The organism is Cellulomonas algicola (assembly GCF_019024305.1).
Taxonomy (GTDB): domain Bacteria; phylum Actinomycetota; class Actinomycetes; order Actinomycetales; family Cellulomonadaceae; genus Cellulomonas; species Cellulomonas algicola.
Genome location: NZ_JAHKSJ010000029.1, coordinates 1 through 46,519, shown reverse-complemented (window position 1 = coordinate 46,519; position 46,519 = coordinate 1). Strand labels below are relative to the sequence as shown.

The window sequence follows — 46,519 nt, the reverse complement described above, 5'->3', positions numbered from 1 at the left end:
CTGAGGGTCCGGCCTGTTGCCGATGTCCTGCGACATCACAGTGTGCGCGAGGGGGGATTTGAACCCCCACGCCCTTTCGGACACTGGCACCTGAAGCCAGCGCGTCTGCCGTTCCGCCACTCGCGCGCGCCGGAGAACATTAGCACGGCGCCGGGGTGGTTCCCGACCCGCCCCGATGACGTGCGAGGACGCCCGCGCGGGCGCCCCGGACACGCTCGGACGCACGCCGCGACCCACCACCGCACGGGACCTCCCCCGAGTCCTCCCACGACAACACCCGCCTCACCCGGCCGTGGCGGGCGCGGCACGGATACCATCAACGTCCAGGACGGCCACCGACCATCGGCGCCGCCACGGCACAGCACGGGTAAGGGAGGTGGGCGTGGGCTTCCTCGACAAGTTCGAGAACGGCGTGGAGCGCGTCGTGAACAACGCTTTCGCCAAGGCCTTCCGCAGCGAGCTGAAGCCGGTGGAGCTCGCGAGCGCGCTGCGGCGGGAGCTCGACGACCGTGCGGCGGTCGTGGGACGTGACCGGACGGTGGTGCCGAACGAGTTCACGATCGAGCTCGCGTCTGCCGACTACGACCACGTGGAGGAGTGGGGCGCGGAGGCGATGGCGGACGAGTTCGCCGCGACCGTCACCGAGCACGCCGCGAGCCAGCGCTACGCGTTCGTCGGGCCGGTGACGGTGTCGTTCGGCGAGGACGCGGACCTCGACACGGGTCGTTTCCGGGTGCACAGCGCGACGGTGCGCGGCGCGGTCGCGCCCGCTGCGGCGACGGCGCCGACGTCGCGCCACCCGCTGCTGATCGTGGACGACCAGCGCTACATCCTCACGGGCCCGGTGACGGTGATCGGCCGCGGCTCGGAGGCGGACATCATCGTCGACGACCCGGGCGTCTCGCGCCGCCACCTGGAGATCCGGGTGACGCCGGACGGCGTGATCGCCTCGGACATGGGCTCGACGAACGGCCTGTACGTGGAGGGGCACCACGTCCCGGCGGCGACGCTGGTCGACGGCAACACCCTCATGATCGGCCGCACCCGGATCCTGTTCTGGACGGGCGGCGAGCCGGACCTGGACGAGTGACGCCGGCGCATGAGTGAGCTGACGATCACCCTGCTGCGGCTGGGGTACCTCGCACTGCTGTGGGTCCTGGTGCTGTCGGCGATCAGCGTGCTGCGCCGCGACCTGTACGGCACGCGCATCACGGACCGTCGCCGGGCCAACCGTGCGGCGTCAGCCGCGCCGGCCCGTCCGCAGCCCGTCGACGCGGCCGCAGTCGCCCCGACCCCCGCGGCGGCCCCCGCCCCGGCCGCGTCCGCCCCCGTCCGCACCCCGCGTGCGGCGCGCAGCGGCTCCGGCCCGCGCAAGCTCGTCGTGACGGAGGGTCCGCTGCGCGGCACGATCGTCCCCCTCGGCACGGCGCCGGTGCTCATCGGCCGTGCGCCGTCCTGCACGCTGGTCCTCGACGACGACTACTCCTCCTCCCGGCACGCGCGCGTCTTCCCGCAGGACGGCCAGTGGTTCGTGGAGGACCTCGGCTCGACGAACGGGACGTTCCTGGCCGACCAGCGCGTCGACGGACCGATCCCCCTGCCGACCGGTACACCGGTCCGCGTGGGACAGAGCGTGCTCGAGCTGCAGAGGTAACCCGGTGACCGTCGCCCTCAGGTACGCGGCGCGCTCGGACGTCGGGCTCGTGCGCACGAACAACCAGGACTCCGCCTACGCGGGTCCGCACCTGCTCATGGTCGCGGACGGCATGGGCGGGCACGCGGGCGGCGACGTGGCGTCGTCGGTCGCGGTCGCGGCGTTCGCCCCGCTCGACGGGGAGTCGCACGGTCCGGACGACGCGCTGGACCAGCTCGAGGCGGCACTGGAGTCGGCGCGCGACGACCTGCTGGCGCGCGTCGACGCGGACCCGGACCTCGCGGGCATGGGCACGACGGTCATCGCGATCCTGCGCGCGGGCAACAAGCTCGCGATGGTGCACCTGGGTGACTCGCGGGGGTACCTGTTCCGGGACGGCGTGCTGACGCAGGTCACGACGGACCACACGTTCGTGCAGCACCTGGTGGACATCGGCCGGATCACGCCGGAGGAGGCCGAGCACCACCCGCAGCGGTCGGTCGTGATGCGCGTGCTGGGCGACTTCGACGCGGAGGTCACGCCCGACCTGTCGGTCCGGGAGGCGCGTCCGGGCGACCGCTGGCTGCTGTGCTCGGACGGCCTGTCGGGCTTCGTCAGCGCGGACACGATCGAGGAGACGCTGCGCACGATCGCGGACGTCGACGCGTGCGCGGACCGGCTGGTGCAGCTCGCGCTGCGCGCGGGCGGCGGCGACAACGTGACCGTGGTGCTGGCGGACGTCATCGAGCTCGACGACGTCGCCGACGGCGCGGGCCCGACGACGGCGGCGACGGTCGTGGGTGCGGCGGCGACGACGCGCAACGACCCGACGTCGGCGGTGGACGGCCCGGCGGCACGCGCGGCGTCGCTCGCGCAGTCGGCCGCCCGCCAGAAGAAGACGCAGGAACCCGCGGACGACGAGGACGACGACCCGGCCGACCTGCCCGCGGTCCCGGTCACCGTCGGCACGGTGGGTGACGAGGACGAGGACGACGACGTGCCTGCCGGGCGCCGCCGCGTGCGCCCCGGTCTCGTGTGGACCTTCGCGGGTCTCCTGACGGCCGCGGTGCTGGTGCTCGGCTACCTGTGGACGCAGACGCAGTACTACGTCGCGGACTCCGACGGCGAGGTCGTGATCCTCCGCGGCCTGCCGCAGACCCTCGGCCCGGTCGCGCTGTCGACGGTCGTCGAGCGGTCGGGCACGTCGATGGACGACCTCGGCTCCGCCTACCTGCGCGGACGCGTCGAGCAGACGATCCACGCGACGTCCCTGGAGGACGCGCGCGACCTGGTCCGGATGCTCGAGCAGGACGCCGAGGAGCAGGCCGACGAGCCGACCCGGACGCCCACGCCGACGGCGACCCCGCTCCTGCCGGCCCCGCAGCCGACCACGGCTCCTGCGGTCGACCCTGCTGCCGGGGTGACCAGCCCGTGAGGTGGACGTGATGGCGACCGTGCAGCCGCACCAGGTGCGGGCGGGGCGCGGCGTCGAGCTCGGCCTGCTCGTGCTGGCGCTCGCGATCGCCGTGGCCGGCTACGCCCTCGTGGGCCTCGGCATCGACGGCAGCGTGCCCGCGGACGTCATCGGGTACGCGGCGGGCCTGACGGGCCTCGCGGTGGCGCTGCACCTGGTGCTGCGGTGGCGCGCGCCGTACGCGGACCCGGTGATCCTGCCGGTCGCGGTCGCGCTCAACGGCGTCGGCCTGGCGATGATCTACCGGATCGACATCGCGTACGAGGCGCGCGACAAGGCCGCCGGGTTCGCCGAGCGGCAGCTCGGCTGGACCGCGATCTCCGTGGTGCTGGCCGCGCTCGTGCTCGTGCTGCTGCGGGACCACCGGACGCTGCGCCGCTACACGTACACGGCGATGATCGTCGCGCTCGGGCTCGTGGTGCTCCCGCTGGTGCCCGGCATCGGGCAGTCGATCAACGGCGCGCAGATCTGGGTGCGCGTCGGCGGCGTCGGCATGCAACCCGCGGAGTTCGCCAAGATCGCGCTGGCCGTGTTCTTCGCCGGGTACCTGGTGACGCACCGCGACACGCTCGCGCTGGCCGGGCCGAAGGTGCTGGGCCTGCAGCTCCCGCGCCCGCGCGACCTGGGCCCGATCCTCATCGTCTGGGGCGTCTCGCTCGCGGTCCTCGTCCTGGAGCGCGACCTCGGCACGTCGTTGCTGCTCTTCGGCCTGTTCGTCGCGATGCTCTACATCGCGACCGAGCGGCTGAGCTGGGTCGTCATCGGCCTCCTGCTGTTCGTGGGCGGCGCACTCGTCGCCGCAACCGCGTTCCCGCACGTCGGGGCGCGTTTCGACGCGTGGCTGCACCCGTTCGACCAGGAGATCTTCGACCGGTTCCCGGGCGGCTCCGGGCAGCTCGTGCGCGGCCTGTTCGGGCTCGCGAACGGCGGCCTGTTCGGCACGGGCTGGGGTTCGGGCCGGCCCGACCTGGTCCCGTACGCCGAGTCGGACTTCATCGTCGCGTCCCTCGGCGAGGAGCTCGGCCTCACGGGCCTGCTCGCGCTGCTGCTCTGCTACACGATCCTCACCGAGCGCGGCATGCGGACCGCGATCGGCGTGCGCGACGGGTTCGGCAAGCTGCTCGCGGGCGGCCTCGCGTTCGTCGTCGCCTTCCAGACGTTCGTCGTCGTCGGCGGCGTGACGCGCCTGATCCCGCTGACGGGCCTCACGACGCCGTTCCTCGCGTACGGAGGCTCGTCGCTGGTCGCGAACTGGGTCATCGTCGCGCTGCTGCTGCGCATCTCCGACGAGGCCCGCCGGCCCGCACCCGTCGTGCGCGCGGTCCTGACACCCGAGGTCGGCACGCCGGTCGCGTCCGCGGCGCGAGCGAACGGCGGCGGCGGCACCGCGGGCCCGACCGGCGGCGACCAGCCCACCGAGCGGATCGAGGGGCTGTCGTGAACACTCCCCTGCGCCGCCTCGCCACCGTGGTCCTCGTCATGTTCGTCGTGCTCATGGGCGGCACGACGTGGGTGCAGTACGTCCAGGCGGACTCGCTCAACAACGACCCGCGCAACGTCCGCACGCTGTACCGCGAGTTCGGCAACGCGCGCGGCCCGATCGTCGTCGCGGGCGAGGCCGTCGCGTCGTCCGCGCCCGTCGACGACGCGTTCGGCTACCAGCGCTCGTACACGGGCGGCGACCTCTGGTCCGCGGTCACCGGCTTCTACTCGGTGGTCAACGGCCGCACGGAGCTCGAGCTCGCGGCCAACGACGCGCTCACCGGCCGCGGTGACCAGCTGTTCTTCACGCGCGTGCGCGACGTGCTCACCGGCCGCCGGCCCGAGGGTGCGGCGGTCGAGACGACGCTGCTCCCGGCCGCGCAGCAGGCGGCACGCGACGGGCTCGGCGACCAGGAGGGCGCGGTCGTCGCGATCGAGCCGTCGACGGGCAAGATCCTCGCGCTCGTCTCGACGCCCGGCTTCGACCCGAACGCCCTGGCGACGCACGACACGAAGGCGGCCGGCGAGGCGTTCTCCGCGCTGTCGACCGCCGAGGGCAACCCGCTGCGCAGCAACGCGACCAAGGAGGTCTACCCGCCCGGGTCGACGTTCAAGCTGGTCACGGCCGCGGCAGCCCTCGAGAGCGGCTCGTACACGCCCCAGTCGCCGCTGCCCGCACCGGTCGAGCTCGACCTGCCGCAGACCACCGCGACGGTCGGCAACTTCGGCGGCGGCGGGTGCGGCGCCGACCCCATCACGCTCGCGGACGCGCTGCGCGTCTCGTGCAACACGTCGTTCGCGCAGCTCGGCCTCGACCTGGGCGACGACGCGATCCGCACGCAGGCCGAGCGGTTCGGCTTCAACGAAGGGTTCACCATCCCCACGGTCGTCGTGCCCTCCGTCTTCCCCGACGACCTGGACGCACCCGAGACGGCGGGCTCGGCGATCGGCCAGCGCGACGTCCGCGCGACGCCCATCCAGATGGCCATGGTGTCGGCCGCGATCGCCAACGAGGGCCGGCTCATGCAGCCGTACCTCGTCCAGACGGTGCGGTCGGCCGACCTGCACACCGTCGACGAGACGGAGCCGAAGCTGCTGTCGACCGCCGTGTCGCCCGGGACCGCCGCCGCGCTGCGCGACATGATGGTCGGTGTGGTCGCCGACGGGTCGGGCACCGCCGCGCAGATCCCGGGGGTGCAGGTCGCCGGGAAGACCGGCACGGCCCAGACCGGCGACGACCAGGCGCCGCACGCGTGGTTCACCGCGTTCGCGCCCGCCGACGCGCCCCGCGTGGCCGTCGCGGTGATCGTCGAGCACGGCGGCAGCGCCGGCAACGAGGCGACCGGCGGCCGCGTCGCCGCGCCCATCGCGAAGGCCGTGATCCAGGCGGTGCTGGGATCGTGAGGACGGCAGCAGGCGTGGCCCTCGACGGCCGGTACCGGCTCATCAAGCCGATCGCGACCGGCGGCATGGGCGAGGTGTGGGAGGCGCACGACGACGCCCTCGCGCGTCCCGTCGCGGTCAAGGTCCTCAAGGAGGAGTTCGCGGGCGACCCCGGCTTCCTCGAGCGGTTCCGCACGGAGGCGCGCAACTCGGCGTCGCTGCACCACCCGTCGATCGCGCAGCTGTTCGACTACGGCGAGCAGGACGGCTCCGCGTTCCTCGTGATGGAGCTGGTCGTCGGCGAGCCGCTGTCCGACCTGCTCGAGCGCGAGCCGGTGCTGACCCCGCGGCGGCTGCTGCCGATCCTCGCCCAGACGGCGCGCGCCCTGCACGCGGCCCACACGGCGGGCGTCGTGCACCGCGACGTCAAGCCGGGCAACATCCTGCTGGGCCGCGGCGGCCGCGTGAAGATCACCGACTTCGGCGTCTCGCTGGCGCAGAACCAGATCACGATGACCGCGACCGGCATGGTCATGGGCACCGCGCAGTACCTGTCCCCCGAGCAGGCCGTCGGCAAGGCCGCGACGCCGCTGTCCGACCTGTACTCGCTGGGAGTCGTCGCGTACGAGGCGCTCGTCGGCCACCGCCCGTTCACGGGCCCGACCGCGGTCGACATCGCGGTCGCGCACGTCAACAACGCGGTCCCGCCGCTGCCGTCGAGCGTCGACAAGCCCCTCGCCGCGCTCGTCATGCGTCTGCTGTCCAAGGACCCGGCCCAGCGCCCGCAGTCGGGCGAGGAGCTCGCCGGGCTGTTCGACAAGCTGGTACCGCGCACGCCGCCGAGCGGCATCCCGGTGCTGGTCTCGAAGATCTCGCGCCCGGCCGACACGTTCGCGACCGCGGTGACGACGGCGCGCCGCGCGTCCGACGAGGCCCCTCCGACGTACCCGCCCCGCCGCACGCGCCGCGACGAGCCGCGCGCCCGCGTCTCGAGCACCCCGCGGCATGTGAACGTCGCCGCGCTGCGCACGAGCGGGCCGCGCCTGGGCCGCTTCTCGCGGTTCCGGTGGCCGCTGCTCGCGCTCGTGCTCCTCCTGGTCGCGCTGCTCGGCGCGGCCCTCGCCAACGGCCTGACCAGGGCCGCACCCCTCGACGGACCGCCCGGGGCCGTCGTCGCGCACAGCACGTCCCCACGCGACGACGGCAGTCAGTACCCTCGTCGCGGCAGTCCCGATGGGATGATCTCGGTGGACGGGCGCGGTCACGACTCCGCGCGCCCGCTGACGACGGAAGTGAAGGACGCCTAGTGGTGGACGACGGATCCCGGATCCTCGGCGGACGGTACGAGGTCGGCGAGCTCATCGGGCGCGGTGGCATGGCCGAGGTGCACATCGGCCACGACACCCGTCTCGGCCGCACGGTCGCGATCAAGATCCTGCGCTCCGACCTCGCGCGCGACCCCTCCTTCCAGAACCGGTTCCGGCGCGAGGCGCAGGCCGCCGCGGCCCTGAACCACCCGGCGATCGTCGCGGTCTACGACACCGGCGAGGACGTCTACACGGAGCCGACCGGCGTCGTCGCGCACGTGCCGTTCATCGTCATGGAGTACGTCGAGGGTCACACGGTGCGCGGCATCCTGCGCGACGGGCACGCGGTGCCCATCGAGGAGGCCGTCGAGATCACCGCCGGCGTGCTGTCGGCGCTCGAGTACTCGCACCACGCGGGCATCGTGCACCGCGACATCAAGCCCGCGAACGTCATGCTCACGCCGACGGGCGCGGTCAAGGTCATGGACTTCGGCATCGCCCGCGCGGTGGCCGACTCCGCGGCGACCATGACGCAGACGCAGGCCGTCATCGGCACCGCCCAGTACCTCTCCCCCGAGCAGGCGCGCGGCGAGCAGGTCGACGCCCGCTCCGACCTGTACTCGACGGGCTGCCTGCTGTTCGAGCTGCTCACGGGCCGTCCGCCGTTCACCGGCGACTCCCCCGTCGCGGTCGCCTACCAGCACGTCCGCGAGACGGCGCCCACACCGTCGCAGTTCGCGTCCGACGTCCCCGAGGCCCTCGACCGGATCACCGCGAAGGCGCTCGCGAAGGAGCGCGACTCCCGCTACTCGACGGCCGCGGAGTTCCGCGCCGACCTCGAGGCCGTGCTGCGCGGCGGTGTGGTCAACGCGCCCGCGGTCGGCGTCATCGCCGCGGGAGCCGCCGTGGCCGCCGCCGACGCGACCCAGGTCATGGCACCGCCCGCCGTGGCCGCGACGCAGGCGATGGCACCGACGTCGCCGTGGGCGCAGACCGGTCTGCAGCCGACGACGCCCGCCGGCCTCCCCGAGGACGACGAGGACCAGCGCCGCAAGCCGTGGCTCATGTGGGTGCTCATCGGCATCGCCGTGCTCGCCGTCGCCGGGATCATCGCGCTCCTCGTCGCGAACTCGCGGGACAACGCTCCCGAGGAGCTCACCGTCCCGAACGTGGTCGGCATGACGCGCGACGAGGCGAAGGCGGCGATCGAGGACGCGGAGCTGCAGTTCACGCCCGCCGAGGAGCCGTCCGACACGGTGCCCGAGGGCGAGGCCATCAAGTCCGACCCCGCGGCCGACACCCCCGTCGAGAAGCTCGACAACGTGACCGTCACGTTCTCCACCGGCCCCGCGACCACCACCGTCCCGACGGGCCTGGCCGGCATGACGGAGCAGGAGGCCGTCGCCGCGATCGAGGCCGCCGGGCTCACGGTCGACCCGAACCGCACCTCGGAGGACGACCCGAAGCAGCCCAAGGGCCGTGTCACCCGCACCGTGCCCGCCGAGGGCGAGTCGGCGTCGTCCGGGAGCCCGGTGAAGCTGTTCGTCTCGTCCGGCAACGTGCAGGTGCCCGACCTGGCCGGCAAGACGCGTGCCGAGGCCGAGCAGCTGCTCAACGACGCGTCCCTCAACGCGAACTCGCGCGAGCGGGAGACGAACGAGTTCCCGCCCGACACCGTGATCTCGCAGGACAAGCCCGCGAACTCGCTCGTCCCGCAGGACACGACGATCAACATCGAGATCGCCATCGCGCCCGAGAACCCGGTGGTCCCGGACAACCTCCGCGGGATGACCTACGACCAGGCGGTCCAGGCGCTCGCGCAGGCCGGCCTGACCAACGTGCGGCGCGTCGACGAGCAGTCCGAGGAGCCGGTGAATACGGTCATCCGCGTCGAGCCCGACGGCGGGTCCGAGGTCGAGCCGGGCCAGCAGATCGACCTGCACGTCTCGAAGGGCCCAGGCGGCAACAGCAACGGGCAGCCGACCCAGACGCCCAAGCCGTAGCGCGCCTCACGCAGAAGGCCCCGCTCGTCTCCGGACGGGCGGGCCTTGCGCGTCGTGCGGTGCGGGCGGGTGCGGGTGCCGCAGCGGCAGCGCGTGCGGGCGCCGACGCATGTCCGCCGCGCGTCGTGGGCCGACGACCGGGCGTCAGAGGCGGACGAGCGGGTGCAGGCCCTCCGACCGCGCGACGGCCTCGTCGTCGCCGCAGACGGCCAGCCAGTTGGCGAGCAGCCGGTGCCCGCCCTCGGTGAGCACGGACTCGGGGTGGAACTGCACCCCGTGCAGCGGGAGCGTGCGGTGCTGCAGGCCCATGATGATGCCGTGCGTGGTCGCGGTGACCTCGAGGTCGTCGGACACGGTCCCGTCGACGACGGCCAGCGAGTGGTACCGGGTCGCGGTGAACGGCGTCGGCAGCCCGACGAGCACGCCGTCGCCGTGGTGCTCGACCTCGCTCGTCTTGCCGTGCATGAGCTCGGGCGCGTGCGTGACGGTCCCGCCGAACACCTCGCCGAGCGCCTGGTGGCCGAGGCAGACGCCGAGCATGGGCGTGCCGGTCTCGGCGCAGTCGCGGATCACCTGCATGCTCTGGCCGGCCTCGGCGGGCGTGCCCGGGCCGGGGGACACGAGGACACCGTCGAAGTCCTCGCGCTCGGACAGCGGCGGGACGGCGTCGTTGCGCACGACCACGGTCTCCGCACCGAGCTGGTTGAGGTAGCCGACGATCGTGTAGACGAACGAGTCGTAGTTGTCGATCACCAGGATCCGGGTCACGTCACTCCCCCACGGTGGTCTCGTTGAACGGCATGAACGGCGCGACCGCCGGGAACACCCACAGGAAGCACGCGGCGAGCACGAGGAACGCGGCGACCGCCAGGATCAGCGCCCGGACGACGGACGGACCCGGCAGGTGCCGCCAGAGCCACCCGTACATCATCGGCCTCCTGTCACGTGGTGTCGCCGAGCGCCCATCATGCGGCCGGCAGCAGCTCGGCGGGGGTCCCGTCCGTCACGGGCGCCCAGTAGTCGAACGTGCCGTGCACGATGAACCGTTCCCGCGCGGAGAACATCGGGTGGCACGTCGTGAGCGTGATGAACCGCTCGGTGGGCGTGGCACCCGGGTCGCCGGGGACGGGCGCGATGACGTCGACCTGCGACGGCATGACGATCTCCGTCGACGTGACGCGGTAGACGTACCAGGTGTCGGACGTGCGGACGACGATCGGGTCGCCCACCTGCAGCTCCGCGACGCGGTTGAACGGCTTCGCGTAGGTGGTGCGGTGGCCCGCGAGCGCGAAGTTGCCCACGCCGCCCGGCATCGCGGTGCCCTCGTAGTGCCCGACGCCGAGCACGTCGAGCACGGTGGCCCGGTCGGTGCCCTGGCTGACGGGACGCTCGGGCTCGCCCGCCCACCGCGGGACCTGGATCGTCGCGAAGGTGGTCGCGTGCGGGGGCTCGGCCAGGACGGGCGGCTCGTCGCGGCGCGGCTCGGCGACGAGCGGACCGGTCTCGGTGGCGCTGGGCTCGGGGGTCGGCGCGACCTCCCAGTCGAGGTCGCGGACGATCTCGGCCTGCGCGCGGTTGCCCTCGACGTCGGTCCACCACAGCTGCCAGGCGAGGAACGCGAAGAGCAGGACGCCGAGCGTGATGAGCACCTCGCCGACGACGCCGACGGCCGCGTAGGCGCGCTGCCGCGCAGGGCTCGCACCCCGCCGGGGACGGCTGCTGCGCCGCGTGCGGACCGGCTGGTCAGCGGGCCCGTCGGGCGTCGCGGTCGCCGTGGTCGCGGGGTCAGTCATCGTCGCCCCCCGGGCCTGTCGGCGTGGTCGTGCTGCGGGTCTGCGCGGTCGCGCGGGCCTCGTCCTTCGCGGCCTCCTCGGCGGCCTCGAGGCCGGGCAGGATCTCGACGCCGTCGGGGACGCGGGCGTACTCGAGCTCGGTCGCACCCGAGTAGGCGGGCATCTCCATCGCGTCGGACTGGCTCACGGACCAGCCGAGGCCGACGGCCTTGACGTCGCGGAGGTACAGCCCGACGGCGGGCGACGCGGCGAGGCCGTCGCGCAGGTCGGACGGGTCGCCGATGGCCTCGATGACGTACGGCGGCGAGTAGACGCGGCCGTGCAGCTTGAGCACGTTGCCGACGCACCAGAACGCGCTCGTGGAGATCACCCGCTGCCCCTGGAGCGTCATCGCCTCGGCGCCGCCCGCCCAGAGGGCGTTCATGACGTTCTGGATGTCCTGCTGGTGCACGAGCAGCACGTCCTGGTCGACGCCCTCGCGCGCGGGCGCGTCCTCGAGCTGCACCGTGATCCCGGGACCGGTGACGGGTGTGGCCCCGCCCTCGACGACGTAGCCCGCGCCGGGTTCCCCGGGCTGGGTGCTCGCGTCGGCGCTGCCGTCCTCGGCGAGCGTGTCCACCTCGGTCCGCAGGTCGTCGACCTCGGTCGACAACCGCGCGACGCGGTCGTTCTGCACGCTCGCGAGGCCGGCGAGGTCCTGCGGGTGCCGCTCCCCCTCGTTGGCCTGCGCGAACCGCGCGTTGGCCGCGAACAGCGCGCCCGACAGCGCCAGCACGACGGCGACCGAGAGCGTCCCGCGCGCGAGGAGACGCCGCGCACGGTGGGAGTGCTCGGTCACGGTCGTCCTCTCGAGAGGGTCGGGCGCGGGGCTGGTGCCCACTACGCTAGGTCACGTTGCGTGGCGCCCGTGACGGTGCGTGACGTCCACGCCACATCGTTGTCGCACGGTGACACCCCGTCGCCGTCCGTTCGCGTGACGCCCCGCGTCACGTACCGCCGCTGGACAGGAGCCCGGACGTGCCTGAGTCGAGGTCGCGCAAGAAGGCCGCGTACATCCCGCCGCCCGAGAAGTCGGCCGGCCCCAAGCCGAACCCGCCGTGGTTCGTCCCCGTGATGCTCGGGCTGATGCTCGTCGGCCTCGTGTGGATCGTGATCACGTACCTGACGGGCTCGGACTACCCGATCCCCGGCATCGGCCAGTGGAACCTGGCGGTGGGCTTCACGCTCATCATCGCGGGCTTCGGGATGACGACGCGCTGGCGCTGACGCGGCGCCGAGGACTGGACGGCGGGGTGGGTCGACGACGACCTGCCCCGCCGTCGTCGTTCCCCCGGACACCGAGGCGCGTCCTGGCGGGCGCACCTCGTCCGCTGGCAGGAATTCCCTGACCGAGCACGGCTCGACGACGGGCCCCGAGGCGATGTCAGACCCGTCTCGTAGCATCCTCACAGGCCGTCCTGACGAACGATCCAGGGCCGTCGGGGCCGTCCCCAAGGTTGCTCACAGCTGTGGAACTACAGCCGTGTAGTTATGCACAGGGTTGTGCACCACTGGGGACAGAGGCGGCGTTCGCCCAGGTCAACAGGCTGTGGACAGAGCGGCCGTCGTACACGGGTGACGCGCGCCACCTGGGGACGAGTCGGACGAGCCGACCAGGGTCAGACGAGCCCGACCGCCGCGTACGCGAGCCACGCGGCTCCCACCAGCACGGACGCGACGACCGGCGCCACGACCGCGACCTGCCGGCGGCGCGCCACCGGGGCGTAGGCGTAGGCGGCGCCGAGGGCCAGGCCCGTGAACAGGCCGCCCAGGTGCGCGGGCCACGAGATGCCCGACACCACGAAGCCGACGACGACGTTGAGCCCGATGACGACGAGGATGCCGCGCACGTCGCCGCCGAGCCGTCGCATCACGACGAGCACTGCGCCGAACAGGCCGAAGATCGCGCCCGACGCCCCGAGCACGCCGACGTGCCAGGCGTCGAGCGCGTCGGCGAGCAGCACGACGGCCACGGACCCGCCGAGCGCGCTCAGCAGGTAGAGGGTGACGAACCGGGCCCGACCGAGCGCCTGCTCGAGGTACGGGCCGATCATCCACAGCGCGAGCATGTTGACGGCGAGGTGCACGACGCCGCCGGGGGAGTGCAGGAACGCCGCGGAGAGGAACCGCCACGGCTCCGCCTCGAGCGTCGCGACCGGCAGCCCGAACGCGTCGGGCAGCACGGGGACGAACAGCCACCGGGCCGTCCACCCGGGGACGACCTGCTGGAGCACGAAGCTCACGACGCACAGGCCGATGATCGTGAACGTGACGACCGGGCGACCCTCGCGCCGCCGGCCACCGAGCGCGGTCCGCACCGGGCGCGCACCGCGCGACGCCTCGGCGACGCAGTCCACGCACTGCACGCCGACCGCGGCCGGGCGCTGGCAGTCCGGGCACACGGGCCGGCCGCACCGCTGGCAGCGTACGTACGACACCCGCTCGGGGTGTCGTGGGCAGACCGGCGGTGCGGCCGCGTCCGGCGTGGGGTTCTCGGAGATGGGGACCGCTCAGTCCTCGATCGACACCGACTGCAGGACGATGTCCTGGACGGGACGGTCGCCGGGCCGCGTCGGCGCGGTGGCGATCGCGTCGACCACGGCGCGGCTCTCGTCGTCGGCGACCTTGCCGAAGATCGTGTGCTTGCCGTTGAGCCACGTCGTCGGCGCGACGGAGATGAAGAACTGCGAGCCGTTGGTGCCGCCGACCTTGCCCGTCGTCGGGTCCATGCGCTTGCCGGCGTTCGCCATCGCGAGCAGGTAGGGCTCGGAGAACGCGAGCTCGGGGTGGATCTCGTCGTCGAACGTGTAGCCCGGGCCGCCGCGGCCGGTGCCGAGCGGGTCGCCGCCCTGGATCATGAAGCCGTCGATCACGCGGTGGAAGACGAGGTTCGAGTAGAGCGCGTCGGTGCGCTGCTCACCGGTCGCGGGGTCGGTCCACGGCTTGGAGCCGTTCGCCAGGCCGACGAAGTTCTCGACGGTGCGCGGCGCGTGGTTCGGGAACAGCTCGATCCGGATGTCACCGGCGGACGTGTGCAGGGTCGCGAACATGCCGACAGTCTCGCACGCAGGGCCCGCGGTGCGAGAGGCGGACGGGTGCTCGCTCGCCCCTCCGGACTGCATCCCAGCAGGTCCGGTGGCAGAGTGGGACTCCAGTGCCGCCGACCAGCGCGGATGGGTCATGCCCCACCCGCCCGCACAGCAGCCGGGAGTGACGATGGGCTTCAGCAAGAGCCGCACGACGATCGACGTCGACACGGAGCAGGTGAAGGAGCAGGCCGCCGAGCTGGCCGCCACGCTCGCCGACAAGGCGGCGCAGGCCAAGATCGCGGCCGCGATCGGCGCGAAGGGTGCCGCCTCGAAGGCGTCCGACGCCGCGGTGCACGCCAAGGAGTGGACGACGCCACGTGTCGAGGCGTTCGTCGAGTGGCTCCTGCCGCGCGTCGAGCACGCGTACAAGGAGAGCCTCATCGCCGCGGCGCCGAAGGTCGAGCAGGCCGCCGCGAAGGCGTCGCCCGCGATCGACACCGCGCACGACAAGCTCGTCGACGACCTGCTGCCCCGCCTGGTCGCCGCGATGAACGAGGCCGCCGTCAAGGCCGGCGCCGCGGTGGAGAAGGCCGCGGACGTCTCCTCCGACACGAGCAAGAAGGCCGCGAAGCGCGCCGCCAAGGCAGCGGCGGCGGCTGCCGCTGCCGCTGCGGCGGCCGAGAAGGAGCGCAAGCACACCGGCGCGAAGGTGTTCTGGGTCGTCGCGGGCGTCGCCGCGGTCGGCGCCGCTGCCGTCGCCTGGAGCCGGTCGCGGTCGCAGGTCGACCCGTGGGCCGAGCCGTGGGAGCCGTCCGACTCGCTCGGGTCGTCGTCGCACGACTTCAAGTCGCGCGCGCAGGAGGCCCGCCACGACCTGACGGACAAGGTCGGCGACGCCGCGGACGCCGTGGGGGAGGCCGCCGGGGCAGCCGTCGCCAAGGGCCGTGACGCGACCCGCAAGGCCGCCGAGAAGGTCGCCGAGGCGCGCGACGACCTCACGGAGAAGGTCACCGAGGCCAAGGACGGCGCGACGGAGGCCGCGAAGCGCGTGCGTCGCACCGCGCCGAAGACGGTCGACGCCGGGTCCGCCGAGCCGACGCCCGACCCCGTCGTGAACCCGACGACGGACGACCAGAAGGACACTCCCTCGGTCTGACCCGGGTCCCCGGCCATGAGCCGGGCTGCAGGTTCCCACGCCCTCCGCCGGCCTCGAGCCCGGGGGGCGTGGTGCTGTCCGGAGAGGGGCGTCGTGGCAGGTCGGCGGCACCGAATCGTTTAGGCCGTTGACCGGTGAAGCGCCCGGTTTGGACGATGCGCCCCAGGCGCGTCGTGCCGGAGCGACAGCGGTCAGCACGGGACGCCGTCCACCACTCCCGTGCCCGGAAGAGGACCCCATGCTCGGCCATGCCACGGCGCCCCGCGCGCCCCGATCCCGCGGTCGCACCGCGACGGCGGGAGCCTCCGCCCTCGCCGTCGCCGCCGGACTGCTCGTCGCCCCGCTCGCGACCTCCGCGAGCGCCGCCCCCGCGTACAACTACGCCGAGGCGCTCCAGAAGTCGATGTTCTTCTACCAGGCGCAGCGCTCCGGCGACCTGCCCGACAACTTCCCCGTCTCGTGGCGCGGCGACTCGGGCCTCACCGACGGCGCCGACGTGGGCAAGGACCTCACCGGCGGCTGGTACGACGCAGGCGACCACGTGAAGTTCGGGCTGCCGATGGCGTTCAGCGCGACGATGCTCGCATGGGGCGCGATCGACAGCCCCGGCGGGTACACGAAGTCCGGCCAGCTCGACGAGCTCAAGGACAACCTGCGCTTCGTCAACGACTACTTCGTCAAGGCGCACACCGCGCCCAACGAGCTGTACGTGCAGGTCGGCGACGGCGAGGCGGACCACAAGTGGTGGGGCCCGGCCGAGGTCATGACGATGGCGCGGCCGTCGCACAAGATCACCGCGTCCTGCCCCGGCTCCGACGTCGCCGCCGAGACCGCGGCATCGCTCGCCTCCGCGTCGATCCTGTTCAAGGGCGACGACCCGACGTACGCCGCGACGCTGATCTCGCACGCGAAGCAGCTCTACTCCTTCGCCGACCAGTACCGCGGCAGCTACTCCGACTGCGTCACCGCCGCCTCGGCGTACTACAAGTCGTGGTCCGGCTACCAGGACGAGCTCGTCTGGGGCGCGTACTGGCTCTACAAGGCGACGGGTGACGCGTCGTACCTGAGCAAGGCGGAGACGGAGTACGACAAGCTCGGCACCGAGAACCAGAGCACCACGAAGTCCTACAAGTGGACCGTGGCGTGGGACAACAAGCAGTTCGGCATGTACGCGCTGCTCGCGATGGAGACCGGCAAGCAGAAGTACGTCGACGACGCGAACCGCTGGCTCGACTACTGGACCGTCGGCGTCAACGGCCAGAAGGTGCCGTACTCGCCCGGCGGCATGGCCGTCCTCGACTCGTGGGGTGCGCTGCGGTACGCCGCCAACACGTCGTTCGTCGCGCTCGTCTACTCCGACTGGCTCACCGACGCGACGCGCAAGGCGCGATACCACGACTTCGGCGTGCGCCAGATCAACTACGCGCTCGGCGACAACCCGCGCAAGTCGTCGTACGTCGTCGGCTTCGGCACCAACCCGCCGACCATGCCGCACCACCGCACCGCGCACGGGTCGTGGCTCGACTCGATCACCACGCCCGCCGCGTCGCGGCACGTGCTGTACGGCGCACTCGTCGGCGGTCCCGGATCACCCAACGACGCGTACACCGACTCGCGGCAGGACTACGTCGCCAACGAGGTCGCGACGGACTACAACGCCGGGTTCACCAGCGCGCTCGCGCGGCTCGTCGACGAGTACGGCGGCACCGCGCTGGCGTCGTTCCCGACGCGGGAGACGCCCGACGGCGACGAGATCTTCGTCGAGGCGATGCTCAACCAGCCTCCCGGCACCACGTACACCGAGATCAAGGGCATGATCCGCAACCAGTCGGCGTTCCCGGCGCGGTCGCTCAAGAACGGCAAGATCCGGTACTGGTTCACCACCGACGGGTTCTCGGCGTCCGACGTCACGCTGTCGTCGAACTACAGCGAGTGCGGCGCGCAGTCCGGCCGCGGCGTCTCCGCCGGCGGCACGCTCGGCTACGTCGAGCTGTCCTGCGTCGGGCAGAACATCCACCCGGGCGGCCAGTCGCAGCACCGTCGGGAGATCCAGTTCCGGCTCACCGGCCCGACGGGCTGGAACGCGGCGAACGACCCGTCGTTCGCGAACCTCAACGCGACGGCGCTGGCCAAGACAGCGGCGATCACGCTCTACGACGGCTCGACGCTGATCTGGGGCAAGGAGCCGACCGGCACGACGACCGACACGACCGCTCCGACCGTCCCTGGCACCCCGGTCGCGTCGGGCATCACGACCGTCGGCGCGTCGCTGACCTGGGCGGCGTCCACCGACGCCGGCTCGGGCGTCGCCGGGTACGAGCTGTACCGGGTCCAGGGTTCGACGCAGACCCTCGTCGGCACCACCACCGCGGCGGCCTACATCCTGCGAGACCTCACGCCCGGCACGTCGTACTCGTACGTCGTCAAGGCGAAGGACGTCGCCGGCAACGTGTCGGCCGCGTCCGCCGCGGTCACGTTCACGACCGAGACGCAGGGCACGACCGAGCCGCCGACCACGCCGGGCACGCCCGTCGCGTCAGCGGTCACGTCGACCGGTGCGACCCTCACGTGGGCCGCGTCGACCGGCACCCCGGCCGTCGCCGGCTACGACGTCCTGCGGGTCCAGGGCACGACGACGACCGTCGTCGCGCAGACCACGGGCACGACGTACGCGCTCACGGGCCTGACCCCGAGCACGGCGTACACGTACGCCGTGCGGGCGAAGAACACGGCCGGCGACGTCTCCGCGGTGTCCGCCTCGGTGACGTTCACGACGACCGCACCGCCGGTCGACACGACCGCGCCGACCGTCCCGGGCACGCCGCTCGCGTCGAACATCGGCACGACCGGAGCCACCCTCACGTGGACCGCGTCGACCGACACGGGCGGCAGCGGGCTCGCCGGCTACGAGGTGCTGCGGGTCGACGGGACCACGCAGACGCTCGTCGCCTCGCCCACGGCCGCGTCGACCGTCCTCACCGGCCTGACTCCCGACACCGCGTCCACCTACGTGGTCCGGGCCAAGGACGGCGCGGGCAACCGGTCGGCGGTCTCGGCGGCCGTCACGTTCACGACGCTGCCCACGACGACGACCGCCTCGTGCAAGGTCGCGTACACGGCGAACTCGTGGAACACCGGCTTCACCGGCGCGGTGAAGATCACCAACACCGGCACGAAGCCCCTCACCTGGACCCTCGGGTTCGCCTTCCCCTCTGGCCAGCAGGTCACGCAGGGCTGGAGCGCCACGTGGTCGCAGACCGGGACGACGGTCACCGCGACGGGCGCATCGTGGAACGCCACGCTCCAGCCTGGTCAGAGCGTCGACATCGGGTTCAACGGCTCCCACAACGGGACCAACACGAACCCGACGTCGTTCACCGTGAACGGTGAGGTCTGCGGCTGACCCGCTGACCTCAGGGCGACCGCCACGGTCGACGGGCCCCGGCGCACCTCGCGTGCACCGGGGCCCGTTCGTCGTCCGGCGCGAGCCGACGGGCGGACGAGACGCGTCAGTCGAGGAAGAGCGCGCGCAGGCGGGTCGTGGTGAACGCGACGCCCAGGACGACCATGCCGACGAAGTACGCGACGTGCCCCCACATGGCGGGGGAGAGCTCCCCGGTCGTCAGGCCGCGGACCAGCTCGACGCCGTGCCACAGCGGCAGCGCCTTGATGAACCACTGCACGGCCTCGGGGTAGACCGTCAGCGGGTAGAACGTGGCCGAGAACAGGAACATCGGGAGCATCACGAAGTTGATCCAGTCCATCTGCTGGAAGGTCTTCATGTAGCTCGTGACGGCCATCCCGACCGACGCGAACCCGAACGCGACGAGCAGCAGCGCGGGCAGTGACAGGAACGCGGTCCAGGCCAGGTTCAGGCCCATGACCTGCATGACCGTGAGGAACCCGAGCGCGTAGACACCGCCCCGCAGGAGCGCGTAGGAGATCTCGCCGAGGGCGACGTCGAGCGGCCCGATCGACGTCGCGAGCATCGCGTCGTAGATCTTGCCGAAGTGCATCTTGAAGAAGACGTTCCACGTGGAGTCGTACACGGCGCCGTTCATCGCGGACACCGCGAGGAGGGCCGGAGCGACGAACGCGGCGTACGAGATCGTCTCGCCCGACGCCATCGTGACGTCGCCGACGAACGTGCCGAGCCCGTAGCCCATCGCGAGCAGGTAGAACACGGGCTCGAAGAAGCCCGACAGCACGATGACCCAGTTGCCGGACCGGGTGGCGCGCAGGCCGCGCTCGACGACGGCGCCCGCGTTGCCGGCGTAGAGCGCACGGACGCCGCCGCGGGACCGTCGGCGCGGCGCGGGACGCGTGGTCGCGGTGGTCGTCGTCATCCGCGCAGCCTCCGCGTGAAGATCCGGCCCGCGACGAGACCGCCGACCCCGGCCATGACCAGCAGGATCGCGAGGTGCACGCCGACGGGCCACGAGCCGGGCGCGGACCCGTAGCTGAGCGACCGGCCGATCTCGGACGCGTGCCACACCGGCGAGATCCACCCGATCCACTGGAACGCGATCGGCACTGAGTCGAGCGGGTAGAACGTGCCGGAGAACAGGAACATCGGCGTGAACACGAACCGCTGGATGAGCGCGAACTGGCCGCGGTCGTCCTCGATCGACGCCGAGTACGCCATCACGGGCAGGCCGAACGCGAGCCCGCCCAGGATGCCGACCAGCGGGATCAGCAGGCCCGACACGGGGTCACCGACCGCCCCGAACGCGACCATGAGCGCGTAGTACACGACCACCGTGAACAGCATCCGGCCGGCGCACGCCACGACCACGCCGGTCGCGAGCTGGGGCGGCGACACCGGCGACGCGTTGGGCGCGTAGTACAGCCGCCGCCACTTGAACCCCGACATCACGGCGTAGGTGAACTCGTCCATCGCGACGCCCACCGCGGCGGTGACCAGCAGCGCGGGCGCCACGAACGTCACGTAGTCGATCGGGCCGTCCGGGCCCTCGGCGACGGACACGTCGAGGAACGCGGCGAGGCCGAGCCCGATGCCGAGCAGGTAGAGCAGCGGCTGCCCGACTCCGCTCGCCACGATCGTCCAGCCGTACGCCTTCATGCTGCGCAGCTGCGCCTCGGCGACGTACCACCAGCCGAACCGGCGGGGCAGGGCGCCGGCGGCGAGCGCGCGCTGGGCGGCGGGCGTCGGCGTCGGGGTGCTCGTCGTCGTCATTCGATGAGGCTCCGCCCCGTGAGGCGGAGGAAGACGTCCTCCAGGCTGGACCGGCGGACCAGGCTCGTCGTCGGCTCGAGCCCCAGGGCGAGCACCTTCTCGACGACTGCCTCGCCGTCGTCGGCGTACAGCAGCACGCGGTCGGGCAGGACCTCGATGCGCTCGGTGACGCCGCCCATGCGCTCGGCGGCCTCGGCGTTGCGGCTCGACCCGAACCTCAGCTCGACGACCTCGCGCGTCGAGTACTCGCGGATCAGGTCGGCCGGGCTGCCCTCCGCCATGATCCGGCCGTGGTCGACGACGACCAGCCGGTCGCAGAGCTGCTCGGCCTCGTCCATGTAGTGCGTCGTGACGACGAGCGTCGTGCCGCGCTCCTTGAGCCGGAACAGCCGGTCCCAGAGCACGTGCCGTGCCTGGGGGTCGAGGCCGGTGGTCGGCTCGTCGAGCATGAGGATGCGTGGCTCGTTGATGAGCGCGCGGGCGATGGTCAGGCGCCGCTTCATGCCGCCGGACAGGTTGTCGGTCTTGACCTTCGCCTTCTCGGTGAGCTGCGCGAACTCGAGCAGCTCGTCGGCGCGCTCGGCGCACACGCGGCGGGGGAGGCCGAAGTAGCGGCCGTAGACCAGGAGGTTGTCGCGCACGGTGAGCTCGGTGTCGAGGTTGTCCTCCTGCGGGACGACGCCGAGCTGCGACCGGATCTCCGGCCCGTGCGTGTCGGGGTCGAGGTCGAGGACGTGCAGGTCGCCGCCGGACCGGGTCGACACCGCGCCGACCATGCGCATCGTCGTCGACTTGCCCGCGCCGTTCGGGCCGAGGAGCCCGAAGGACTCGCCCGACGCGACCTCGAAGTCGATGCCGGCGACGGCGGTGAGGTCGCCGAAGGTCTTGGTGAGGCCACGGGCGGCGATGACAGGTGTCACAGCGGACCAACCTAGACGTCCGGACCCACACCGGTCGACGGCAAACCTGACCGGTCGGTAACCGGATCCTGCGGGATCCGCCCGCTGGGTGTCGGCCCAGGCCCCGGCACCGTCGCGGGCCGGTGGTCCCGCAGGACGGCCGCAGCGGGGGAGTACGGTCCGCGCATGCTGCTCGCCGACCTGCAGGCCCGCGTCCGGATCGCGTTGACGAACACGCTCGTCGACCAGTGGACGCTGTTCGCGCCGTCGTCGGGCACCAGCCGGCCCAGCCCGCGCACGATCTCCTTCCACCTCGGCTGGGCGCTGCGCGGGACGATCGAGGGCACGTGGGACGTCGACGCGGAGTACGACCGTTCGGGCATGGTGCTCGAGTCGTCCGTGCGGCTCGACGAGGGCACCGCCCGCGCCCCGCACCTCATCGTCCACCGTCGCGGCCGCCTCGGCCCCGAGCACAACCTGCTGCTCGTCGAGCTCTCCGCCGACGCGGCCGACAGCCCCGGCGCGCTCGACCTGGGCACCGCGCAGGCGATCCAGCGGCGGTTCGGCTACCGGTACGGCGTCCTGCTCGACCTGCGGCTCGCCGAGCACGGCACCACGGCCCGGGTCGCGCCGCACTGGCAGTGGACGACGCTCGACGACGGCCCCGTCACCCCCCACGCCGAGCCGGTGTACGCCGACGACGTGCTCGCCGCGATCACCGACCGCGCACGCGGCGGTGACGCGTGGTGACCGGCGGAAACGGGTTGCCGTCGGGCCGGCCGGCGGACACCCTGACGGGCATGACGGCCCCCTTCGTCGACCTCTGGCCCCTCGCCGGCGTCCGCGTCACCAGCGGTGACCTCGAGCTCCGCTACCTCGACGACGACCTGCTCGCCGACCTCGCACGCCTTGCCGGTGACGGCGTCCACGGACCCGACCTCATGCCGTTCTCCGTGCCGTGGACCCGCGGGACCCCGGCCGAGGTCGCCCGGAACGTCCTCACCTACCAGTGGGGCAACCGCGCGTCGTTCGGCGTCGACGACTGGCGCGTCGAGCTCGGCGTCGTCCGCGACGGCGAGGTGCTCGGCATCCAGGGCGCCTACGCGAAGCGCTTCCCCCTGCTGCGGACCGCCGAGACCGGCTCGTGGCTCGGTCTGCGCCACCAGGGCGCGGGCGTCGGCACCCGGATGCGGCTGATGATCCTGCACCTGCTGTTCGACGGCCTCGGCGCCGAGCGCTGCACGACCGGCGCGTTCGCCGACAACGCGCGCTCGCTCGGCGTGACGCGTCGCCTCGGCTACGCCGAGAACGGCGACGACCCGATGGTGCGCGACGGCCAGGCGGCGCTGAACCGGCGCTTCGTCCTGACCCGTGCGCAGTGGGAGGCGCGACCCGAGTCGATGCGACCTCCCGTCACGCTCGTCGGCGTCGAGGCGCTGCGCGGGGAGCTGCTCCCCGCTCACGGCGGCTGACCGAGCCCTTTCGGGCAGCGACAGGTGCCCGATCGGCGGGCGGCACCCGCGTTGCGAGGGCAGCGAGCCCGTCGGCACGCTGGACGCATCCTCCGGGCGTCGACGCGCGGAGCGACCAGGGAGGCCGGTCATGACGCAGAGCCGCGCCCACCGCCCGTCGGGCGGCCCGCTCGACCACGACGTCACCGACATCTCCGTGCGCGGTTCGTCCGCGCGTGCCGTGGAGCCCGGTGGGCCGGGTGCCGCGGCGATCGCGGCGACGGTCGTCCCCACCGGACCCGCCCCCACGCGTCGTGCCGTCACCGCGTTGCAGCGCTCCGCGGGCAACCGCGCCGTCGCGGGCCTGCTCGACCGGTCGCGGCCGCCCGCCGGCCTCTCCGGGGTCCAGGACGTCGACCACCGGCGCGACGACCGCGACCGCTCCGACCAGCAGCCCGTCGACCACCGGCACGCCGACCTCCGCCGTGCCGGCGGGCGTCGCGACGACGGACGTCCCGACCGACGCGGTCCTGCTCGCGCGGCCCCGCCGCACCGGTTCAGCACCACCGACAGCACGGTCGCGAACGTCGCCTCCGTCTTCGGCGCGACCGCGCGCGGCGGGGCGGCGTCGATGATGGGGGCGGTGACGTTCGACTCGAGCGCGTTCGCCGCCGCCGTCGCCCGGCCCCTCGCCGTCACCAAGACGGGCACCGACGTCAACCTCTCCTCCGCGACCTACGCGGCGAGCGGCACCGTGCGGGCGTCCGGCCCGGCCGCGCGCGTCGGGCAGTACGAGATCGGCTTCCTCCAGACGGTGTACGAGTCCTCGCGGAACTTCTACTACGAGCCCGCCGGCCACACCCCCGGCCTGCTCGCGCGCATCGCCCCGACGTTCTTCGGCGAGCGCAAGAAGGTGTCCGACACGTGCAGCTCGCTCCCCGTGCGCGACGGCGACGCGGGCTTCCGCCCCTGGTACGGGCCCGAGACGGTGTTCCCCTTCAGCGCGACCGACCCCAGCACGAAGAACACCGCCATGCAGGACACCCCGGACAGCACCCAGCCGTGGACGGTCGGGTCCGGGACGGCCAGGCAGCAGCTCGTGAAGACCGACGGTCGCGACCGCTTCCGCAGCTGGCTCGCGGTCAAGGACACGGCGTCGACGAACGCGATCATGCTCAACTACGCCGACTGGCTCGTCGACTACGGCACGACCGTCACGTTCAACTCCGCCTCGCCCGCCGCGAGTGTCGTCACGCCGACCGCCACGTCGGGTGCGAGGGTGACCGGGACCGGCGACGGCACCGGCGGGCAGTGGCCGCTGCACGGCGACCCGGTCGCGAACGACGTCGCGACGGTCGTCGAGTCGAGCTGGTGAGGTCGCGCGACCGGGAGGTGGACGCATGAGCAGGCGGTCCGCGGGACCACGACGCACGCCGGCCGCTGGGTCATGGCTCGACGCCGTCGAGTCCGCCTCCGCGGCCTTCGTCGGGACGGCCCGGCTGGTCGACGAGCGACCCGTGCCCGCCGACGAGACACCGTTCCGCGGCGACGGCTTCGCGCTGGACGTCGAGGTCGTCCCCGACCACCCGGTGTTCGGCGCGGCCCCCGACGGCCCGCTCACCGTCGAGCTCCTCACCGCCCGCCCCCCCGACCGTCGCGAGCCGCCCGGCGCGCCGCGGTTCCCGCCCGACTCGCTGCGCGAGGTCCCGTACGCCGACCAGGCGCTCCCGGGCGCCGACGACCCGGTGCTCGTGGTCGCCACCGACCCGCCCGTGGTGCGCGGGCTGCTCCGCCCCGACGACGACCTGCCGGCCGCGGTCACCACGATCCGACGCTGGATCGACGAGCGCGCCGACGACGCCACCGTCCTCCGCGACGCGGCCACCACCACCTCGCCGGTCGCCGTGACAGCCGGGTTCGAGCTGCTCCTGCGCACGACCGCGGACGTCGCCGGCCTCACCGAGCGATTCCTGCGCCTGCCGAACCTCACCGGCGGTGCGGTCCGAGGGATCGTCGCGCTCCTGCACGCGCGCCCGCTCACCGACCCCGAGATCGTCGACGTCGCGACCCGCCTGCTCGGCGCCCTCGCCGGCACCCACGACCCCGAGGCGCTCGTCGCGTACCTCGGCTGGTTCGACGCGCACCGCGGCCGCTACGGCGACGACGTGGCCGTCCGCGTCCGGGTCCAGGTCGCGCGGGTCGTCGACCGGACGTTCGACGGCTCCGACGGCGACGCCTGGCACCAGGAGGTCGCCCGCTACGCCGAGCAGCTCGGCAGCAGCTGACCAGCGCGCGGCGTCTCCGCGCGAGAAGCACGACGTCCGCCGGCGAGACCGTGCGCGCGTCGACCCAGCGGCCGGGTCCTCCACCGTCCGCCGTCGGCCCTCTGCCGTCCGCCCGCGACTGTCGCCGCCTCGTGCCACGATCTCGGCATGACGACGAGGACGCGCCATCTCAGCGAGCACATCGACCGCCCGATGCCGGCGGTCTACGCGTTCGTCTCCGACCCGGAGAACCTGCCGCGGTGGGCGCCGGGTCTGGGCTCCGGCGTCGTGCACGAGGACGGTGAGTGGTACGTCGAGACCGGCGAGGGCCGTGCCCGCGTCCGGTTCGCTCCCCCGAACCCCTTCGGCGTGCTCGACCACGAGGTCCTGACCCCGTCGGGCGCCACCGTCCACGTCCCGCTCCGCGCCATCCCCGACGGCGACGACGCGTGCGACGTCGTCTTCACCCTCCGCCCGATGCCGGGCATGACCGACGCCGACCTCGACCGCGACGAGTCCCTGGTCCGCACCGACCTCACCCTGCTCAAGCAGCTCGTCGAACAGCGCACCGCCGGATGATCGCGCCCCCCGGGTGGGCCGGGTCACCCCGGTCCCGGGATGCACGAAGGGCCGCCGACATGTGTCGGCGGCCCTTCGTTCGCGTGTGGAGCCAAGGGGACTCGAACCCCTAACCCCCTGCTTGCAAAGCAGGTGCGCTACCAATTGCGCCATGGCCCCCGGGTGCCGCCCGGGGGCGGCGATCACGTGGGGGAGGCGGTCACTCGAAGGTGTCGGTGACCTCGGACCAGAGGTCCCGCTCGTCCTGGTCCTGCTGGTACTTCTGCCAGAGGACGTAACCGACGGCGGCGACCGCCACCACGAGCAGGAGCTTCTTCATCGGATCCCCCACGGGTCGGGAGTGGGCCTAACAGGACTTGAACCTGTGACCTCTTCCTTATCAGGGAAGCGCTCTAACCGTCTGAGCTATAGGCCCGTGTCGCTTCCGCACGTGCGAACACGTGCGCTGCGCGCCGGACGAGACTACCCCAGCCGAGGTGTCCCGCCCAAACCGGCCCCCGCGCGCGGTCGGCCGGCCGGTCTCGGTCACTCGTCGGTCATGGTGACGTGCACGCCGCCGACGAGCGCCGCCACGATGTTGTAGAGGAACGCGCCGATCGTCGACAGCGCGGTCAGCAGGAAGACGTCGATGACGGCGATGAGCGTCGCACCCGAGACCACGCGCCGGAACTCGACGTACTGGAGGATGTTGATCGAGCTCTCCTCGCCGGTGATCTGCTTCACGAGGTTGTTCGCCTCGGTGAAGACGTGCAGACCGTCCAGCGTCAGCCAGATCACGGCCGCGGCGACGACGATCATGATGCCGATCGCGACGGACAGCAGGAACGACAGCTTCATGACCGACCAGGGGTCGATCCGGGACACCGCGAGGCGCACGCGCCGCGGGCCGCCGACCGTCGGGATGCGGCCCGTCGCCGGGCGGACCTGCGAGGTCGCGCCGGTCGCGGGGGGACGGGTCGCCGTGCGGGCCGCTGTCGGTGACGTGGCGGGGGCCGGTGCCGGACTGCTCATGGTCGGGTCCTCGGTACGGGGTCGGGTGACCGAGGCGAACGCGGCGCTGGTCGCGCCGGCCGCCTTCTTGAACCACACGGTCGCGGTGTCGACCGCCACCATGAGGGGCGAGGGCTGCTCGCCCTCGTCGGACGCGGACGTGGAGGCGGCCGTCGACGTGGACGTGCGGGGAGGGACCCCTGCCGACGCACGGTACGGCGGCTCGTCGCGCTTCGGGGTCGACACGCCGTCGCTCTCGCTGCTCGGCTTCTCGTCCGCCGGTGCGGGCCGGACGGGCTTCGACGTCGACGTCGCGGAGTCCGCACGGCCGCTGCCGTTGCGTGCCGCCGTGGGCGACTTCGCGGACGACTTCGCACCCGACGACGTCCCCGGACGCGCCGTGGTCGGGGTCGTCGGCCGCAGGCGCGGCGGGATCGAGGGCGGAGTCGAGTCGGTCATGCGTCCTCCGAGGACTGGTCGGCGACGGCCTGCTCACCGGTCGCGTCGTCCGCGCCGGGGGCCCCCGAGGCGTCCGGTTCGTCGGATCCCTGGCCGTTCTCGCCGCCCACGGTACCGGCATCCTCACCGAGGTGTCGCTCAGTGTTGCGGGCGACGGCGATGATCCGGTCGCCTGCGTCAGGCTTCGCGAAGATGACGCCCTGCGTCGTGCGGCCGGTCGCGTTGACCTCGGTCGTCGCGGACCGGACGATCTTGCCGCGCTCCATGATGACGAGCACCTCGTCGTCGGTGTCGGTCACGAGCGCGCCGACCAGGTCGCCGTTCGCCTCGGGCAGGTTCGCGACCTTGATGCCGAGGCCGCCGCGGCCCTGCTGCCGGTAGTTCTCGACCGTGAGCGCGGTGCGCTTGGCGATGCCGCCCTCGGTCACCGTGAAGAGGAACGCGTCCTCGCGGACGACGTCCATGGCGAGCAGCTCGTCGTCGTCGCGGAACTTCATGCCGGTGACGCCGGACGTCGCACGCCCCATGGGCCGCAACGACTCGTCGGACGCCGTGAACCGCACCGACTGGCCCTTGCGGGACACGAGGATGAGGTCCTGGTCGGAGTTGACCAGGCGCGCGGCGACGAGCTCGTCGGGCCGGCCCTCCTCGTCCTCGCGCAGGTTGATCGCGATGACGCCGCCCGACCGGTTGGAGTCGTACTCCGTCAGACGCGTCTTCTTCACGAGGCCGCGCTGCGTCGCGAGCACCAGGTGCTCGGCCTGCTCGTAATTGCGCACGTCCAGGACCTGCGCGATCGTCTCGCCCGGCTGGAACGCCAGGAGGTTCGCGACGTGCTGACCCTTCGCGTCACGGCCGCCCTCGGGCAGCTCGTACGCCTTCGCGCGGTAGACGCGGCCGAGGTTCGTGAAGAACAGCAGCCAGTGGTGCGTCGTCGTGACGAAGAAGTGGTCGACGATGTCGTCCTCGCGCAGCTGCGCGCCGCGCACGCCCTTGCCGCCACGACGCTGCGCCCGGTAGTTGTCGCTCCGCGTGCGCTTGGCGTAACCGCCGCGGGTGATGGTGACGACCATCTCCTCCTCGGCGATGAGGTCCTCGACGGACACCTCGCCGTCGAACGGGAGGATCGTCGTGCGCCGCTCGTCGCCGAACTTGTCGACGATCGCCTGGAGCTCGGTGCTGACGATGTCGCGCTGGCGCTGCTCGGAGTCGAGGATCGCGTTGAACTCGACGATCTGCGCCTCGAGCTTCGCGTGCTCCTCCATGATCTCCTGACGCTGCAGCGCGGCGAGGCGGCGCAGCTGGAGGTTGAGGATCGCCTGCGCCTGCTGCTCGTCGATGTCGAGCAGCTCGATCAGGCCGGCGCGCGCCTGGTCCGCGTCGGGGGAGCGGCGGATGAGCGCGATGACCTCGTCGAGCGCGTCGAGCGCCTTGAGGTAGCCGCGGTAGAGGTGGATGGCCTCCTCGGCCTTGCGCAGCCGGTACCGGGTGCGTCGCTGGATGACCTCGAGCTGGTGCGTCGTCCAGTGCCGCACGAACGCGTCGATGCTGAGCGTGCGCGGCACGCCGTCGACGAGCGCGAGCATGTTCGCGCCGAACGTGTCCTGCAGCTGCGTGTGCTTGTAGAGGTTGTTGAGCACGACCTTCGCGACGGCGTCGCGCTTGAGCACGATCACCAGACGCTGGCCGGTGCGGCCCGACGTCTCGTCGCGGATGTCGGCGATCCCCGAGACCCGGTTCTCCTTGACGAGGTCCGCGATCTTCTTCGCGAGCGTGTCGGGGTTCACCTGGTACGGCAGCTCGGTGACGACCAGGCAGATGCGGCCCTGGATCTCCTCGACGTTCACGACCGCGCGCATGGTGATCGAGCCGCGGCCCGTCCGGTACGCCTCGTCGATGCCGCGGTGACCGAGGATCGTCGCGCCCGTCGGGAAGTCCGGGCCCTTGATCCGCAGCAGCAGCGCCGCGAGGAGCTCCTCCTTCGTCGCCTCGGGGTGCTCGAGGTACCACTGGACGCCGTCGGCGACCTCGCGCAGGTTGTGCGGCGGGATGTTCGTCGCCATGCCGACCGCGATGCCCGCCGAGCCGTTGACCAGCAGGTTCGGGAACCGGCTGGGCAGGACGAGCGGCTCCTGCGTGCGGCCGTCGTAGTTGTCGCCGAAGTCGACCGTGTCCTCGTCGATGTCCCGCACCATCTCCATCGAGAGGGGGGCCATCTTGCACTCGGTGTACCGCGGCGCGGCCGCCGGGTCGTCACCGGGGGAGCCGAAGTTCCCCTGGCCGGCGACCAGCGGGTACCGCAGCGACCAGTCCTGCACCAGACGGACCAGGGCGTCGTAGATCGCCGAGTCGCCGTGCGGGTGGTACTTGCCCATGACGTCGCCGACGACGCGGCTGCACTTCGAGAACTGGCGGTCCGGGCGGTAGCCGCCGTCGTACATGGCGTACAGCACGCGACGGTGCACCGGCTTCAGGCCGTCGCGCACGTCGGGCAGCGCACGGCCCACGATGACGGACATCGCGTAGTCGAGGTACGACCGCTGCATCTCGAGCTGCAGGTCGACCTGCTCGATGCGGCCGTGCTCGATCTGGTCCGGGGTCTCGGTCACGGGGTTCCTTCTGTCGTGCGGCGGGGGAGGACGTGGGGGCGGGCGCGCTGCCTCGTGGCGGCTGGCGCGGCCCGGCGCCGTCAGATGTCGAGGAAGCGCACGTCCTTCGCGTTCCGCTGGATGAACGAGCGGCGGGACTCGACGTCCTCGCCCATGAGGACCGAGAAGATCTCGTCCGCCGCGGCGGCCTCGTCGAGCGAGACCTGCAGCAGCGTGCGGTGCTCGGGCGACATCGTGGTCTCCCAGAGCTCCTGGTAGTCCATCTCGCCGAGACCCTTGTACCGCTGGATCGCGTTCTCCTTCGGCAGCCGCTTGCCCGCGGCCTGGCCGTCCTTGATGTACGCGTCCCGCTCGCGGTCCGAGTAGACGTAGTCGTGGTCCGCGTTCGACCACTTGATCCGGTACAGCGGCGGCTGCGCGAGGTACACGTGACCCTGCGTGATGAGCTCCGGCATGTAGCGGAACAGCAGGGTCAGCAGCAGCGTGCAGATGTGCTTGCCGTCGACGTCGGCGTCGGCCATCAGGACGATCTTGTGGTACCGCAGCTTGGCCAGGTCGAAGTCCTCGCCGATGCCCGTCCCGAACGCCGTGATGAGCGCCTGGACCTCCTGGTTGCCCAGGGCCCGGTCGAGGCGCGCGCGCTCGACGTTGAGGATCTTGCCGCGGATCGGGAGGATCGCCTGCGTCCGCGGGTTGCGACCGCGCACGGCCGAGCCGCCGGCGCTGTCGCCCTCGACGATGAAGACCTCGCACTCCTCCGGGCGGTTGCTCTGGCAGTCCTTCAGCTTGCCCGGCATGCCGCCCGACTCCAGCAGGCCCTTGCGACGCGTCGCCTCGCGCGCCTTGCGGGCCGCCATGCGCGCCGCGGCCGCCTGGATCGACTTGCGGATGACGTCGCGCGCCTCGTTCGGGTGGGAGTCCAGCCAGTCGCCCAGACGCTCGTTCACGACCTTCTGCACGAACGTCTTCGCCTCGGTGTTGCCGAGCTTCGTCTTCGTCTGCCCCTCGAACTGCGGCTCGCCGAGCTTCACGGAGATGACGGCCGTCAGGCCCTCGCGGATGTCGTCACCCGTGAGGTTCTCGTCCTTCTCCTTGATGATGTTCTTGTCGCGGGCGTACCGGTTGATCAGCGACGTCATCGCCGCCCGGAAGCCCTCCTCGTGCGTGCCGCCCTCGGTCGTCGAGATGGTGTTGGCGTACGTGTGCACCGACTCGCTGTACGCGCTCGTCCACTGCAGCGCGATGTCGACCGAGATGCGGCGCTCGGTGTCCTCCGACGTGATCTCGATGACGTCGGGGTGGACGAGCTCGACCTTCTTCGCCGCGTTGAGGTGCGCGACGTAGTCCACGAGGCCGCCGTCGTACTTGTACGTGACCGTGCGGTGCTGCGGGGCGTCGACCGGCTGGTCCTCCTCCTGCGCCGGCTCGGCGTCCGTGACCTCGTCCTCGGTGCCCGTGTGCTGCGGCCGCTCGTCGGTGAGCGTGATCTTCAGGCCCTTGTTGAGGAACGCCGTCTGCTGGAAGCGCGAGCGCAGCGTCTCGAAGTCGTAGTCGACCGTCTCGAAGATCGTCGAGTCGGCCCAGAAGGTCTGGCTCGTGCCCGTGTCCGTCGTCGCCTCGCCCTGGCGGATCGGACCCGTCGGCTTGCCGCCGTCCTCGAAGTCCATCTCCCACGCGTAGCCGTCGCGCTTCACGACGGACTCGACGCGGCTGCTCAGCGCGTTGACGACCGAGATGCCCACGCCGTGCAGACCGCCCGACACCGCGTACCCGCTGCCGCCGAACTTGCCGCCCGCGTGCAGGATCGTCATGACGACCTCGAGCGTCGGCTTGCCCTCGGTGGGGTGCAGCTCGACCGGGATGCCACGGCCGTTGTCGACGACGCGCACGCCGCCGTCGGCCAGGAGCGTCACGTCGATCGTGTCGCAGTACCCCGCGAGCGCCTCGTCGACCGAGTTGTCGACCACCTCGTAGACGAGGTGGTGCAGGCCGCGTGCACCGGTCGAGCCGATGTACATGCCGGGCCGCTTGCGGACAGCCTCGAGCCCCTCGAGGACCGTGATCGCGCTGGCGTCGTACCCGCCGGCGCCGTTGGGGCTGCTGGGCGGGGTCGTGCTCTCGTCGGCCACGGGCGGGTGTACTCCTCAAGCTCTCACACGCGACAGAGCGCCCCGCCAAGGACCTCGGAGGGCGGATCACCCCAGGAGACTGGAGTTCTCGGCTCTGGTACCGGCGCAAGCGCGCCAGAATTGACGTTCACAGTCTACCTGGACCCCGGCCTCTTACCCCTCGTGTCGACGTCGGCGGAGGAGGGAAGTTGTGGCAGGTTCCGTGACGACGCGCGTCGCGGAGCTCCGCAGCGGTCCTCGCCGGTCGCCGACGCGTCAGCCGTACGTGTCCCGCGGACCCCTCCCGGCCACGCGCCGCTTCCCCCGGCCGAACCCCGGACCCGACGGCCCGAGCACCGTGATCTCCGAGACCACGCCCTCGCCGAGCTCCTCCGCGAAGCGACGCAGCATCGTCGGCACCGCCCACGTCAGGTTCGTCGCCCAGCTCGTCGAGCTCGCCTGCACCGTCAGCACGCCCGCCTCGAGCGACACGTAGGAGCAGTGCTCCGCGACCTGCGGCCCGACGAGGTCCGCCCATCGGTGCTGCACCGTGCCCGACACGAGCCCGGAACCCCAGCCGAACTGCCCCACCAGCGCCCCCAGCGTGTCCGCCACGGCCTGCGGATCCCGCGCCCCCGGCCCCGCCGAGCCTGGGTTCACGTCGACGAGCGCCCGGCGGCGAGGAGCGTCGCCCGGGCGGATGCCCTTGGCCCGAGCCGCCTCCTTCGCCCGGTTCAGCGCGGCCGCCGCGACCTGACGCTCCGGGACGAGGTCGACCACCTGCCGCAGCGGGGCACCTTCCGTGGTGGCGCGCCGGACCGGGGGGAGCAGGGCGTCGTCGGCCTGGTCGTCGCCGCGGTCAGAGGACACGAGCCACCTCACCGCCCATGACGTCCACGCGGGCGCCCGCGAGCGGCTCCGGCACGTCCTCCGCGACGGCCGCCGTCACCAGGACCTGGCGTGCCGGGGCGACCAGCTCGGCCAGCCGCTCGCGGCGGCGCGCGTCCAGCTCCGCGAAGACGTCGTCGAGGATCAGGACCGGCTCGCCGTCGGGGCCCCAGTCCGCGCCACGCCCGAGCCAGTCCGTCGCCGGCTCCGCGACGGCCGTGCTCACCCGCGCAGCCTGCGGTGCCGGGTCACCGTCGCCCGCGGGAGCCGCACCTGCGACGGCGTCCTGCGGAGCTCCGGCCGTCGACGTCACGACTGCGGGCGTCGCGACGGCGGCGGGCGCTCGTGTCGCCGATACGCCGTCGGTCAGCAACGTGTACGACGCGAGCCGCAGCGCCAGCGCGTACGACCACGACTCCCCGTGGCTCGCGTACCCCTTCGCGGGAAGCCCGCCGAGCGTCAGGACGAGGTCGTCGCGGTGCGGCCCGACCAGGCACACCCCGCGCTCGACCTCCTTCGGCCGCAGGCGGCCCATCGCCTCGAGCAGCTGCGCCTCGACCAGGCTCGTGGTCGCCGGCACGTCCGAGGCGGCCGCCGGGGTCGCGTCCGGCGCGCCCGGCGCCGTCGAGCCGTCGCCCGACCGACCGCGGTTGTCGTCGGCGAGAGCCGCGTCCAGGCTCGCCCGGTACGTGACCACCGCCTCGCCCTGACCCGCGCTGACCTGCGCGTACGACGCCGCGACGTGCGGGGCGAGGGCCGCGACGAGCGCGCGCCGGGCCACCACGAGCTCCGCACCGGTCTGGGCGAGCTTCGCGTCCCACACGTCGAGCGTCCGCAGGTCCGCCGTACCGCGCCCGCCCCGCATCGCCGAGCCCGCCGTCTTGAGCAGCGCCGACCGCTGCCGCAGCACCCGCTCGTAGTCCTGCACCGTGCCCGCGAACCGGGGGACGAGCTGCACCAGCAGGTCGTCGAGGAAGCGTCGCCGCCCGTCCGGGTCGCCCTTCACCAGGGACAGGTCCTCCGGCGCGAACAGCACCGTGCGCAGGATCCCGAGGATGTCGCGTGCCCGGCCCGGGGAACCGCCGTTGACCCGGGCCCGGTTGGCCTTGCCCGGCGTGACCTCGACCTCGACCAGCGTCGCGCGCGGGTGCCCCGGCTCGAGCTCGCGCACGACACGGGTCCGCACGACCGCGCGGCTCGCACCCGAGCGGACGAGCGCCGCGTCCGACGGCACCCGGTGGCTGCCGAGCGTCGCGACGTACCCGATCGCCTCGACCAGGTTCGTCTTGCCCTGCCCGTTCGGCCCGACGAGCGCGGTGATGCCCGCGTCGAGGGGAAGCTCGACCTGCGCGTAGGAGCGGAAGTCGGTGAGCGACAGGTGGGCGACGTACATCGGGTCTCTTCGTCGTGGTGAGGCTGGTCGGGTCGGGATCGTCACCGCCGGGCGAGCGGTGGCACCCCGGCTGTCAGCGCCGTACGGGCTCCGGAGCCGGACGCCCTCACGCAGGCTCGTTCAGGCGGCGCCAGGGCGTCGTCCGCAGAGCCCGTAGTCAGGCGTGCGGCGGGACGGCCGCGTCGGGGACCGGCGTGGTGTCGCTGATCGGGCCCGTCGTGCCCGCCGGCTTCACCGCGTGCCCGCCGAACTGCTGGCGGAGCGCGGCGACGGCCTTCATCGCGGGCGACTCCTCCTGCCGGGACGCGAACCGCGCGAACAGCGCCGCGGAGATCACCGGGGCCGGCACGGCGAGGTCGATCGCCTCGTCGACCGTCCACCGGCCCTCGCCCGAGTCCTCGACCCAGTCGTCGATCTCGCCGAAGGACGGGTCGGCCTCGAGCGCCTCGACCAGCAGGTCGAGCAGCCAGGACCGCACGACCGTGCCGCGGCGCCACGCCTTGACTGTGCCGTGCACGTCCGTGACCAGGTCTTTCGCGGCCAGGAGCTCGTACCCCTCCGCGTACGCCTGCATGAGGCCGTACTCGATGCCGTTGTGCACCATCTTCGCGAAGTGGCCCGCGCCGATCGCCCCGGCGTGCACGAACCCCTCCTCGCGCGGGCCCTCGGGCCGCAGCGCGTCGAAGACCGGCAGCACGCGCGCGACCAGGTCCGCGTCGCCGCCGACCATGAGGCCGTAGCCGTTCTTAAGGCCCCACACACCGCCCGACACCCCGACGTCGAGGAAGCCGACGCCGTTCTCGGCGAGCAGGTCCGCGTGCGGCTGGTCGTCCTGGTAGTACGAGTTGCCGCCGTCGATGACCACGTCGCCGCTGGTCAGCAGGCCGCCGAGGTCACGGATGACCGCGTCGGTGATCGCGCCGGACGGCACCATGACCCAGACGACGCGCTCACCCGCGGGCAGCGCCTCGACGAGCGCCTCGAGCGAGGGCACGTCCGTCACGTCGGGGTTGCGGTCGTACCCCGTGACCTCGATGCCCGCGGCGCGGATGCGTTCCCGCATGTTCGCGCCCATCTTGCCCAGACCGACCAGACCGATGTGCATGACCCCTCGCCTCTCCCGGTGTCCCGGACCTCGCCGACCGGCGTCCACCGGTCACTCTGCCGCACCGTCCCACGGTCCGCTCCCGCGGCCGTCGGGTCGACGGCGACGCGTCAGCTCGCGAACCGGATCGGGACGAGCAGGTAGCGGTACTCCTGCTTGTCCTCGCCGTCGAGAGACTCCTGGCCCGTGAACTCGACCGGCTTGTTCGGGTGCGTGAACGACAGCCGCACGAAGGTCGTGTCGAGCGCGCCCAGGCCGTCGAGCAGGAACTGCGGGTTGAACGCGACCGTGATGTCGTCACCGACCAGCGTCGCCTCGAGCGCCTCGGACGCCTGCGCGTCGTCGCCCTGCCCCGCGTCGAGCACCACCTGGCCCTGCGAGAACGCCAGCCGGATCGGGGTGTTGCGCTCCGCGACGAGCGCGACACGCTTCGCGGCCTCGGCGAGCGCGTGCGTCGAGACGATCGCGTGGATCGGGGTCTCGTCGGGGAACAGGCGGCGGACGGCGGGGTAGTCGCCGTCGACGAGCAGGCTCGTCGTCTGGCGGCCGCCGGCCTCGAACCCGATGAGGTCCACGCCGGCGCCAGTCGACAGCGCGACCGTGACGGACCCCGCGCTGCCCAGCGACTTCGCGGCGTCGTTGAGGGTGCGTGCGCGCACCAGCGCGACGGTCGAGATGTCGGGCGACGACGGCTTCCACGTGAGCTCGCGGAGCGCGAGGCGGTAGCGGTCGGTCGCGAGCAGCGTGACCTTCTCGCCCTCGATCTCGACGCGCACGCCCGTGAGGAGCGGCAGCGTGTCGTCGCGGCTCGCGGCCACCGAGACCTGCGCGACCGCGTGCGTGAGCTCGTCGCCGTCGACCGTGCCCGCCGTGGCCGGCATGGACGGCAGGTTCGGGTAGTCCTCGACCGGCATCGTGAGGAGCGTGAAGCGGCTCGCGCCGCAGGTGACGACGACCTTGGTGCCGTCGAGGACGACGTCCACGGGCTTGTCGGGCAGCGCGCGCGAGATCTCGGCGAGCAGACGGCCCGAGACCAGGACCGTGCCCGGCTCGGAGACGTCGGCCGGGATCTGCGAGCGGGCCGAGACCTCGTAGTCGAAGCTCGACAGCTGGATCGTCCCGGTGGTGTCGGCCTCGATGCGGACACCCGCGAGCACGGGGACCGGCGGTCGGGTGGGCAGGCTGCGAGCCGTCCACGTGACCGCGTCGGCGAGGACGTCACGGTCGACCCGGAACCTCATGTGTCACCTCTTCGTCGTTCGAGTGCTGCCCGGGGCGTCGTCGCACGGTTCCGGCGTGGGGCGCTCGTGCGTCGACGCCGGTGGGCCGTCGTGAGCGCACTGGTCGCACGCACGACACGGCCTGTCCTGGCATCACGCGAACACTACGCGAGAGGTCCGACGCTCGGTACAGGTCCGCGGAGGGTGTGGACGACAGGTTCTCCGGGCCTGCCGTGGGCGCTGGGTGTCGATCGTGCCGATCGGCGTCCCGGCCGGCCGCCGTCAGCTCTCGGCGGTGTGTGGATCATCGGCAGAGAGAAGTCTCGTCGTCGTCATCGGTCGTGTGCATGGTGTGGATCGCGGCCGTCCGTGCAGGTCAGCCCGCCGAGACCGTGTGGACGTGCTGTGGGTGTCGCACCCGTGCTCCGGTGGACGTCGGTGGACGTGCCGGAGAAGGCCTTGCGGCATCCACGGACGAGGGCGGTGTCCTCCACAGCGTCGAGGCGTGTCGTCCACCGTCGTCCACAGGTGTGTGCACAGGTGTGAACATTCGTCCCATGCATGTTTCATCCGGAACGTGAGGGTTCCGGTCAAGGCGGTCGCATCGATTCGACGATGAGACTTGTCTCATCGCTCGCCGGACGGGCGACGCGTCGGGAGGAACGGCGACGGGACGAAGGTGCAGGTCAGGACATGGATCCGCGCGTCCGTCACAGCGACTGATCCGATCGGGTGAACAGCGTCACAAACATCCCCAGCCCCCTGTGGAAACTGTGGACAACCGTGAGGACGGATTCCCCACGAACCGGACAGGTGGGACGGATCAGCCCCGGCTCTGCTGCTTGATGCGGTTCGTCAGCTCGGTGACCTGGTTGTAGATCGACCGGCGCTCGGCCATGAGCTCGCGGATCTTGCGGTTCGCGTGCATGACCGTCGTGTGGTCACGGCCTCCGAACGCCTGGCCGATCTTCGGCAGCGACAGGTCCGTGAGCTCGCGGCACAGGTACATCGCGATCTGCCGGGCCGTCACGAGCACGCGCGAGCGGCTCGAGCCGCACAGGTCGTCGATCGACAGCCCGAAGTACGCGGCCGTCTGGCCGATCACCTGCGTCGCGGTGATCTCGGCGGTCTGCTCGTCGGTGATGAGGTCCTTGAGGACGATCTCCGCGAGCGACAGGTCGACCTGCTGGCGGTTGAGGTTCGCGAACGCGGTCACGCGGATCAGCGCACCCTCGAGCTCACGGATGTTCGTCGAGATCTTGCTCGCGATGTACTCGAGGACGTCCGGCGGCGCCTGCAGCCGCTCGCTGCCGGCCTTCTTCCTCAGGATCGCGATGCGCGTCTCGAGGTCCGGCGGCTGGACGTCGGTGATGAGGCCCCACTCGAACCGCGACCGCATGCGGTCCTCGAAGCCGTTCAGCTGCTTGGGCGGCAGGTCGGACGTGATCACGACCTGCTTGTTCGCGTTGTGCAGGGTGTTGAACGTGTGGAAGAACTCCTCCATCGTCTGTTCCTTGCCCTGCAGGAACTGGATGTCGTCGATGAGGAGCACGTCGACCTCGCGGTAGCGGCGCTGGAACGCGCCCGCCTTGCCCTCGGAGATCGAGTTGATGAAGTCGTTCGTGAACTCCTCCGAGTTCACGTACCGCACCCGGACGCTGGGGTACAGGTTGTACGCGTAGTGCCCGATCGCATGCAGCAGGTGCGTCTTGCCGAGGCCCGAGTCGCCGTAGATGAACAGCGGGTTGTACGCCTTGGCCGGCGCCTCGGCGACGGCGACCGCGGCCGCGTGGGCGAAGCGGTTCGACGAACCGATGACGAACGTCTCGAACTGGTACTTGGGGTTGAGCCGCGCCGGCTCCGACGCCTGCTTGCGGCCCGACGGCAGCGGACGGTCGTCGATCGCGACCCGACCAGGCCCGGGACCGTCGTCGTCCTGGCCCCCGTGCACCACGGACAGGTCCGGGCGGTCGCTGCGGTCGGAGACCTCGTCCGACCCGTCCTCGCGGCGCGGCGACCCGTCGTTCCGGTCGAGCGGAGCCGGGGGAGCGGGAGGGACGACACGCAGCGACGGCGTGGTGTCGCTCGCCAACTCCGGGTCGACCGTGATCGCGAAGCGGGCCTCGCGGTCGAGGGCGTCCGAGAGGGCGTCCGTGACCTCCGAGCGCACGCGCGTCTCGAGGTAGTCCTTCGTCAGGTCGTTGCCCACCGCCAGCAGCAACGTGCCGTCGAGCAGCCCGAGCGGACGTGCGAGCCGGACGAAGGCGATCTGCCGCGGCGTGATGTCAGGGCTCGCCTCGAGGGTCGCGACGACGTGGCCCCAGACCCGGGCGAGCTCTTCGTCCTGTGACAACGTCCTACCTCAGCTGATCGATCGTGGAGTGGTCGAGTCTCGCACGGCCCCCGTTGTCCACATACTTGTCCACACCTGTGCGCGGTCGCCTCGCACCCGTCCTGACGGCACGACGCCGGGCCGTGGTGCGCCGACAGCGGCTCGTCGAGATCGACCTCTCCACACGGGATGGTCCACGACGTCCACAGGCACGGCGACGACGAACGATGCTAGCCCCCGACGACGCGCCGGGGGAGGCGTCCTGCCGGGTGACCTCACCAGGTGTCCGGGTAGGCTCCCGGCAGGCAGACGTGGCGCTCCCGCCCATTTGACCGGCCGCGACGACGCGGCGTACCGTTGTCCAGCCTTCCTGATGGCTCCTGCTGGCGCGCCCTGACGCCACACGCCGCGTGCGTGTCCTTGGAGCAGTCGAGCTCGGCAGACAGACCCAGGTCACGCGCCCACGCGCGGGGCCCAACCCGGATGTAGTGGAGACTCTCGTGAGCAAGCGCACGTTCCAGCCGAACAACCGGCGCCGCGCCAAGACGCATGGCTTCCGTCTGCGCATGCGCACCCGCGCGGGTCGCGCGATCCTCGCGGCCCGTCGCCGCAAGGGTCGCTCCGAGCTCTCGGCCTGACGCCAGCGCCGGTGCTGCCCGCAGCGCACCGGATGCGCCGTGCTGCCGACTTCGAGCAGGCGGTGCGGCGTGGTGCGCGCAGCGGCCGGGACACCCTCGTGGTGCACCTGACGACCAAGACCGACCCGGGACCCGACGGTCCCGTGGTCGGTCTTGTCGTGTCCAAGGCCGTGGGCACGGCGGTCCGCCGCAACCTCGTCAAGCGACGGCTGCGGGAGCTCGTGCGGGCCCGCCTCGACTCGCTCCCCGCGGACGCGGGACTCGTCGTCCGGGCGCTCCCTCCCGCGGCGACGGCCGAGTACGTGCGACTGGGCGCAGACCTCGACTCCGCGCTCGCATCCGCGACGCGGCGCCTCACGTCGCGCACGTCCCAGGCGTAGCCGCCCCATGACCTGGCGATCCGTGGTGCGTGGTGCCGTGCGTCTGCCGGCGCAGCTCGTGCTGCTCCTCCTGCGGGGGTACCAGCGGTTCATCTCGCCGATGACCCCGCCTACCTGCCGCTTCTACCCGTCGTGCTCGCAGTACGCCGTCATCGCCGTCACGCGGCACGGGTTGCTCCACGGTTCGTGGCTCGCCGTCCGCCGGCTGCTGCGGTGCCACCCGTGGAACCCCGGGGGCGTCGACGACGTTCCACCGGCGCGTCCCCCGCACCACCACCACCGTCTTCACCGTCACCCTGACGTGGCTCCGTCCACGCACTGATCCCCTCCGAGGAGCCCCCGGATGTCGTGGTTCGACGGACTGCTCAGTCCGATCATGACCGTCGTGGCCTGGATCATGGTCCAGTTCCACGCCCTGTTCACGACCCTCGGGCTCGACCCCGAGAGCGGCGCTGCATGGGGCCTGTCGATCGTCGGTCTCGTGATCGTGATCCGGATCCTGCTGATCCCGCTGTTCTTCAAGCAGATCAAGGCGTCGCGCGGCATGCAGCTGCTCGCGCCTGAGATGCAGGCGATCCAGAAGAAGTACAAGGGGAAGACCGACCCCGCGTCCCGTGAGGCCATGAGCCGCGAGACGATGGAGCTCTACCGCAAGCACGGCACGAACCCGTTCGCGTCCTGCCTGCCGATCCTGCTCCAGTCGCCGATCTTCTTCGCCCTGTTCCGGGTACTCATCGAGCTGCCGCGCATCGCCGCCGGCACCTACGACCCCATCGGCCCCATGACGCCCGCGCTCGCCGCTCAGGCCGAGGCCGCCACCATCTTCGGCGCCCCGCTGTCCGGCACGTTCATGACCGCCGGCGACAACTGGCACATCCGCGTCGTGACCGTCGTCCTCATCATCGCGATGTCCGCGACCACGTTCCTCACGCAGCGCCAGCTGACCATGAAGAACATGCCGCCCGCGGCGCTGCAGGGCCCGATGGCGCAGCAGCAGAAGGTGCTGCTCTACGTCCTGCCGCTGATCTTCGCGTTCTCGGGCGTCAACTTCCCCATCGGTGTCCTCATCTACTGGACCACCACGAACCTGTGGTCGATGGGCCAGCAGTTCTACACGATCCGCCGCATGCCGGCGCCGGGCTCCGAGGCCGAGCGCCTGATGAAGGAGCGCAAGGCGCGCCGAGCCGCCGCCCGCGGGGTCACGCTCGAGGAGCCGACCACCTCGACCGCCGTCATCGAGGAGAAGCCGCGGGGCCAGCGTCAGCAGCCCAAGCGGAAGGACCGGGCCAAGGGCGTCGCGGGTGCCCCGGGCTCGACGGCAGGTGCGGGCACGGGCAGCGAGGACGCCGCTACGTCGCCGTCGTCGAGCCCTGTCACCGGCAGCGGGACGACCACGCCCTCGGCCGGTGGGAGCTCGAAGGGCTCGGCACCCAAGAGTGGCCAGACGAAGGGCGGTGCGCCCAAGGCGGGCCCGGCCAAGTCCGGCGGTGCGAAGCCCGGCGCGGGCAAGACCGGCCCTGCCAAGTCGGGCGGCACCAAGGCCGGCGGCAGCGGTGCTTCTCGCACGCAGTCCCCTCGCGAGGCGCACGGCGGTGCGGGCGGCGACGGTGCCGGCCCCGACAGCCCGACGCGGTCGTAGAACCCGTCCACCTACCCCAGCCGACAATCCTGTCGACGATCGGAGAGACCTCATGAGCCCGAGCTCGCCCGACGAAGCGGTCGAGTCCACCAGCACCAAGCGCCTCGAGGAAGAGGGCGAGATCGCCGCGGACTACCTCGAGGAGCTCCTCGACATCGCCGACCTCGACGGCGACATCGACATCGACATCGACCACGGTCGTGCCGCTGTCGAGATCGTCTCCGAGGATCCGGAGGACCGTTCGCTGCGCCGTCTCGCCGGCCGCGACGGCGAGGTGCTCGACGCGCTGCAGGAGCTGACGCGCCTCGCCGTGCAGACGAAGACGGGGGAGCGCAGCCGCCTCATGCTCGACGTCGCCGGGTTCCGGGCGGCTCGTCGGACGGAGCTCGTCGGCGTCGCGGAGGACGCGATCGCGCGGGTCAAGACATCGGGCGCACCCGTTGCCCTCACGGCCATGAACCCGTTCGAGCGGAAGGTCGTCCACGACGCCGTGGCCGCAGCGGGACTCTCGAGCGACTCCGAGGGCGTCGAGCCCGACCGGCACGTGGTGATCCGCCCGGCCTGATCCGGGGAGATCGTCGGGAGGGCGGGGTGACTACGGTCGCCCCGCCCTCGTCGCTTTCCCGGGCCAGTTCGGCGCGCAGGCCTGCTTCGTCGAGCGGTCATGTGCGCGGCCGAGCTTCGGGTCGTGGGCGGGGACTCAGAAGTGAACGCGATGACGTCACGCCCGCGTCGCGGCCCGCGACGCGGGAGCGCCTGTTTCACGTGAAACGCTCGCCCAGCTATTGCCGTCACCGGCGTTGCCGTTCCTCTGGGCGCCCCGGCGGCGCGCGGAGAGCCAGCAGGTCTCGCCCCGCGGCGTTCGGTGTTTCACGTGAAACGAGTAGGGCCGCCGCGTCTGGTCCTCGTGGCGTCGGCGTGGACGTTGTCGTGCTTGCCTCGGCCTTGCGTGATCAACGGGGCACGACCACACATGGAACTCTGCGTGGCGTCATCCCCGGTGCTGCGGGAGCGCTCAACGAGGTAGCTGGGTGCGTGCGGGGCGCGGTGTTCCCGGTGGCTCCGCGCCGACATCGCCGCTCTGGCGGACAGGTAGCGACGACTTTCCCGGGAGCGACCTCCCTGGGCCGAACCTCGTCAGACGCCGGCAGGCCAAGAAGCTCACTCCTCTCGGGCTTGCTTCTCGCATTCACGGTCGAGCAGGGCGGGGAGTCGGGACAACCCGCACCAGAGCCCAGTGTTAGCCGAAGGATGTGGGCGGCGCGGCGCGCCATCGCTGGTGGTGGGCAAGCCGCGTCCGAGGCGGTTAGGCGCGAGCAACGGCCAGATTGCCGTCCTGGCGGTCGCAAACCGCCCAAGAAGCACCGCTTGAGCAGCGTCTGAAGGCCATCGAGGCGCCAACATCAGTCTCAGCGGTTCCCTTAGGGAGAATCGCATCAAGCCTGCAGGCTTGTGGATTCCATCGCGTCAGCGATCGGCGATGGCGCCGATCTTGGCGCCGGCGGGGTTTCGCCACTGCCGCGGTGCCGGGTCCGGGTCCGCCCACGAGGTCCGGGTCCGTCCACGAACGAGCGCACGGTCTCGCGCCGGCGAGGCGTTTCACGTGAAACGGCCGGAGTCCGAGACCGTCGTTCAGCGAGCGGCTGCCGATAAGGCGGTCCGCCTTCCGGTTCAGGGGGCACGCGCAGGCGTTCCGTTCCGTTGGTCATGCGACCTATGCGGCGAGCGGGCCACCAACGGGCGGAGCCGTCTGACAGGGCTTCCGACGCCGCGCGGCACGGCGACGCTCGGGTACGGCGAGACTGCTGACACGACTAGGTGTACCGATCGAGGGACTGGCCATCGCTCGAGGCGAGTCTCCGGAGTGCAGGAGATATGCGTACGCGAAGGCTGGGTTGATCGGCGTGCACCCGGATCGTGCGGCCGGCTCAACCAACACGACGACCTGCCCGCACCCGTGTCGGACCCACGAGGTGGGCGCCGCTCAGGCGGTGCATCGCGCGTGAACGCCTCGAGGTCCTTCGGCGTCCCGGTCGACCAACGAACCGGAGAGCCGCCGTCACGTGGTGAGTCCCGGAGGCGCGGACGTCGTTGGCGCGTTGGTGTCGCCGGAATCCATGCTCCGTCCATCGAGTGCGCCACGCGATCCACGGCGAAGGCGGGTCGTCGAGACTGGCTCGGTGAGTGAGCGACGCATCCTTGCTGGGGCGAGGTGCGCGACCGGCCCGCCGGAACCGGTCGCGCGTGAAGTCGCCCCGCGCGTCTGGGTACGACGTGGTGGCGGTCCGAAGCAACGGCCCACGCAGCGGGACCAAGAGCTCGGACGCCGTGCGAGACGCCGGTCGCTTGAGTAGCTGACCAGCGACGTTGACGCGGCCCGACAGGTTGTCAGGCGCACGACGTGCGCATCGCGAAGGCGGCGACGTGGGCCATGACGGGCAACCGAGGCGTGAGTTGGCCGGTGCCATGTGGGACAAGAGCGTGCTGGACGGGAGCGTATCCGGCTGGGCGCGATCGTTGAGATGAGTCGGGTTGGCGGGGCGCGCCGCCCAGGGTTCAAGGGAGGCCTCGGGCACGCACGAGCACTCAGCGCAGACCGTGCCAGGTGCTGTCGATGACGATCGCTTAGGCGAGTCGCGTTCACCGTGAGATCTCCACGGCGTGGCTGGTGGCCGCCTGACGGTCTCTGCTTGCCGATTCTGGTGCGATGGGCGCTAGTCCGTCCGACCATGGCGCATCGGGGCCCTGTGGTCGGCCGCGGCTCGCGACAAGTGTGGCGGGCCGCGGCTCGCGGCAAGTGTGGCCGGCCGCGGCTCGCGACAATCCGTCGGATCAGGACGCCGCTCGCTGGGCGAAGGGCTGGGGCCGTGGCGCCCTGGTGACCCAGGTGGATGCTGCGAGCGTCGACTCTTCAGTCAAAGTCACCGCGCGATCCGTTTCACGTGAAACCACGCTGCCCCCGTCCCGTCAAGCGAGCAGAAGGGCGGCCGTCCTGGCGAACGGACATCCCGTTCGGGCCGAGGCAATTCCTGCGGCGTCGGACGCGGCCGGAAGTACGAGCGATGACGAGTCCACGGGGCGGCGATGGGCGCACTCGAGCGGTGCGGTTCGACCCGAGCTCGGCACCTTCGAGCGTGTCACGCACACCAGCGCACACATGCGACTTACCTCGCCTGGTGTCGACGATTCAGGCGCGGCGCACACGTCGAGGCATGTGCGGGAGTCTGCGTTGGCGGCCGACAGCGGACAGGTGGACAGGCGTCGAGGACGTGGGGTGCCCGTCCTGCCCAGGGCGAGGCGGACGCGGTCCGTTTGGCCGGACGAGCGCGGTACCGCCCGTCGCGACTGCCACCGGGCGTCAGATCGACCACGCGCCCAGCACGTGCGAGGTAGCACGACTGTCTGAGACATGTCTGGCGGCTCGGGTACGCGACGGCCCGAGGGGGTGCGATGAAGAACTCCTCGGCCGTGTTGCTGCCGACAACGTCTTAGGCAGGTCGGCGGCGAGCGCTGGTAGCGGCGGAGCGCGCGCGGGACATTGATGTTTCACGTGAAACGCCGGGCGTTCTAGGACGTCCGCCGCCAAGGCGTAACTCTCACCGCCGGCATGAAGCGCCCTGGCGTTCGGCCGCGAGCGTTCTCGAAAGGGGAGCGACTCTCGGGCACGTACTGGTCGTCGCTGTCCTTGAGGCCGACGTACCAATCTCAGGCCTGACGTGAGCTGCAGGGTCCCGACACCGTGTCGTCGGCACCGCTGCCGCCGATGCGGCCTTGATTCGGCGCGACCGAGGGGTGCGGCGCCCGAGCTGGTGTCTTGCACGTGACTCGCTTGGTGCCGCGGTCTGCCGTCTGCCGTGAGCGCCGCGCCTTGCGAGTCGCAGTACGCGACCGCCGAGAGCGGCCGCGCACGCGCGAGCTGCGACCCCGAGCGGCGGCCACCGCGTGTTCCCGGGGGCTCATCACGAGCGTGACGCACGACGCGGGGCGCAGGACCGAGGGGGAGGCGGGGCAGCGAGAGGTGGGGCTGACGGTGGGCGCGGCGAAGGCTGGCCGGGGAGCTCGGCATTGCTGCGCAGGACCGGTTGTCAGTGGGGCGTGGGACCGGGCGGGGGTAGCGAGAGTCGGGGCTGACGGTGGGCGCGGCGAAGGCTGGCCGGGGAGCTCGGCATTGCTGCGCAGGACCGGTTGTCAGTGGGGCGTGGGACCGGGCGGGGGTAGCGAGAGTCGGGGCTGACGGTGGGCGCGGCGAAGGCTGGCCGGGGAGCTCGGCATTGCTGCGCAGGACCGGTTGTCAGTGGGGCGTGGGACCGGGCGGGGGTAGCGAGAGTCGGGGCTGACGGTGGGCGCGGCGAAGGCTGGCCAGGGCGCTCGGCTGCGTTGCGTAGGGCCGATGGCCATCGGCGCCGGGTGGCGCGGGGTCAGTGGGGCGTGGATCAGCGGGGCGTGGGAGTGGCGAGGGCCAGCGGGAGGTGGGTCGCTCGGCGGGGGGCGGGGACTGAGGCCGGACGCGCGGCAGCGATGCTCACGACTGGTAGCCGTGGGCACGGGACCGGGTCGGGGTCAGTGGGCAGCGGGACCGGGCGATGGTCAGCGAAAGGCGGCCGGGCGGTGAGCGGGGGGCCCGGGGCGGGCGCTCGGCACAGGTGTGTCTTACCGGTAGCCAGGGAAGTGGGGCCGGTCGGAGGTCAGCGGGTCGTGAGACCGGGGGTGGTCAGCGGGGGGTGGGACCGGGGTGGTCAGCGGGAGGTGGGTCGATCAGTGGGGCAAGGGTTGAGGCCGAGCGCTCGGAAGCGGTGTGGAGGACCGGTAGCCAGTGGGCACGGAACCGCGCGCGGGTCTGCGGGAGATGGGTCGGGGTCTGGGCGGCAGCGTCTGGAACCGGGCGGTCGGCAGTGGGCGGCGTCGGGCGGCGCGCAAGACAGGCGGCGAGAGGAAGGAGAAGGAGCGTCGACAAGGATCAGTGGGAAGCAGCACAGGCGTCGACGGGGAGCATTGCAGGAGCAGGAGCGGCGGGGCGAGCAACGGCGGGAGCGTCGCCGGCGACCAATGGACAGGACCCAGAGCAGGAG

At 72.1% G+C, this 46,519-nt stretch carries 38 protein-coding genes and 3 tRNA genes; 20 read left to right on the top strand and 21 right to left on the bottom strand.

All coding sequences use genetic code 11. The annotated features are described in order from the left end of the window. Window positions 1-43: 43 nt before the first annotated feature. Window positions 44-126 (bottom strand) — tRNA-Leu (locus KOV94_RS18215). A gap of 256 nt (window positions 127-382) precedes the next feature. On the opposite strand from KOV94_RS18215, the gene KOV94_RS18210 reads away from it, so the two are divergent. Genes KOV94_RS18210 through pknB form a run of 7 tightly spaced genes read left to right on the top strand, consistent with a single transcriptional unit; the run spans window position 383 to window position 9,282 of the window. Beyond that, window positions 383-1,090 carry an FHA domain-containing protein gene (locus KOV94_RS18210; protein ID WP_124342788.1) on the top strand — a complete coding sequence of 236 codons (708 nt, stop codon included), beginning with the start codon at window positions 383-385 and terminating at the stop codon, window positions 1,088-1,090. A 9-nt stretch (window positions 1,091-1,099) separates the two neighbouring features. Next, window positions 1,100-1,654 (top strand): FHA domain-containing protein FhaB/FipA, encoded by a 555-nt coding sequence (locus KOV94_RS18205; protein WP_218052815.1) that lies wholly within the window; start codon window positions 1,100-1,102, stop codon window positions 1,652-1,654. A gap of 4 nt (window positions 1,655-1,658) precedes the next feature. Beyond that, window positions 1,659-3,068, top strand: a complete 1,410-nt coding sequence (locus KOV94_RS18200; RefSeq protein ID WP_218052814.1) for a PP2C family protein-serine/threonine phosphatase — start codon at window positions 1,659-1,661, stop codon at window positions 3,066-3,068. A gap of 10 nt (window positions 3,069-3,078) precedes the next feature. Next, complete coding sequence (locus tag KOV94_RS18195; RefSeq protein ID WP_218052813.1) at window positions 3,079-4,548, top strand: FtsW/RodA/SpoVE family cell cycle protein; 1,470 nt, start codon at window positions 3,079-3,081, stop codon at window positions 4,546-4,548. After that, the gene (locus KOV94_RS18190) at window positions 4,545-5,993 is read left to right on the top strand and encodes a peptidoglycan D,D-transpeptidase FtsI family protein (RefSeq protein WP_124342784.1); all 1,449 of its coding nucleotides are present in this window, start codon (window positions 4,545-4,547) and stop codon (window positions 5,991-5,993) included. The genes KOV94_RS18195 and KOV94_RS18190 overlap by 4 nt, the downstream gene beginning before the upstream one ends. Beyond that, a complete protein-coding gene (locus KOV94_RS18185) occupies window positions 5,990-7,279 on the top strand; it encodes a serine/threonine-protein kinase (RefSeq protein WP_218052812.1) in 1,290 nt (429 codons plus the stop codon). The genes KOV94_RS18190 and KOV94_RS18185 overlap by 4 nt, the downstream gene beginning before the upstream one ends. Next, window positions 7,279-9,282 (top strand): Stk1 family PASTA domain-containing Ser/Thr kinase, encoded by a 2,004-nt coding sequence (pknB, locus tag KOV94_RS18180; protein ID WP_218052811.1) that lies wholly within the window; start codon window positions 7,279-7,281, stop codon window positions 9,280-9,282. The genes KOV94_RS18185 and pknB overlap by 1 nt, the downstream gene beginning before the upstream one ends. 144 nt (window positions 9,283-9,426) lie before the next feature. On the opposite strand, the gene KOV94_RS18175 is transcribed toward pknB, so the two are convergent. From KOV94_RS18175 to KOV94_RS18160, 4 genes are read right to left on the bottom strand one after another with little or no spacing between them, the layout of a single operon-like run. Then, the gene (locus KOV94_RS18175) at window positions 9,427-10,050 is read right to left on the bottom strand and encodes an aminodeoxychorismate/anthranilate synthase component II (protein WP_168676681.1); all 624 of its coding nucleotides are present in this window, start codon (window positions 10,048-10,050) and stop codon (window positions 9,427-9,429) included. A 1-nt stretch (window position 10,051) separates the two neighbouring features. After that, window positions 10,052-10,210, bottom strand: coding sequence for a hypothetical protein (locus KOV94_RS18170; RefSeq protein WP_168676678.1), 159 nt, complete (start codon window positions 10,208-10,210; stop codon window positions 10,052-10,054). A gap of 37 nt (window positions 10,211-10,247) precedes the next feature. Then, window positions 10,248-11,075 (bottom strand): class E sortase, encoded by an 828-nt coding sequence (locus KOV94_RS18165; protein ID WP_218052810.1) that lies wholly within the window; start codon window positions 11,073-11,075, stop codon window positions 10,248-10,250. Continuing rightward, window positions 11,068-11,913 carry a DUF881 domain-containing protein gene (locus KOV94_RS18160; RefSeq protein WP_218052809.1) on the bottom strand — a complete coding sequence of 282 codons (846 nt, stop codon included), beginning with the start codon at window positions 11,911-11,913 and terminating at the stop codon, window positions 11,068-11,070. The genes KOV94_RS18165 and KOV94_RS18160 overlap by 8 nt, the downstream gene beginning before the upstream one ends. Before the next feature lie 179 nt (window positions 11,914-12,092). Here KOV94_RS18160 and KOV94_RS18155 point away from each other — a divergent pair, with 179 nt between their 5' ends. After that, window positions 12,093-12,341: a cell division protein CrgA gene (locus KOV94_RS18155; RefSeq protein WP_124342778.1), complete on the top strand. Its 249-nt coding sequence runs from the start codon at window positions 12,093-12,095 to the stop codon at window positions 12,339-12,341. 392 nt (window positions 12,342-12,733) lie between these two features. Here the strand turns inward: KOV94_RS18155 and KOV94_RS18150 are convergent, their stop codons facing one another. Beyond that, complete coding sequence (locus KOV94_RS18150; protein ID WP_308160645.1) at window positions 12,734-13,471, bottom strand: rhomboid family intramembrane serine protease; 738 nt, start codon at window positions 13,469-13,471, stop codon at window positions 12,734-12,736. Between the two features lie 153 nt (window positions 13,472-13,624). Then, the gene (locus KOV94_RS18145) at window positions 13,625-14,164 is read right to left on the bottom strand and encodes a peptidylprolyl isomerase (protein WP_124342776.1); all 540 of its coding nucleotides are present in this window, start codon (window positions 14,162-14,164) and stop codon (window positions 13,625-13,627) included. A 130-nt stretch (window positions 14,165-14,294) separates the two neighbouring features. On the opposite strand from KOV94_RS18145, the gene KOV94_RS18140 reads away from it, so the two are divergent. Then, window positions 14,295-15,299, top strand: coding sequence for a hypothetical protein (locus KOV94_RS18140; protein WP_225916960.1), 1,005 nt, complete (start codon window positions 14,295-14,297; stop codon window positions 15,297-15,299). Window positions 15,300-15,537: 238 nt separating this feature from the next. After that, on the top strand, window positions 15,538-18,702 hold the full coding sequence (locus tag KOV94_RS18135) for a glycoside hydrolase family 9 protein (protein ID WP_218052808.1): 3,165 nt from the start codon (window positions 15,538-15,540) through the stop codon (window positions 18,700-18,702). 106 nt (window positions 18,703-18,808) lie between these two features. Here the strand turns inward: KOV94_RS18135 and KOV94_RS18130 are convergent, their stop codons facing one another. From KOV94_RS18130 to KOV94_RS18120, 3 genes are read right to left on the bottom strand one after another with little or no spacing between them, the layout of a single operon-like run. Beyond that, a complete protein-coding gene (locus KOV94_RS18130) occupies window positions 18,809-19,645 on the bottom strand; it encodes an ABC transporter permease (RefSeq protein WP_124342774.1) in 837 nt (278 codons plus the stop codon). Beyond that, a complete protein-coding gene (locus tag KOV94_RS18125) occupies window positions 19,642-20,496 on the bottom strand; it encodes an ABC transporter permease (protein ID WP_124342773.1) in 855 nt (284 codons plus the stop codon). Before KOV94_RS18125 ends, KOV94_RS18130 begins: the two co-directional genes overlap by 4 nt. Beyond that, window positions 20,493-21,416, bottom strand: coding sequence for an ABC transporter ATP-binding protein (locus KOV94_RS18120; protein WP_124342772.1), 924 nt, complete (start codon window positions 21,414-21,416; stop codon window positions 20,493-20,495). Before KOV94_RS18120 ends, KOV94_RS18125 begins: the two co-directional genes overlap by 4 nt. Window positions 21,417-21,581: 165 nt before the next feature. Here KOV94_RS18120 and KOV94_RS18115 point away from each other — a divergent pair, with 165 nt between their 5' ends. The 5 genes from KOV94_RS18115 to KOV94_RS18095 all read left to right on the top strand — a co-directional run bounded on the left by KOV94_RS18115 (window position 21,582) and on the right by KOV94_RS18095 (window position 25,689). After that, on the top strand, window positions 21,582-22,145 hold the full coding sequence (locus tag KOV94_RS18115; protein WP_124342771.1) for a hypothetical protein: 564 nt from the start codon (window positions 21,582-21,584) through the stop codon (window positions 22,143-22,145). A 50-nt stretch (window positions 22,146-22,195) separates the two neighbouring features. After that, entirely contained in the window at window positions 22,196-22,867 is a 672-nt protein-coding gene (locus tag KOV94_RS18110) for a GNAT family N-acetyltransferase (RefSeq protein WP_218052807.1), read from the top strand. Between the two features lie 130 nt (window positions 22,868-22,997). Further along, on the top strand, window positions 22,998-24,221 hold the full coding sequence (locus KOV94_RS18105; RefSeq protein ID WP_218052806.1) for a hypothetical protein: 1,224 nt from the start codon (window positions 22,998-23,000) through the stop codon (window positions 24,219-24,221). Window positions 24,222-24,246: 25 nt separating this feature from the next. Further along, window positions 24,247-25,131 (top strand): hypothetical protein, encoded by an 885-nt coding sequence (locus tag KOV94_RS18100; RefSeq protein WP_218052805.1) that lies wholly within the window; start codon window positions 24,247-24,249, stop codon window positions 25,129-25,131. 147 nt (window positions 25,132-25,278) lie between these two features. Continuing rightward, window positions 25,279-25,689, top strand: a complete 411-nt coding sequence (locus tag KOV94_RS18095; protein WP_218052804.1) for an SRPBCC family protein — start codon at window positions 25,279-25,281, stop codon at window positions 25,687-25,689. Window positions 25,690-25,775: 86 nt separating this feature from the next. On the opposite strand, the gene KOV94_RS18090 is transcribed toward KOV94_RS18095, so the two are convergent. The 11 genes from KOV94_RS18090 to dnaA form a co-directional block, all read right to left on the bottom strand. After that, window positions 25,776-25,848: transfer RNA gene (locus KOV94_RS18090), tRNA-Ala, on the bottom strand. Window positions 25,849-25,888: 40 nt separating this feature from the next. After that, window positions 25,889-26,008 (bottom strand): DLW-39 family protein, encoded by a 120-nt coding sequence (locus tag KOV94_RS18085; protein ID WP_210728157.1) that lies wholly within the window; start codon window positions 26,006-26,008, stop codon window positions 25,889-25,891. A gap of 22 nt (window positions 26,009-26,030) precedes the next feature. Further along, window positions 26,031-26,104: transfer RNA gene (locus KOV94_RS18080), tRNA-Ile, on the bottom strand. Window positions 26,105-26,214: 110 nt separating this feature from the next. Next, window positions 26,215-27,138, bottom strand: coding sequence for a DUF3566 domain-containing protein (locus tag KOV94_RS18075; protein WP_124342766.1), 924 nt, complete (start codon window positions 27,136-27,138; stop codon window positions 26,215-26,217). Next, window positions 27,135-29,747, bottom strand: a complete 2,613-nt coding sequence (gene gyrA, locus KOV94_RS18070; protein WP_124342765.1) for a DNA gyrase subunit A — start codon at window positions 29,745-29,747, stop codon at window positions 27,135-27,137. Before gyrA ends, KOV94_RS18075 begins: the two co-directional genes overlap by 4 nt. 80 nt (window positions 29,748-29,827) lie before the next feature. Continuing rightward, window positions 29,828-31,876 (bottom strand): DNA topoisomerase (ATP-hydrolyzing) subunit B, encoded by a 2,049-nt coding sequence (gene gyrB / locus KOV94_RS18065; RefSeq protein WP_124342764.1) that lies wholly within the window; start codon window positions 31,874-31,876, stop codon window positions 29,828-29,830. Between the two features lie 255 nt (window positions 31,877-32,131). After that, window positions 32,132-32,725 carry a DciA family protein gene (locus KOV94_RS18060; protein ID WP_124342763.1) on the bottom strand — a complete coding sequence of 198 codons (594 nt, stop codon included), beginning with the start codon at window positions 32,723-32,725 and terminating at the stop codon, window positions 32,132-32,134. Beyond that, window positions 32,715-34,136, bottom strand: a complete 1,422-nt coding sequence (recF, locus tag KOV94_RS18055; protein WP_218052803.1) for a DNA replication/repair protein RecF — start codon at window positions 34,134-34,136, stop codon at window positions 32,715-32,717. The genes KOV94_RS18060 and recF overlap by 11 nt, the downstream gene beginning before the upstream one ends. A gap of 157 nt (window positions 34,137-34,293) precedes the next feature. Beyond that, window positions 34,294-35,241, bottom strand: coding sequence for a phosphogluconate dehydrogenase (NAD(+)-dependent, decarboxylating) (gene gnd / locus KOV94_RS18050; RefSeq protein ID WP_124342761.1), 948 nt, complete (start codon window positions 35,239-35,241; stop codon window positions 34,294-34,296). 110 nt (window positions 35,242-35,351) lie between these two features. Continuing rightward, window positions 35,352-36,482, bottom strand: coding sequence for a DNA polymerase III subunit beta (gene dnaN, locus KOV94_RS18045; RefSeq protein ID WP_124342760.1), 1,131 nt, complete (start codon window positions 36,480-36,482; stop codon window positions 35,352-35,354). An 802-nt stretch (window positions 36,483-37,284) separates the two neighbouring features. Continuing rightward, the gene (gene dnaA, locus KOV94_RS18040; RefSeq protein WP_124342759.1) at window positions 37,285-38,814 is read right to left on the bottom strand and encodes a chromosomal replication initiator protein DnaA; all 1,530 of its coding nucleotides are present in this window, start codon (window positions 38,812-38,814) and stop codon (window positions 37,285-37,287) included. A 479-nt stretch (window positions 38,815-39,293) separates the two neighbouring features. On the opposite strand from dnaA, the gene rpmH reads away from it, so the two are divergent. The 5 genes from rpmH to KOV94_RS18015 are packed head-to-tail and all read left to right on the top strand — an operon-like array spanning window position 39,294 to window position 42,015. After that, window positions 39,294-39,431: a 50S ribosomal protein L34 gene (gene rpmH, locus KOV94_RS18035; protein WP_013885212.1), complete on the top strand. Its 138-nt coding sequence runs from the start codon at window positions 39,294-39,296 to the stop codon at window positions 39,429-39,431. A gap of 11 nt (window positions 39,432-39,442) precedes the next feature. Further along, the gene (rnpA, locus tag KOV94_RS18030; protein WP_124342757.1) at window positions 39,443-39,811 is read left to right on the top strand and encodes a ribonuclease P protein component; all 369 of its coding nucleotides are present in this window, start codon (window positions 39,443-39,445) and stop codon (window positions 39,809-39,811) included. A gap of 7 nt (window positions 39,812-39,818) precedes the next feature. Next, the gene (gene yidD / locus KOV94_RS18025) at window positions 39,819-40,133 is read left to right on the top strand and encodes a membrane protein insertion efficiency factor YidD (RefSeq protein ID WP_124342756.1); all 315 of its coding nucleotides are present in this window, start codon (window positions 39,819-39,821) and stop codon (window positions 40,131-40,133) included. 21 nt (window positions 40,134-40,154) lie between these two features. Next, a complete protein-coding gene (gene yidC, locus KOV94_RS18020) occupies window positions 40,155-41,450 on the top strand; it encodes a membrane protein insertase YidC (RefSeq protein ID WP_218052802.1) in 1,296 nt (431 codons plus the stop codon). 52 nt (window positions 41,451-41,502) lie between these two features. Beyond that, window positions 41,503-42,015: a Jag family protein gene (locus tag KOV94_RS18015; RefSeq protein ID WP_162353543.1), complete on the top strand. Its 513-nt coding sequence runs from the start codon at window positions 41,503-41,505 to the stop codon at window positions 42,013-42,015. The last annotated feature ends 4,504 nt before the right edge of the window (window positions 42,016-46,519 follow it).

Excerpts from the sequence above, each read along its gene's own strand:
- KOV94_RS18015 (WP_162353543.1), top strand. The coding sequence starts at position 41,503 with ATGAGCCCGAGCTCGCCCGACGAAGCGGTCGAGTCCACCAGCACCAAG.
- KOV94_RS18110 (WP_218052807.1), top strand. The coding sequence starts at position 22,196 with ATGACGGCCCCCTTCGTCGACCTCTGGCCCCTCGCCGGCGTCCGCGTC.
- KOV94_RS18075 (WP_124342766.1), bottom strand. The coding sequence starts at position 27,138 with ATGACCGACTCGACTCCGCCCTCGATCCCGCCGCGCCTGCGGCCGACG.
- KOV94_RS18135 (WP_218052808.1), top strand. The coding sequence starts at position 15,538 with ATGCTCGGCCATGCCACGGCGCCCCGCGCGCCCCGATCCCGCGGTCGC.
- KOV94_RS18085 (WP_210728157.1), bottom strand. The coding sequence starts at position 26,008 with ATGAAGAAGCTCCTGCTCGTGGTGGCGGTCGCCGCCGTCGGTTACGTC.
- KOV94_RS18140 (WP_225916960.1), top strand. The coding sequence starts at position 14,295 with ATGCCCCACCCGCCCGCACAGCAGCCGGGAGTGACGATGGGCTTCAGC.
- KOV94_RS18105 (WP_218052806.1), top strand. The coding sequence starts at position 22,998 with ATGACGCAGAGCCGCGCCCACCGCCCGTCGGGCGGCCCGCTCGACCAC.
- KOV94_RS18115 (WP_124342771.1), top strand. The coding sequence starts at position 21,582 with ATGCTGCTCGCCGACCTGCAGGCCCGCGTCCGGATCGCGTTGACGAAC.
- KOV94_RS18145 (WP_124342776.1), bottom strand. The coding sequence starts at position 14,164 with ATGTTCGCGACCCTGCACACGTCCGCCGGTGACATCCGGATCGAGCTG.
- KOV94_RS18165 (WP_218052810.1), bottom strand. The coding sequence starts at position 11,075 with ATGACTGACCCCGCGACCACGGCGACCGCGACGCCCGACGGGCCCGCT.
- dnaN (WP_124342760.1), bottom strand. The coding sequence starts at position 36,482 with ATGAGGTTCCGGGTCGACCGTGACGTCCTCGCCGACGCGGTCACGTGG.
- KOV94_RS18130 (WP_124342774.1), bottom strand. The coding sequence starts at position 19,645 with ATGACGACGACCACCGCGACCACGCGTCCCGCGCCGCGCCGACGGTCC.
- KOV94_RS18195 (WP_218052813.1), top strand. The coding sequence starts at position 3,079 with ATGGCGACCGTGCAGCCGCACCAGGTGCGGGCGGGGCGCGGCGTCGAG.
- yidC (WP_218052802.1), top strand. The coding sequence starts at position 40,155 with ATGTCGTGGTTCGACGGACTGCTCAGTCCGATCATGACCGTCGTGGCC.
- KOV94_RS18170 (WP_168676678.1), bottom strand. The coding sequence starts at position 10,210 with ATGTACGGGTGGCTCTGGCGGCACCTGCCGGGTCCGTCCGTCGTCCGG.
- recF (WP_218052803.1), bottom strand. The coding sequence starts at position 34,136 with ATGTACGTCGCCCACCTGTCGCTCACCGACTTCCGCTCCTACGCGCAG.
- KOV94_RS18125 (WP_124342773.1), bottom strand. The coding sequence starts at position 20,496 with ATGACGACGACGAGCACCCCGACGCCGACGCCCGCCGCCCAGCGCGCG.
- gnd (WP_124342761.1), bottom strand. The coding sequence starts at position 35,241 with ATGCACATCGGTCTGGTCGGTCTGGGCAAGATGGGCGCGAACATGCGG.
- KOV94_RS18095 (WP_218052804.1), top strand. The coding sequence starts at position 25,279 with ATGACGACGAGGACGCGCCATCTCAGCGAGCACATCGACCGCCCGATG.
- yidD (WP_124342756.1), top strand. The coding sequence starts at position 39,819 with ATGACCTGGCGATCCGTGGTGCGTGGTGCCGTGCGTCTGCCGGCGCAG.
- KOV94_RS18100 (WP_218052805.1), top strand. The coding sequence starts at position 24,247 with ATGAGCAGGCGGTCCGCGGGACCACGACGCACGCCGGCCGCTGGGTCA.
- KOV94_RS18205 (WP_218052815.1), top strand. The coding sequence starts at position 1,100 with ATGAGTGAGCTGACGATCACCCTGCTGCGGCTGGGGTACCTCGCACTG.